Genomic DNA, 44,493 nt, shown 5'->3' on the forward strand with positions numbered 1-44,493 from the left:
AGCGGCGCGATTGATACTTTCATGGCGCGGTTCGGGGCCTGAGCCGGTCTTTCCCTGTTAGTGCGTGGTGAAGCTGTTGGGGGTCCTGCGGTAGGTCTCGTGGCAGCTGAGGCAGCCCTGCATCAGCCCGGGCAGAGTGCGGCGCAGGGCGGGCAGGGAGCGGGCGCTGAGGGCTCTGGCCGCAATTTCGGCTGATTTGGCCCGGGCTTCGAAATCATCCCAGGATGTCCAGATCTGCGGCCGGGCGTGGCTGCGCGGGTCCATCCTGTGTTTGCGGAACTGCTTGCGGATGCTGCTGGTGGATTTGATCAGCTGCCGCCGGGCAGCGCGCGCCTTGCCCTGATCGAAGACGGCGCGCCCGGCCATCATGGCGGTGAGCACATCCATTGCGGCCTTTTGCGTGGCCATCAGGGTGATGCGGCGGGTCACATGCTTGCTGGCCCCGTCACGGGCAGTGACCGGGGCAGAAGGCGCGGCGGCAATGGCGGCGAGGAGCGCAAGGCAGGCAAGCGGTTTGAGCAGGCGCAGGGTCATGGTGCGGCTCCGGGCCGGATTGACCGAATCGAATAATTGGAACAAAATAGGAACACCTGCACTGAAACTCCTGTAACCTGCCGTCTGCCGGCCCCTGCTGCGTGATCTGCCCATGCCCCATCGCCGCATCCTTTCGCTGTGGTTTCCGCGCCTTGGCGCCGAACGCATTCTGCGGGCGGAGCGCGGCGGCATTGCCGGGCCGCTGGCCGTTGCCGAGGAAGTGTCCAACACCCAGGTTATTTCCGCGTTAAACCTTGCCGCCTCGGCAGAGGGGCTGCAGGCCGGCCAGCCGTTGCGCGATGCCCATGCGATGTGCGCGGGCCTGGTGGTGCGGCCGCGCAACCGCGCGGCGGAGGCGGCGTTTCTGGCGGCGCTGAGGCGCTGGGCGGGCAAGTTCAGCCCCTGGGTGGCGGAGGCCGGGGAGGATGGGCTGACCATCGACCTCACCGGTTGCGCGCATCTGTTCGGCAGCGAGGCGGCGCTGATGGAGACGGTGGGGCAGGACTGTGCAGAGATGGGCCTGAGCGTGCGGATGGGGCTGGCGGACACCCTGGGCGCGGCCTGGGCGCTGGCGCGCTACGCAGGCGAGGAGGCGGCGCCGGAGCGGTCGGGCGACGCCATCGACCAGGAAGCGCGCGCGACCCGTGCGCGGGCGCAGAAGCGCCAGAGCGTCAAGCGGCGCCACTGGACCCGGGGCGGCGCGGCGCCGCAGCTGCAGGCGGTGGTTCCGCAGCTGGGGCGGATTGCCGAAGCCGGCCAGGCCTATGGCGCGCTCGCCCCCCTGCCGGTGGCGGCCTTGCGGCTGGACAGCGCCATGGTGGCGCAGCTGAACCGGCTGGGGCTGCGGCGGATCGGCGACCTGCTGGGCCAGCCGCGGGCCAGCCTGGCGCGCCGGTTCGGGCAGGGGCTGGTGCTGCGGCTGGACCAGGCGATGGGCAGCGCGCCGGAGCCGGTCTCGCCCGCGCGCAGCCCGGACCATTTTGCGGTGCGGCTGACTCTGCCGGAGCCGATCGGGCTGATGGAGGATCTGCTGGCGGGCATTGACCGGATGCTGCCGCGGCTCTGTGCCCGGCTGGAGGCGCGCGGCAAGGGCGCCCGCGTGCTGCGGCTGGAGGCGCACCGCTGCGATCAGGAAATGGAGGCGGTGACCCTGGGCCTGGCCCGTGCCAGCCGCGATCCGGCCCGCATCCGGCCGCTCTTGGAGATGAAGCTGGAGCAGATCGATGCGGGCTACGGTATCGACATGCTGCGGCTGGAGGTCCTGCAGGCCGAAGCCATTCACGCCCGCACCCCGGCGGGCCATCTGCAGGCAAGTGCCGCGGCGCGGGCGCGGCAGGAGGACGGCACGGCGCTGGAGGATCTGATCGGCCGGCTGGGCGCGCGGCTGGGGATGGAGGCCATCACCCGCTATCACCCGGCGGAGAGTCATATCCCGGAGAAAACCTTCACCGTGCAGGCGGCGGCCTGGTCAGAGCCTGCCGCCGGCGACTGGCCGCGGCCGCCGCGCCCGCGGCCGCTGCTGTTGTGGCGGCCTGAACTGGTCCACGCGCCGGATGTGCCGCAGGTGCCGGAGCAGTTCCGCTGGCGCGGCCGTGACTGGGCGCTGGCAGAGGCGGAGGGTCCGGAGCGGATCGCACCCGAGTGGTGGCTGGAAGACCCGGAATGGCGCAGCGGGGTGCGCGATTACTGGGTGGTGGTGACGGGCTGCGGCACGCGGCTGTGGCTGTTCTTTGCCCATGGCGGGGCGCTGTCGCCGGGCTGGTTCTGCCACGGCTCGTTTGCGTGACCGGGCACGCGGACAGTTCGGCGCAGGGCGAAGGGTTTTGCTTGGGTGTCCCGGCGCAAACCGCATAGGGTAGAGGCATGATCACACCGCGTTTCGACATTCTGGGCCAGGCCATCAGCGACGCCAGCCGCACGCAGATGCTGTGCGAGCTGATGGAAGGGCGCGCCTATACCAACAAGGAGCTGGCGGCGGCAGCGGGGGTGACGCCGCAAACCGCCTCGGCGCATTTGCGCCTGCTGCAGGACGCAGGGCTGGTGGTGGCGGAAAAACGCGGCCGCTGCGTCTATCACCGGCTGGCAGGCGCCGAGGTGGCCCATGCGCTGGAGCAGCTGGCGGCAATTGCGCCAGCAGACAGCCTGCACCGCGCCCAGCAGCGCAAAGCGGGCGGGCTGGCGCAACTGCGCAGCTGTTACGACCACCTGGCCGGGCCGCTGGCAGTGGCGATGACCCGCGCCTTTCTGGACCGCGGCATGCTGGTCGAGGAGCAGGGCGCCTTTCGCGCAGTGCCCGCCGGGGAATGGCTGAAACTGGGGGTGGTGCTGCCGGACAAGATAGGCCGCCAGCCCTTTGCCCGGCCCTGCCTGGACTGGACAGAACGCAAGCTGCATGTGGCCGGACCGATGGGGCGGCAGATCCTGGAGCACGCCTTGGACAGCGGTTGGGTCAAACGGCACCGGCACAAGCGCGGGCTGCTGCTGACCGCACCCGGAAGGGTGGCGCTGGAGCAGATCCTGGGGGTGCAGTGCGGCGCGCTGGCGGCGGCCTGAGCGGGGAGAAAGCCGGGTAAAACAGGGTGTTTGAACCTGTGCGCATCCTGCACCACACAAAAATTCGAAGGGGATAAACCTTGATTTGCCGCAGGAATGGGGCAACCTTTAACTTATGAGCTTTGATCAGGTGCAGCCTTTTCCCGGATCTCCCATACCTCAGCAAGTCGCCTTTGACCGCCGGGAACTGTCGGTCATTATGACGCTCTACGGCCGTATGGTTGCAGCAGGGGAATGGCGTGATTACGGGATTTCCTCCTTGCGTGATCTGGCAGTTTTCTCCGTTTTCCGGCGCACGGCAGAGCATCCGCTCTACCGGATCGAAAAACGCCCCAAGCTGCGGCAGCGGCAGGGGCAGTATTCGGTTGTCGGCATGGACGGGCATATCCTGAAGCGCGGGGCGGATCTGAAGACCGTGCTGAGGGTGCTGGAGCGCAAGCTGATCCGCTCCGTGGAGTAGCCGCAAGTTTTGCGGCGGAGCGGGAACCGGAAAATCCGAATTTTCCGGCCAAAATTCTTCGTAAGACTTTTGCCGCCAATGACGGCGGACGCGGATTACGCCAGCCGTTTGTGCGCCGTGACCGGGCCGTCGCCCTGCGCTTGGATACGCTCAATTGCTGCGGTGATAGGTTCAATCGTCACTGCCATATCGTGGGCATTGGCGTGGATCAGGGTCTGGGCATCCCGCACCATGGCAACATGTCCCTTCCAGAACAGGAGATCGCCGCGCTGGTAGTTTCCGGCGGGGGCGTCTTCTCCAAGCTCCGTCTCCTGCATGTCGCTGTCGCCGGGGCAGGCAGTGCCGCAGGCCAGAAGCGCCGCCTGCACCAGGCCGGAGCAGTCGATGCCAAGGCGGCTGTTGCCGCCCCATAGGTACGGCGTGCCGAGGAACAGCTCTGCCACTGCCACCGGATCCTCCGCATGGGCGCCCAAGGGGGACAGGTGGCAGGCCGGTATGAAGCCGAGGTTGGTCTCCGCGAACCGGCCCTTGCCGCCAAGAACCTGCACCCGGCTGCCATGGCTGAGCGCACGGGTTTCCGGTGATTTGAAATCATCTGCGGAATAGGCGTGGGTGGCGGGGGCGCTGATCCAATGCGTGGCCTCGAAGGGTGCGGCCAGGGCGGCGCTGGGGACATAGCCCACGTAAGAGTCCTTGGCCGCCTGCACAAAGGCCCAGCCGCCCTGGTCCTCGTAGACCGTGACCGGCTCGCCGTAGACCAGCTGGCGGTCGCGGTCACCGCCCGGCGTTCGCAAGAGGTCCGCGACGGGGACGCCAATGCGGGCGGCGGTGCCTTCTACCCGCATCAGCCCTTCGGGCGCGTCCGTCAGATGGGCGGCGGCGATGCGGTTGTTCACCGGGGTGCGGCGGCGGTCAGCCATGGGATCAGAGCTCCAGCATTTCCGGCAGTGCGGCAAACAGCGCGCGGGCGCCTTGCAGGGCGCCGCCCTTGGGTCGGGCGGGGGCCGCGCTGGGGGTCCAGCCGTAGATGTCGAAATGCATGTAGCGGGTGTCCCCGGCAAAGCGGCGCAGGAACAGCGCTGCGGTGATCGAGCCTGCGAACCCGCCCGAGGGTGCATTGTCCAGATCGGCAATGCCCGGTTCGATCATGCTCTCGTAAGGTTCGTGGAAGGGCATCCGCCAGACCGGGTCGGCGGTGCGCGCTGCGCTGACGGCCAGGGCGGCGGCGTCGCCCTCGTGACCGGTATAGAAAGGCGACAGGTCCGGGCCGACGGCAACGCGCGCCGCGCCGGTGAGAGTGGCCATGGAGACCAGCAGGTCCGGCGCATCCTCAGCCGCCAATGCCAGCGCGTCGGCCAGCACCAGCCGGCCCTCGGCGTCGGTGTTGTTGTTTTCGACCGTCAGCCCCTTGCGCGACATCAGCACATCGCCGGGACGGAAGGCGGAGCCGGAGACGGCATTTTCAACCGTGGGAATCAGCACCCTGAGCTGCAGGTTCAGTCCGGCATCCATGATCATGCGGGCGAGGCCCAGCACGTTGGCAGCGCCGCCCATGTCCTTTTTCATCAGCGCCATGCTGTTTCCGGGCTTCAAGTTCAGCCCGCCGGTGTCAAAGCAGACGCCCTTGCCCACCAGGGTCAGCTTGGGGCCGGAGCTGCCCCAGCGCAGGTCGATGAGCCGCGGCGCGCGGGGGGAGGCGCGGCCGACGGTGTGGATCAGCGGAAAGTTCTGTTCCAGCAGGTCCTCGCCCAGGATAACGGAGGCCTCGGCACCGAACTCCTGCGCCAGGGCTTCGGCTGCGGCCTGAAGTTCCGCCGGGCCCATGTCGGAGGCGGGCGTGTTGATCAGGTCGCGGGTCAGGCACTCGGCGGCGGCCAGTGATTCAACCGCGGCGGCATCCACGCCTTCGGGCGCCTGCAGCGCGGCGGTTTCGCCTGTGGCATCCTTGTAGCGGTCGAAGCGGTAGGCGGTCAGCAGCCAGCCAAGGGCCTCGCTGGCGGCGTTTTCCGCGGGCAGGCCGGAGGCGATGCGGTAGGTGCCTGCAGGCAGTTTCTGCGCCGCTTCGGCCAGCACGAAGCGGCGGCGCGCACGCTGGGCAGCGCTGCCGTAGCCCGCCAGGGCCATTTCAATCCGGCCCTCGGCATCCGGCACCGTCAGCGCCTGGCCGCAGGCGCCGGTGAAGCCCTGCACCGATGCCCAGGCCTGAACGCGCTGCGGCTGGCCTGAAAGCCAGCTGTTCAATTCATCGCTTGCAATAACATGCACAGGGCAGGCGTCAGGGCCGGGTTCGGCAAAGACTGGCGGCATCGAAAAAACTCCGGTTGCAATCACTTCTGATGCGCCAGAGTAGCCGCCGCGGCGCGGCCTGCAAGCCCTGCGGGCTGCACAAATGTCAGATCGTCATGTCCTGCTGATCCCAGACCGCCGTCAGCGAGCGTTCGCCCACCCGCATCAGCCGGAACAGGATGGCGGCCACGGCCGGCGCGTCCTCGGCATCGATTGCGACGGTCACGTCCCTGGCAATGTTTGCCAGCGCGGTCATTCCGATCTGTTCGGCCATGGCAATCAGCGACCGGGCGCTCTTGCGCAGGTTCATCATATCGTTCTGCCGCCACAGACGCTCGCAATGCGTCAGGCGCACCGCCATTTCCTCAATCGCGCGGCACACGACGTCCTCAGCACCGGCTTCGCCGAGCTGTTCGTAGAGTTCGGAAAGTTTGTCAGGATCCAAGCGCACAGTCTCGGAGTGCATCACTGTCAGTATATTGGCCACCACATTCACCCAATTCTTTGTACCCCCACGGCACGTCTGCCAATTTGGAAGCCATAAGTTTTCAAAAGGTTTCCGCGGGCGGATCAAATCCCTCGAATTTTGAGACAATGCAGGCTAATACGGCCGGCAACGCGAAACGAACCGAGGATTCGACAATGGAATTTGCCAAGCCTCTCCCCAGTTATCTGGTGACCCGTTATCACGGCTGGAAGGCCACTTCATACGAGGAGAACCAGGGCTGGTACCGCCGCCTGGCAACCGAAGGCCAGCGGCCGCGGGCGATGGTGATCTCCTGCTGCGACAGCCGGGTGCATGTGACCTCGATCTTCGGTGCGGACCAGGGCGAGTTCTTCATTCACCGCAATATCGCCAACCTGGTGCCGCCGTTTGCGCCTGATGGCGACCACCACGGCACCTCGGCGGCAGTGGAGTATGCGGTCACCGCGCTGAAAGTCTCGCATCTGATCGTGCTGGGCCATTCGCAGTGCGGCGGCGTGCAGGGCTGCATCGACATGTGCAAGGGCCACGCGCCGCAGCTGGAAGAGAAGACCAGCTTTGTCGGGCGCTGGATGGACATCCTGAAACCCAAGTTCAGCGGCGTCGAGGATATCCAGGATCCGGTCGAGCAGGCGCGCCAGTTTGAGCGCCAGGCGGTTGTCGCCTCGCTGGAGAACCTGATGACCTTCCCGTTCATCGAATCGGCGGTGAAGGCGGGCGAGCTGAGCCTGCACGGGCTGTGGACCGACATCGGCGAGGGCGGGCTGGAATGCTATGACCCCAAGGCGGGCACTTTCGCCCCGGTCTGACGTCAGGCCGTTTTCTTGCCGGACCCGAATGCAGCCGCCAGATTGGCGGCTGCTTGCGTATAGCCCCCCGCGGCGCCGTCGACAAAGTGGATGTGATCGTCCTGCACCGGCGAAGGCACGATGCAGGTGACCATGGCGGCGTCCTGTTCGTGCAGGCCGAAGCGGACGAGGCCTGCATCGGCCGCCTGTTGCAGATGCTGGCGGATGCGGCGGCTGATCCCGGGCGTGCAGTCCAGCGTCATCTTGAGCCCGTCGTCGAATTTGCGGAAATCGGAATGCGCCCGCAGCATTGACAGGTAATGCACCGGGTCGAAGGCCCCTGCGGGCCGTTTGCTGATCAGCAGCAGCGCGGCAAAGGCGCAATGGCCCAGCAGGTAGAGCTGCCGCAAAAACAAGGGCAGCCGGCCGCGGGAGGCCTTGGCTTCAAGCGTCAGCCCGGCAGGCGGAAACTGCAGCCGCGGGCCGGCTTCGGGAACCGGGTGGCCGCTGTCTTCAAGCTCTGCCGCCAGATCCAGCACTTCGGCGGCGAAGCGGGCAAAATCCTGCGGGCTGGCGCCGGGGGCAGGCTGGGCCACCACCGACAGAATGATGCCGTGGCGGGCGGGCGTGTTGCTCCAGCGGCAGGAAAGGCCTGCGAGGTCGGGCGGGTTTGCCTGCGGGTCAGGGGCCACCGCAAAGGCGCCAGCCTTCATCTGCGCCTCCGCCCAGGCCAGGCCGCCGCCGTTGAACATGGCGAAATCGGCGTGGTCCGACACCGCGTAGCGGGCAACCTGCACCTCCAGCCCCTTGGCCCGGATCGCAGAGACAGGCAGGACCGCAGCGCGCAGGGAGATGCCGTATTCATCCTCCGTCCAGCTGCGCAAGGCACCCAGCACGCGCTGCGCCGTGGCCTGATGGCGGGGCGGCACCGCAAAGGAGGCGCCGTCGCCGCCGAAGACATAGGGAAACGCCTCGCCGCCGAGCGCGTTGCGCATGGCGGCGATCACCGCGGCGCCGATCATGTTCACGGTCTTGTAGCGGCCCGCCTTCACCAGCCCGGTGGAATTCACGATATCGGTGCAGCAGAGCAGCCAGCCGCCAGGCAGCGGTGCAAAGACCGACGGGTCGGAGAGAACACTGAATTCGCGGACCCTGGGGAGGCTGGCATAGAACGAATCCGTTGTCATGTCTTTCAGCTCCCTGACGCGCTCCCGCGGCCTGCCGTCTCCTTCTAAACAAATTGTGCGGCGGCGCCAAACATGCAAGCTGTGCGCTAGTAACAATAATGCAGGGAGGGCAGAACATGCAGGCAGGGTTGATCTTATTGTGCCTGGCATATGTGCTGAGCCAGTTCTTCCGCGCCTTTCTGGCGGTTCTTTCCGGGGTGCTGGGGCAGGATATCGGCGCGGCACCGGATGATCTGGCCTTTGCCTCCAGCCTTTGGTTTCTGTCCTTTGCCGCCATGCAGCTGCCGGTGGGCTGGGCGCTGGACCACGTAGGCCCCCGCAAGACGGCGTCTCTGCTGCTGCTCTTGGGCGGCGGCGGCGGTGCGGCGCTGTTTGCGGCGGCCACTGTTCCCTGGCACGTGGGCGCGGCGATGTTCCTGATCGGTATCGGCTGCTCGCCGGTTCTGATGGCGTCCTACTACATCTTTGCACGCCAGTATTCGCCCGCGCGCTTTGCGACGCTGGCGGCGGTAATGCTGGGGGTCGGGTCCGCGGGCAATCTGGTGGCGTCTTATCCGACGGCGCTGGCGGTGGATCTGTTCGGCTGGCGCGGCACACTGGCCGGGCTGGCGGCTGTTTCCGTTGCGGTGGCGGCGGGGATTTTCCTGACCGTGAGCGATCCGGACAAGCCGGAAGGGGAACACAAGGGATCGGTGCTGGACCTGCTGAAGATGCCGGTGATGTGGGCAATCTTTCCATTGATGCTGGTGGCCTATGCGCCGTCCGGCGCGCTCAGGGGGCTGTGGATCGGGCCTTACCTGAGTGATGTTTACGGGCTCAGCACCCAGGCCGTCGGGCTGGCGACCCTGGTTATGGGCGCCGCGATGATTGCGGGCACGTTTGCCTACGGGCCGCTGGACCGGGTGCTGGGGACCCGCAAATGGCTGATCCTGGGCGGTAACCTGCTGGGGTGCGTGAGCTTGGGCGGCCTGATCCTGGCCACCGGCGCGCCGGTCTGGATGCCGGTTGCGATGATGGCCGCCGTTGGCTTCTTCGGCGCATCCTTCCCGGTGATCATGGCACATGGCCGTGCCTTTGTGCCGCCGCATCTGGCCGGGCGGGGGGTGACGCTGCTCAATCTCTTTGGCATCGGCGGGGTGGGAATCATGCAGTTTGCCACCGGCCGCATCCACGCGGAAATGGCCGGTACGGACCTTTCCTTACCCTACATTGGCATTTTCAGCTTCTTTTTGGTGCTTCTGGGGCTCGGCTGCGCAATTTATCTGTTCAGCCGCGACAGCATGGACTGATCTGGGACTTTAAACTTGGCCGCGGAACCATTATCACTCCCGCGCCGGCCATGGGGCCGGGCAATACTGGAGAAACAGACAAATGGGTTACCGCATCGTCGTCGTTGGCGCCACTGGCAACGTGGGCCGCGAAATGCTGAACATCCTGGCCGAGCGCCAGTTTCCTGTGGATGAGATCGCTGCGCTGGCAAGCCGCCGGTCTCTCGGCACTGAAGTCAGCTTTGGCGATAAGACACTCACTACCAAGGATCTGGACACCTTTGATTTCACCGGCTGGGACATGGCGCTGTTTGCCGTGGGTTCCGAGGCGACCAAAGTGTACGCCCCCAAGGCTGCAGCCGCGGGCTGTGTGGTGATCGATAACTCCTCGCTCTACCGCTATGACCCGGAGATCCCGCTGATCGTGCCGGAGTGCAACCCGGAAGCGATTCACGGCTATAAGAACAAGAACATCATCGCCAACCCCAACTGCTCCACCGCGCAGATGGTGGTGGCGCTGAAGCCGCTGCACGACCGTGCGAAGATCAAGCGCGTTGTTGTCTCGACCTATCAGTCGGTGTCCGGTGCGGGCAAAGACGGCATGGATGAGCTGTGGGAGCAGACCAAGGCGGTTTACAACCCCACCACCGATGTGCCGCCGAACAAGTTCCAGAAGCAGATCGCCTTCAACGTGATTCCGCAGATCGATGTCTTCATGGAAGACGGCTCGACCAAGGAAGAGTGGAAGATGGTTGTGGAGACCAAGAAGATCGTCGACCCGTCGATCAAGGTCACCGCGACCTGCGTCCGCGTGCCGGTTTTCGTCGGCCACTCCGAGGCCGTGAACATCGAGTTCGAGGAGTTCCTGGACGAGGACGAGGCCCGCGACATCCTGCGCGAGGCGCCGGGCATCATGGTGATCGACAAACGTGAACCGGGCGGCTACGTCTCGCCGGTGGAATGCGCGGGCGATTTTGCGACCTTCATCAGCCGCATCCGCCAGGACTCGACCATCGAGAACGGCCTGAACCTGTGGTGTGTCAGCGACAACCTGCGCAAGGGCGCGGCGCTGAACGCAGTGCAGATCGCCGAACTGCTGGGCCGAGAGGTCCTGAAGAAGGGCTGAGGCATATATCCATTTGGGGAGGGGGCCGCTTCGAAAGAGGCGGCCCCTTTTGCTTTTGCGCCCCTGCCGGAGGGCGGCGGCCGGGCCTACTCTGATCCTGAACAGAGATGTGAAGGAGGACAGGCCATGCTGGCGCACAAGGAATTCCCCGCAGTTTTCGTGAACCGGAACGCTGCCCCGGCGCAGACCGCCTGGGCCAGCGCGCGCATCCACAAGCGGCTGGATTCGGAGATGGCGGCGCAGCTGCGGATGCTGCTGGCGGGGATCTTCCAGACCGCCCCCAGCTGGCTGGAGCTGCGCAAGGGGCTGAAGCAACACGGGTTTTACCTGCGGCGGAAAGGGCTGCGCCTGCTGCTCTGCGATATGCACAGCCATGTGGAGATCTGCTCTTGCCGGTTTCTGGGGTTTCCTGCGGCGGCGTTGGAGCAGCGTTTGGGCAGTCTTCTGCCGCGGGCCTGAGGCAGGCAACGGCCGGGCTGGCCGGACCTCACTCGCGGGGATAGCATGGCATCAGGCGGGACCACCGCCGTGATTTTTGATTGAGAGATGCCAATGCGATTTTCCTTGATGGCTTTTGCCTTTTCTTCAATTGCCGCGGCGGCGGCTGCGGACACCATCCCCGTCAGCAGCACGGTGTCGGAAGTGACGCTGTATCCCGGTCTGGCGGAAGTCACCCGCAGCGCGGCGCTGACGCTGCCGCAAGGCCGCCACCGGCTGATTCTGCAGAACGTGCCCAGAACGGCTGCGCTGGAGACGCTGCAGGTGGAGATCGCCGGCGCCCGCCGCGTTGCGACTCTGCTGCGCGAGAATTACGTGCCGCCGCGTGAGGCCGATGACCCGGAGGTGGAGGCCGCAGAAGCGCGGGTGCGCGAGGTTGAGGCGCGGATTGCTGCGGTGCGGGATGAGGCCGCGCGGGCACGGTCCGGAGTGCGGGCGGCAGAGGCCTCAATCGGGTTCCTGCAGCAACTAGGTGCAAACGAGGGGCTGGCGGAGGCGGACGCCGCGGCCCTCAGCGCAATTGCCCGGATGATCTCTGCGGAGGCGGCGGGCGCCAGTCAGGCAGCAGTAGCGGCAGAGGCTGAGGCGCGCCGGATCGAGTTGCAGATGCAGGACTTGGAAGAAGAGCTGGCAGAAGCGCAAGCGGCACTGGCGGCGATCACGCTCGAGGATGACGACCGGCTGTACATCGCGGTGGATATCGAGGCAGAGCAGGCGGGTGAGGGCGCCGTCAAGGTGAGCTACTATACCGCGGGCGCGGGAAATATCGGCTGGCAGCCGTCTTATGAGATGCACTTGAATACCGTGACGGAGCAGCAGGTGATCCTGAAGCGGGCGGTGGTGCTGGTGCAGGATACCGGCGAGAACTGGCAGGATGTGGCGCTGACACTGTCGACAGCGGTGCCAGGTGATCAGGGCAGCCCGTCGGTGCTGCACCCTTGGCTGCGCCGGATCGAGGAGCCGCAGCCGCCGCGGGCGCTGAAGTCCATGGGGCAGGATGTGGCGGAAATGTCTGCGCTGGCAGAGCCGGTGCTGGAAGCGCCCATTGTTGAGGAATACAGAAGTCCCGGCTGGGGTGCGGATCTGGGCGGTGCCGCGGCGACTTACCGGTTCGGGTTGCCGGTCTCGATTGCCTCCGGCGCCGATCTGCTGCGGCTGGAAATGGATAGCCTGACGGCGGAGGCAAAAGTGCAGGCGGTGGCGGTGCCGTCGCGGGATGAGACCGCCTATAGGGTGGCGACCTTCACCAACAGCTTCGGCGAGCAGCTTCTGGCCTCGGATGAGGTGCCGCGGTTTGTTGATGGCAAGCTGGTCACTGTGGAGCATTTCGCCGGGCTGGCGCCAGGGGCAGAGATGGACGCAGGGTTCGGCCCCATCGAAGGCCTGCAGCTGCGCCGCGATGTGCTGGGGCAGAGCGAAGGGGAGCAAGGGCTGATTTCGCGCAGCAACGCCCAGGTGCAGAAGGTGGAGATCACGGTGGAGAACCTGACTGCGCAGGATTGGAACGTGCGGGTTCTGGACCAGGTGCCTTATTCCCAGCAGGACGATCTGGAAATCGAGTGGAGTGCAAAACCCCAGCCCGCAGTGGAAAACGTTGAGAAAAAGCGCGGCATTCTGGCCTGGGATCTGGAGCTGGCGGCAGGAGAGAGCGAGACCATTCAACTGGAGACAACGCTCAGCTGGCCCGAGGGCATGGTTCTGCGCTGACGCCGGTTTGGTGTCAGGCAGCAGGCGGGAGGCTCCCGCCCGTCGTCAGGTATTGAAAATACCTTCCTCCCGTTGGGCGTGGCACCGCGCAAGGCGCGGTGCCACGCCCAAGGCCGCTGCCGTTGTTCTGGCTTTGCCAGGACAGCGGGCGGGCGCGGGAGTGCTTCCTTTACGGGTTGCCCCTGAGTCTAGTCTGCCTTCCACTTAGCGGCCAGGTCGCGGGCATTCCTGGCCAGCACCATAACGTCGATGCCAACTGCCAGGAACTGCGCGCCCATATCGGCGTAGGCCTGGGTGGCTTCATCCGTGGTGCCGAGGATGCCGGGGGCGAGGCCTGCCGCCTTGATGCGGGTGATGGCATCTGCAATGGCTGCGCGCACTTCCGGATGGGCGGAGTTGCCCTGGTGGCCCATGTCTGTCGACAGATCCGCCGGGCCTATGAAGACGCCGTCGATGCCCTCCACCTGCAGGATTTCGTCCAGCGCGGCCATGCCGGCGCGGTTTTCCACCTGCACCAGCAGGCAGACCTCCTGATCGGCGGTCTGGATATACTCGGAGACCGTGCCGAACATGGTGGCGCGGGCCGCCGTAGCGCCGACGCCGCGCACGCCCTTGGGCGGGTAGTGGCAGGCGCGGACCAGCTCGCGGGCCTGATCGGCGCTTTCCACAATCGGCACCAGCACCGTTTGGGCGCCCGCATCCAGCACCTGCTTGATCATCCAGGTTTCCCCTACTGGCACCCGCACCACCGGGTGGCTGGGTGAGGCCGCCAGCGCGATCAGCTGGTCGCGGATCGAGCGGATATCGTTGGGCGCGTGCTCGCCGTCGATTACCAGCCAGTCGAAACCGCAGGTGCCCATGATCTCGGCGATCTGGCCGTCGGCAAAGCTCATCCAGCAGCCGATCTGGCGTTTGCCCTGTGTTAGAGCCTGTTTGAAGGGGTTCTTGGGCGCGGGCATGGGCGGGGACTCCTGTCAGGCGAAATTGATGGACACAGAACCGAAGGGGCCGAAATCTGCGGCGATCTCCGTGCCCGGCGGGCATTCGATGGGGCGGATGAAAGAGCCTGAGAGCACGATATCCCCGGCCTCGATCTGTTGTCCATATTCGGCCATCCGCCGGGCCAGCCACAGGACTGAAGTGACGGGATCGTTCAAAACACCCGCGCCGAGGCCGGTTTCCTCCACCGTGCTGCCCCGGGCCACGATAGCGCCGGTCCAACGAAGGTCGTGTGCGTCAGCAGCGTGGCGCTCTGCTCCCAGCACCAGGCCGGCATTGGCGGCGTTGTCGCTGATGGTGTCGGTGATGATGCGGGCCTGGTCGGTTGCCGGGTCTGCGCGCAGGATGCGGGTGTCGAGGATTTCCAGCGAGGGCGCCATATAGTCCGTGGCAGCCAGCACATCGTCGCGGGTGCACTCGGCGCCCGCGAGGGGGGACTTCATGACAAAGGCGATTTCGGCCTCCACCCGCGGCTGGATGAAGCGGCCTGCGGGCACGGTGGCGCCATTGGCAAACAGCATATCGTCCAGCAGCACGCCGCTATCGGGCGTGGTGATGTTCAGCGCCTGCTGCATGGCGCGGCTGGTGAGGCCGATTTTCCAGCCGATCTTCTTCCGGCCAGAGGCCAGTTTCTGCCTGATTAGAGCCTCTTGCACCGCGTAAGCGTCATCCAGCGTCATGCCGGGATAGGCGAGGGAGAGCAGGCCGCATTGCTGGCCGGTTTGCTCAGCCTTGAACAATCTGTCGGCGGCTTCCTGATGCTGCTCGGGGGTCATGCCTCATCCTCAACGGTGTTGCGCAGAATGCCGATGCCTTCCACTTCAACTTCAACCACATCGCCGGGAACCAGGTATTTCGGCGGGTCGAACCTAGCGCCGGCACCGGTCGGAGTGCCGGTGATGATCACGTCGCCGGGCTGCAGCGTGGTGAAGGTCGAGATATAGGCTATCTCCTCGCGGATCGGGAACATCATCCGGTTGAGGGTGTCATCCTGACGGATCTCTCCGTTCACACGGGTGACAATACGGGCGTCATCCAGCTGGGCGGCGTCGGTGAAGGGCACAAGCCAAGGGCCGATAGAGCCGGAATTGTCCCAGTTCTTGCCCTGTGTGACGTTGAATTTGGCGTGGCGGACCCAGTCGCGGATGGTACCCTCATTCGCCAGTGTTAGAGCCGCGATGTGATCGTAGGCGTCTTCCGGTTTGATCCGGCGCCCTGCCTTGCCGACCACCACTGCAACCTCGCCTTCGTAATCCAGCGTGTGGTTTTCCGGCGGGCGGATCAGCGGGCGCCCGGCACCGGTGAAGGAGCGCGGGAAGCGGGGGAACAGGGACATGTGCTTGGGCTGGGCGGAGCCGTCCTTGTACTCCGCGTTGCGGTCCGGGAAGTTGACGCCTACGCAGATGATCTTTTCCGGGTTGGGGATGGGGATCTCATAGGTGAAATCCTTGTGGGTGACGGGTTGGCTCTCGGCGGCCTGAGCCAGTGCGGGCAGGCCGCCTGCCGCGATCACGTCGCGCAGGGTGGGCCAGTGCGGGAACTGCGGCGACAGGGCGATCATGCCGGCGTCCGTCACGGCGCCATAGAAAGTCTCGCCGTCGGCGACGTAGGTGGCATAGCGCATCAGGTCAGGCTCCTTGCGATTTCGGTGATGACATCGAAGGCCATCATCACGTCGGCTTCGGTGGTCTCAAACTGGCCTGCCTGGAAGCGGATTACCAGCTGGCCGTCGAGGCGGGTCTGGGTCAGGTAGATGCGGCCGTCGCCGTTGATGGCATTGACCAGCCGCAGGTTCAGATCGTCGAGGTCTGCGGCGCCCTCGGGCGCATAGCGGAACGACCAGAGCGACCACATCGGCGCGCTGGTGATCTCGAAATCAGGCTCTGACTGGAGCTTTTCGTGCAGCTGGCTTGACCAGTTAATGTGGTTGCGCAGCCGTTGCCGCAGCCCCTCTAGCCCGTAGGTGCGGATCAGGAACCAGATTTTCAGCGCGCGGAAGCGGCGGCCCAGCGGCACCGACCATTCGGAATAGTTGATGATGCCGTCATGGCCGTGGGTCTTGAGGTACTCCGGGCTGATGGCAAGGGTCTGGACCAGATCGTCCGGGTTCTTCAGGAAATGGGCGGAGCAGTCGAACTGCACGCCGAGCCATTTATGCGGGTTGAAGACGATGCTGTCGGCGCGTTCGACGCCGGGCCAGTAGTGGCGGTATTCCGGGCAGATCATCGCGGAGCCGGCCCAGGCGGCGTCGACATGGGTGTAGAGGCCGTATCTTTCGGCGACGTCCAGCACCTGATCCACCGGGTCGGTGGCGCCCACCCCGGTGCCGCCGACGCAGAGGATTATGCCCGCGGGCTGGTGGCCTGCGGCGAGGTCGGCCTGGATGGCGGCCTCCAGCGCTTCGGGGTCCATGCCGCGCCAGTCACCTTTGATCGGCACACGGATCAGGTTCTGCTGGCCGATGCCTGCAACCCAGATGGCGCGGTCAATGGAAGTGTGGACCTCAGAAGAACAGTAGATACGCAGGGGCTTTTGGCCGAACAGGCCCTGGCTGTTGCCCTGCCAGTTCAGCGCCTTTTCCCGCATGGTCAGCACTGCGGCGAGGGTGGCGGAGGAGGCAGAGTCCTGAATGACCCCCTGGAACTTGTCCGGCAGGTCCAGCGCCTGGCGCAGCCAATCCATCATCCGCGTTTCCATTTCGGTCGCGGCGGGCGAGGTTTGCCACAGCATGCATTGCGGCGCGATGGCCGAGGCGAGGAATTCCGCCAGCACAGAAGGCGCGGCGGCGTTGGAGGTGAAATAGGCAAAGAAGCGCGGGTGCTGCCAATGGGTGATGCCCGGCATTACGATGTCTTCGAAATCGCGGAAGATTGCCTCCATCCCCTCGCCGTCCTCAGGCGGGGTTTGGGGCAGGGCGTTCAGCACCTCGCCGGGTTCGGTCTTGGCCCGCACCGGGCGGTCGCCGACGGTCAGGTGGTAGTCCTGTGTCCAGTCCGCGACCTTGCGGCCCCATTCGGAGAATTCATCCCATTTCATTTTTCTTACCTTACTTATACCGGGGCGCGATTGCGCCCACCCTCGGGAGGGTCGCGATCCTGATGTTCAGGGTGCAATTATCGGCTGCGCGTTCAAGGCGCTGGGTTTCGGAGTGGTGCCTTCGAACACCGAGCCTTCCTCGAACCAGCTGCGCGGCGCTGGGGCGCCCCAGAGGGTCTGACGCTGCGGGTCGGTGAGCGACCATTTGATCGGCTCCAGGTCCGGGTCGACGGTCTGGTAGTCAGAGCAGTAGATCTCGATCCGGTGGCCGTCCGGGTCGCGCACATAGAGGAAGAAGGCGTTGGAGATGCCATGGCGGCCGGGGCCGCGCTCGATGTTATCGACATAACCAGTGGTCGACATCAGGTCCAGGAGGTCAATGATATTCAAGGGGTTCGGCACCCAGAAGGCGGTGTGGTGCAGGCGGGGGCCGAGGCCGTTGGTGAAGGCCACGTCATGCACGCCGCCCTTGCGGTGCATCCAGGCGGCCCAGACCTTGCCGCTCTCATCATCTTCGGTGAACTCGGTGGTCCGGAAACCCATCTCGTTATAGAAGGCAACCGCACCGTCCACATCTGCGCTGAACATGTTGAAATGGTCGATGCGGAGCGGTTTTACCCCGTTATAGAGCCTGTATTTCTGGTGGATCGGCTCCAGCAGGTCCATCTTGACGTAGAACTCCAGCGGGATGCCCCAGGGGTCGCGGGTGCGCAAGGTGCGGCCCATGTGGGGACGGTCCACCCATTCCACCGGCAGGTCCTTGGAGGCGAAGAACTCGGCTGCCTTGTCCAGATCCGGCTCATCATAAAGCTTGAAGCCCAGGACGCCGACCGAGGCCTCATCCGCCTGAACCAGCACGATGCAGTGGTGGCCTCGTTCTTCCATCGCGCGCAGGTAAATGCGGCTGTTGTCCTCATGCGTCACCTGCAGACCAAGCGTATCCACATAGAAGGCGCGGGAGGCGGCGAGGTCGGTCACGGCGTATTCAACGTGGCTGAGCCGCACGATGTTGAAGGGCGGATAGAGGTTCGGGGCGGGGACGGGCATTTAGGGTCTCCTTTTACTGAACCGGGAAGATCACGTTGGTCTGGCCGGTGCCGGAACTGGGGAAATACTCGGTGATCACTTCGCAGGGGGCAGTGTAGCTGTCCCAGCCAAGCGCGCCATACAGCATGGCGGTGTCGTGCATGGAGCCTTCGCCGCAGCAGAACTCTGCGTATTCGCCCAGCATTTTGAGGAAGGTGGCGTGGTCGCCCTTCTGCCACAGCTCAAGCACCCGCAGGTCCATCTGGCGGTTGAACTCGGAACTGATGGTGAAGGTGCCATTGTTGGCGGCATAATCCTTGTTTGCCCAGATCTTATGGCTGAGCGAGCCGGAGGCGACCAGCAGGACCTTGCTGTCCGAGGCCTCAACCGCCGCGCGGATGGCCTCGCCGATCACCCGGCTTTCGCCGTGTTCGTGGACGGTGCACCAGGCGGCGATGGAGACCACCTTGAAATCGCCCTCGCGGCTCATGAAGCGCATCGGCACCAGGGTGCCGTATTCCAGTTCCAGCGAGTCGAGCTGGTGCGACAGGGTATAAACGCCCTTGTCCGAGGCCGCCGCCGCGATGGCATCGCCGAGGTCCGGATTGCCCGCGTACTCATAGGGCAGGTTCTGGATGAACTGGGGAAATTCGTTGGAGGTGAACAGCCCCTTGAAGCGGCTGTTGGCGTTGATGTGGTAGCCTGCGTTGATCACCCAATGGGTGTCGCAGATCACGATAGTATCAGCGCCGAGCGCCTTGGCGCGGCGGGCGATTTCCCGGTGGCCGTCGATGGCGGGTTTGCGGGCGCCCTCCAGCCGGCCGGGCTGTTCCGACATCAGCATGGTGGGCACATGGGTGCATTTGGCGGCGAGAACGATTTCTCCCATGGTCTTCTCCTCAAAGACGGGGTGCGCGTTTCCTTGAGGTCAAGCGCCGAGGCGCGGGATCTTGTGGTGGCCCAGGGCAAAGCCGATGTGTTTTTGTTCCATGTAGAACTCGAACGACCAGTCGCCGCCATCGCGGCCGATGCCGCTGGCCTTGACCCCGCCAAAGGGGGTGGGCAGGTGGCGGACGTTTTCCGAGTTCACCCAGATCATCCCGGCCTCCAGCGCGTTTGTGAAGCGCAGGGCGCGGGTGAGGTCGTTGGTCCAGACATAGCCGGTGAGCCCGTACTGGGTGTCATTGGCCAATGACAGAGCCTCATCCTCGTCCTTGAAGCGAATCGCGGTGAGGACCGGGCCGAAGATTTCCTCCTGCGCGATGGTCATGTCGTTGGTGGCATTGGTGAACAGGGTCGGGCGCACGAACCAGCCCTGATCGCCTGCGCGGGTGCCGCCGGCGGCGATGGTGGCGCCGTCCTGCTTGGCGGTCTCGAAATAGGATGTGACCTTGTCGAAATGCACCTTGTGGATCAGCGGGCCAACCTCGGTGGCCGGGTCCAGCGGGTGGCCGACCTTGATGTTGTTGACGCGCTCGATCAGTTTGGCTTCGAACTCGTCTGCGATACTCTCCTGCACCAAGAGGCGCGAGGAAGAGGTGCAGCGCTCGCCGTTCAGCGAGTAGATCATGAAGATGGCGGCATCCAGCGCACGGTCGAGGTCGGCGTCGTCGAAGACCACCACCGGGTTCTTTCCGCCCAGTTCGAAATGCACCCGCTTCAGGGTGTCGGCGCCCTGTTTCATGATCATCGAGCCGGTCTTGCTCTCGCCGACAAAGGCGATGGCCTTGATATCGGGGTGTTCGGTGAGCGCCTTGCCTGCGTCCTCGCCAAAGCCGTTGACGAGGTTCCAGACGCCGGCGGGCAGGCCGGCCTCGTGGGCGATCTCTGCTAGGATGCGGGCGGTGAGGGGGGAGAACTCAGCCGGCTTGTGGACCACGGTGCAGCCGGCCGCCAGGGCGGGCGCGATTTTCCAGGTGGACAGCATAAACGGTGTGTTCCACGGGGTGATCACGCCGACCGGGCCGATCGGCACCCGGGTGGTCACGTTCATCAGCGTTGGCGATTGCAGCTGCTGGCCGTCGCGGGCGGAGGTCGCCTTGTCTGCAAAGAAGCGGAAGTTCTCGGCGCCGCGAAGTGCTGCTTTGGACATGAAACGCAGGGCCTGGCCGGTGTCCCAGCATTCACACAGGGCGATTTCCTCGGCGCGTTCGACGATCAGGTCGGCGATGCGGTTGAGGATCTTCTTGCGCTCCAAGGCGGGCATGTCGCGCCAGGCGGGGAAGGCGGCCTTGGCGGCCGCTGCCGCCGCGTCGATGTCCTCTGCGCCGCCTTTGGCAACTGGGCAGATCACGCTTTCATCCACTGGCGAGGATGTCTCAAACGTGGCGCCAGAGGCAGCGGGGCGGCTTTCACCGCCGATGAGGTTCAGGATCCCGTCGGTGCGAAAGCGGGCCAAGTGGCTGTTCAGCGTTTCGATGTTGGTGGTCAGGTCGCTCATCACTGGTCCGCCTTTTGCATGTGGTCGCGGATGGTGCCGCATTTCGGGGAAAGCTCAGGGTCGATGTCGCGCATCTCCAGCGACAGGGCGATGGAGTGCTGTTGCATGGCTGGTTTCAGGAAATCCTCGGCAGCGTCGAACACCGCCTGGGCGGCACGTTTGCGGGTGTCGAGGTCACGACCCGCGCGCAGCCGGATGGAGATGTCGAGGTAGCCGTGCTGGTCACTGCCGTCGGCAATGGAGGCATGATTGGCTGCAAAGGCGCGCACCCGGATGCCCGCTAGGGGAAAGATGCCGGTCTCTGCTGCGGCCTGCCGCAGGTGGTGGCACAGCGCAGCGATGTCAGCGTGCGCTTCCATATTGGCCGAGTAGTCCAGCGTGATGTGCGGCATCTGCGTTACCTCTCCTGAATTACTTAACATGTTTAGCAATTGTGCAATGGTGAGTCAAGCAGAAGAAACCCAAGCGGCAATTGCGTTTAGCTGGAAGCGGAGTGATAATCACGCATGACCAGGATGATGCCCTCCACCGACCGTTCGCTGCCAATCGCCCTTCTGCGGGCGCGGGAACGCGTGATGGGGCCGATCCGCGCGCTGCTGAGCGGTGCGGGGCTGACTGAGCAGCAATGGCGCGTGCTGCGGGTGGTGCAGGAGAGCGGGCCGATTGATCCGACGCAGATTGCGGATAAGGCTTGCCTGCTGCTGCCCAGCCTGACACGCATTCTGCAGAAGCTGGAAGAGAAACAGCTGATCAGCCGCGAGCGCGACAAAGAAGACCGCCGCCGTCAGGTGGTGCGGATTGCGCCTGCGGGGGAAAGGATCATTGCTGACAACCTAGAGGCCAGCCTGGAATTGATGGAGCGGACCCGCCTGAAAATGGGGGTGGAGCGCTATGAGGCTCTGCTGGATCTGCTGAACGAGCTGGACCAGATCGACCTGCCGGAGTGAGTCGGACTTGCCGCATTTGGCGCGGATGCCGGGGTGGGTGACGCAAATGGGCCTGGTTATTCGGTTTTTTGGAAGCTCAGTGGTTTTTGTGTTGATTCTCAAATAAAAACAATTGCATAACTGTGATTTGAACCCGCATTTCTGCAACCTGTGATGCTGCATCTGCACAGGTGATTTCCCGCCTGTGACGCAAATGGCGCTGCTGATGTCCGAAATCCCCCTGTGATGTGACGCATTTCTCACTCAATCTGCCGGGGACAGTTGATGAGGACATCATGCGGTACTCCGGCCTGAAAGTGATCAAGGAGGCCCTGACGGGCCACAAGGGATGGCGCCCGACCTGGCGTGATCCGGAACCCAAGAAAAGCTACGATGTGGTGATCATCGGCGGCGGCGGGCACGGGCTGGCGACGGCCTATTACCTGGCCAAGAACCACAACATCACCAATGTCGCAGTGATCGAGAAGGGCTGGATCGGCGGCGGCAACGTGGGCCGCAACACAACCATCATCCGCTCCAATTACTTGCTGGACGGCAACGAGCCGTTCTATGAGCTGTCGCTGAAGTTGTGGGAAGGACTGGAGCAGGACTTCAACTACAACGCCATGGTCAGCCAGCGCGGCATTCTGAACCTGGTGCACACCGATGCGCAACGCGATGCGGCACGGCGCCGGGGCAATGCGATGATCCTGAACGGTTCTGACGCGGAGCTGCTGGATACCGACGGTGTGCGGGCGATGTACCCGTTCCTGAACTTCAACAATGCGCGCTTCCCGATCAAGGGCGGGCTGCTGCACCGCCGCGGCGGCACCGTTCGCCACGACGCGGTGGCTTGGGGCTATGCCCGCGGGGCAGACCTGCGCGGCGTGGACATCATCCAGAACTGCGAAGTCACCGGCTTCAAGATCGAAAACGGCAAGTGTCTGGGCGTGGAAACCACCAAGGGTTTCATTGGCGCCAACAAGGTTGCGAGCTGCGTGGCCGGATCCTCCAGCCGGGTGATGGAGAAGGCGGGTATGCGCCTGCCGATCGAGAGCCACGTGCTGCAGGCGTTTGTGTCCGAGGGTCTGAAGCCGGTGCTGGACGGGGTCATCACCTTTGGCGCGGGCCATTTCTATTGCAGCCAGTCGGACAAGGGCGGCCTGGTTTTTGGCGGCGATCTGGACATGTACAACTCCTATGCGCAGCGCGGCAATTTGCCGGTGGTCGAGGACGTGATGGAAGGCGGCATGGCGCTGATCCCGGCGCTTGGCCGGGTGCGGATGCTGCGCAGCTGGGGCGGCATCATGGACATGTCGATGGACGGCTCCCCCTTCATCGACAAGACCCATATCGACGGGCTCTATTTCAACGGCGGCTGGTGCTACGGCGGGTTCAAGGCAACCCCAGCCTCGGGCTGGTGCTATGCGCATCTGCTGGCGACCGATACCCCGCACAAGGTGGCAACGGCCTATCGGCTCGACCGGTTCCGCAAGGGGCTGATGATCGACGAAAAGGGCCAGGGCGCCCAGCCGAACCTGCACTGAGGAAGGAAAGCAGATGATTATCAACCATCCGATCCTCGGGCCGCGGGATTCACAGGAGTTCACCTATCTGGGGGACGCCAGCCTGATCGACCGGCCGGACTGGCAGGCCGACAATGCAGCGGATCAGTTCCACGACTACCTGTATCTGCGCGACAACCCGGCGGGCGAGCACCGTGAACTGTGGTTCCACGAGCAGGGCGACAGGTCCTGGCTGGTGGTGACCCGCAACACCGTGACCCATGAAATCCTGAATGTCGAACTGGCCCGTGATGTGGCCCGGGCAAGGGGGCGCAGCAAATGACTGACGCAGTGATGAATGCCGGCCGCGTGGCCTTTCAGGCCGACGGCGGCACCGGTGCTCGCAAGGGCGTGCAGGTGAACCGCCTGGATGGCGGGCTGATCAAGGGCGGCAAGCCGCTGTCCTTCACCTTTGACGGCAAACGCTTCAAGGGGTTCGAGGGCGACACGCTGGCCTCGGCTCTGCTCGCCAATGGCGTGCGGCTGATGGGCCGGTCGTTCAAATACCACCGTCCGCGCGGGCCGCTGACCTCCGGCTCGGAAGAGCCGAACGCGCTGGTCGAGCTGCGCAGCGGCGGGCGGCAGGAGCCGAACACCCGTGCCACCGTGGCAGAGCTGTATGATGGGCTGGAAGCAAACTCGCAGAACCGCTGGCCGTCGCTGCAGCATGACTTCATGGCGATCAATGACCGGTTCTCGAACTTCCTGACCGCGGGTTTCTATTACAAGACCTTCATGTGGCCGGCGGCGTTCTGGGAGAAGCTGTACGAGCCGATCATCCGCAAGGCGGCAGGTCTGGGCAGCATCAGTTTCGAGGCGGATCCGGATGCCTATGACAAGGGTTTCCTGCATTGCGACCTGCTGGTCATCGGGGCCGGTCCGACCGGCCTGATGGCGGCACTGACGGCTGGCCGGGCCGGGGCGCAGGTGATCATCGCCGACGAAGACTTCCTGCTGGGCGGGCGCCTGAATGCGGAAACCTTCGGCATCGGCGACCTGACCGGCGCGGCCTGGGTTGAGCAGGCGCAAGCGGAACTGGCGGCGATGCCGAACGTGCGGGTGATGCCGCGCACCACCATCATCGGCGCCTTTGACCATGGTATCTATGGCGCGGTTGAGCGCACTGCCGACCATGTTCTGGCGCCGGAGGCGGGCAAGCCGCGGCAGATTCTGTGGCGGATCTATTCCAAGCGGGCGATGCTGGCGGCGGGTGCCACCGAGCGTCCCATCGCGTTTGAGAACAACGACCGTCCCGGCGTGATGCTGGCCGGCGCCGTGCGTGCCTATGCCAACCGCTGGGCGGTGACACCGGATCAGACGGTTGCGGTTTTCACCAACAACGACGACGGCCACCGCACAGCCGCCGACCTGATCGCCAAGGGCGTCAAGGTGACTGCAGTGATTGACACCCGCGCCGATGCGCCCGCGGTCGAAGGGGCAGAGCTGTTTGCCGGTGCGCAGGTGATCGACACCAAGGGCCGTCTGGGGCTGGAATCCGTCCGCCTGCGTCTGGCCAGCGGTATCACCCGCGATGTGCCTTGCGGGGCGCTGGCGGTGTCCGGCGGCTGGAACCCGAACGTGCATCTGACCTGCCACCAGCGCGGCCGCCCCGCCTGGCGCGAGGACATCGCTGCCTTTGTGCCCGCGGGCGAGCTGCCGCAGAACATGGTCGTCGCCGGTGCCGCCAATGGCGATTTCTCCACCGCTGCCGCGCTGCGTGCCGGTGCCGACGGGGCCGTGGCCGCTCTGTCCGAGCTGGGCATTGAAGCTAAGGCTGGTGATCTGCCCGAGGCCGAGGATGCCCCGGTCAACGTGACCCCCTTCTGGTATGTGAAGGAAGGTAAGGGCCGCGCCTGGCTGGACCAGCAGAACGACGTCACCGTCAAGGACGTGAAACTGGCGCACCAGGAGAACTTCCGCTCGGTCGAGCATCTGAAGCGCTATACCACCCTGGGCATGGCGACCGATCAGGGCAAGACCTCCAACATGGGCGGTCTGGCGATCATGGCCGAACTGGCAGGCAAGCAGATCCCCGAGGTCGGCACCACCATGTTCCGCCCGCCCTACACGCCGGTCTCCTTTGGTGTGATGGCAGGCCGCTCGGTGGGCGAGGAATTCCGCCCCACCCGTAAAACTCCCAGCCACAAATGGGCCGAGGAGCAGGGTGCGGTGTTTGTCGAAGTGGGCCAGTGGCTGCGGGCGCAGTGGTTCCCCCAGGCGGGCGAAACCCATTGGCGTCAGTCGGTGGACCGCGAGGTGCTGCAGGCCCGCAACTCTGTCGGTGTCTGCGATGTGACCACGCTGGGCAAGATCGACGTGCAGGGCAAGGATGCCGCCGAGTTCCTGAACAAGATGTATGCCAATGCCTTTGCCAAACTTCCGGTGGGCAAGGTCCGCTATGGCCTGATGCTGCGCGAGGATGGCATTGCCTATGATGACGGCACCGCCGCGCGGTTCGCCGAGGATCATTTCGTGGTGACCACCACCACCGCCAACGCAGTTCTGGTCTACCGCAACATGGAATTTGCGCGCCAGTGCCTGTTCCCTGACATGGATGTGCAGCTGATCTCGACAACCGAGGCCTGGGCGCAGTTCGCGGTGGCGGGTCCGAATGCCCGCAAGCTCTTGCAAAAGGTCGTGGATCCGGAGTTCGACATCTCGAACGAGGCGTTCCCCTTCATGGGCTGCGGTGAGATCACCGTCGCGGGCGGCTGCCGGGCGCGGCTGTTCCGGATCTCTTTCTCGGGCGAACTGGCCTATGAGATTGCGGTGCCGACCCGCTATGGCGACGCGATGATCCGCAAGCTGATGGAAGCGGGGGAGGAGTTTGGCGCAGTGCCTTACGGCACCGAGGCGCTGGGCGTCATGCGGATCGAGAAGGGCCATGCCGCGGGCAATGAGCTGAACGGCACCACCTCGGCGCTGAACCTGGGCATGGGCCGGATGGTCAGCAAGAAGAAAGACTGCATCGGCAATGTGCTGAGTGAGCGCGAAGGGATGAACCAGGACGATGCGCTGAAGCTGGTCGGTTTCAAGCCGGTGGATTCAAGTGCCACGGTCTATGCCGGCGCGCATTTGATGAACTCTGACGGCGAAGTCAGTGCGGCCACCGATCAGGGCTATATCACGTCGGTGGCCTATTCGCCGGTGCTGAAGTCTTCGATCGGGATCGGCTTTCTGAAAAACGGCGATGCCCGCAAGGGTGAAGTCATCCGTGCAGTCAATCCGCTGGAAGGGCATGAGACCCAGGTCGAAGTTGTCAGCGCGCATTTTGTGGATCCGGAAGGGGAGCGTCTCCGTGGGTAAGTTTGATAATCATGGGCTGAAAGCCATCTCTCCGCTGGGCGGGCATGAGCGGCGGGTGGATGTCTTCACAGGTCTCCAGATCCGGGAAGTCACCGACCGGGCGCTGGCCTCGCTGGCGGCACGCCAAGGCAGTGAAGATGCCGTGAAATCTGCGGTTGCGTCTTATCTGGGCGGCGCCCTGCCGGAACCAGCCTGCTGGACTGAGCACGGTGTGTTTGCTGCCTGGTGGATGGGGCCGGACCTGTGGATGGTCTCTGCCCCGCATGACAGCCACGAACTGATGGCGGGTGAGCTGAAGCAGGCAGTTGGCGAGGCGGGCTCTGTTGTGGAGCAGACCGACGGCTGGTGCCGTTTCGATATGGAAGGCCCGCGCTGCTGTGATGTGCTGGAGCGGCTGAGCAACGCCAATGTCCGTGCGGGCAAGGCGGGTGATGCCACCCGGACCTCGATGGAGCATCTGGGTGTGTTCCTGCTGTGTCAGATGCCCGGACAGGGATATTCGATCATAGGCCCGCGGTCCTCTGCGGCATCGCTGCATCACGCGCTTGTGGCGGCGGCGAAGTCGGTGATCTGAGGCGCTGCACCCAAGCGGCTTAAAAAACAGGTTTCGGGGGTGGTCCCCGGAACCTGTTTTTTTGAGCATCACTGCATCTGTTTCAGGAAATTGGCAAAAATGGTTCGGGAACAGGTCCTGAACTCATCCATACAGGCATCACTTTCGGCCTGAAAGGCGCCCAGGCCATCCGCACCCAGAGTTTCCACAAGCGCCGCGTGATAAGCTGGGATCGTGGCCCAGTTGGCAACCGTGTCTTCCTCGGCTTCAACATGGAACTGCATGGACCAGGCATTGGCGCCAACGCGCATCGCCTCAATCGGGCAATTGGCTGAGCTTGCCAGAATCTCTGCCCCTTCGGGGGCTTGCGCCACCTGAACGCCGTGCCATTGCAGAACATTCATTTGCACGGGCAGCCCTGCAAACAGGGCGTCGTTTTGCCCGGCTTCTGTCAGGGATACCCGGCGGATGCCAACCTCGGCCGGGCGTTGCGGGCCACAGGTACCGTTCAGGGCGTCGGCCAGCAGCTGGTGGCCAAGGCACAGCCCCAGAAAGGGCTTGCCGATATGTTTGATCCAGTGCCGGATTGCCCGCTTTTCGGCAATAAGCCAGGGGTGTTCTGCAACATCCCAGACGTCCATGGGGCCGCCCATGACCCAAAGCGCATCAAATGGCTCCATCTCCGGAATCGGGTCTCCCTGGTCCAATTCAACAACGTGCCAGTCAATGCCGCATTCCCGCTTCAGGTCCCGGAAGGCGCCGGGGTGCTCACAGTCCAGGTGCTGAAAAACGAGTATGCGCATGGCGTCTCCGGTCAGGCTGAGGGGATGGGCCGGTTGTCCTGGACCCTGAACAGGTTCACCTTGCGGCGTTCCTCCTGCGGGGTGACGCCGAAGCTTTCGCGGTAGTGCTGCGACAGGGTGGAAGAGGTGGCATAGCCCACCGCATTGGCGATCGAGGTGATCGAGTCGCGGGAGTACATCACCAGCTGACGCGCCGCGTTCATCCGCAGGGTGCGGTAATAGATTGCCGGGCTTTGGCCGGTCGCGGCCTTGAAGCTGCGTTCCAGCTGGCGCGGCGAGACGCCGATTTCGCTGGCCGCATCGCGGATCGACACCGGGTGCTCAAGGTTGTCGGCAAACAGCTCAACCGCCTTGGCCACCGGCGGCGGCAGGCTGTCGGCCGTGCTGTCGGTCTTGAAGGCGGGAATTTTCTGGCGGACGCCCTCAGCCCGGACCATCGGGTGCTGGAACCAGCAGGCGACCTCTGTCATCACGGCATCGCCCATGGCGCGCTCGATCAGCTTCAGCGACAGGTCGAACATCGCCGCGGCGCCGCTGGCGGTGAACCGGCGGCGGTCCAGCACGATCACGTCATCGACGGTGGCGAGGGACGGGAATTCGGCAGTGAACGCCGCCTTGTAGCACCAGTGAACCGAGCAGCTGTGGCCGTCGAGCAGGCCGGAGCGGGCCAGCGGGAAAACGCCGCCGGAGACTGCACCCATAGTGGTGCCGTGCCGGGCCAGGTGGCGCAGCTTGCCGTTGGAGGCCTTTGGATCCTCGAATTTGCCTTGCGGGCTGGACAGGAGGAACAGGGTATCGACGCCGTCGGCCTCATCCAGGGCGCAGTCCGGCTGGAAGGCCACATTGGCGGAAGCGTTCACGCTGCTGCCGGTTTCGGACACCAGTTTCCATCGGAAGGTTTCGGAGTCGGCAATTTCATTTGCCGCGCGCAGGGGTTCGATGGCCGAGGTCAGGCAGGCCATTGGAAAGCCGGGAAAAATCAGAAAGCCGAGTGTCATGGTGTTATCGCGCTGCATGAGGTGAATTATAGCTTGCGAAGAGAGATTCGCACAGCGGCGAAGGGGTGCCTGCGCCGTACAGGAAGGGGAAAACGGCGCAGGCGTATCTGCTTAGTTCTGCAGATATGCTTCCAGCGAGTCGTCCAGGGCGTCCTTCCACGGGGTGTGGTGCACGGGGGCCATGGTGCCGGTGATCACTGATTTGTAGGAGTTGTTGCGGAAGGCCATGATGTCCTGGGCCTTGTGCCCTTTCCATTCATAGAAGGCCTGGCAGGCGCCAGCCACGTCGAAGGTCGGGTAGTCGGTCTCCTCAATCAGTTCCAGCACGTAGTCGCCCTGGTATTTGATCGCATATTTGACGTCGTCCGAGGCTTCCTCGCGCGCTTCGCGTTCCTTGACGTCGGCCAGCAGGGTTTCCTTGTCCGCCGGGATCTCGATCTTGCCCATGATCGCGTCGCGGACCCACCAGGCCTGGGCGTCGAACATGTTGAAGGTGAACCACTGATCCTGCATGCCCAGATAGAACATCTTGGGGTTATGGGCGTAAACCACGCCTTTGTAGAGGTCGGCGGTGGCGAGGCGATTGGCGGTTTTCAAGCGCAGATCGTCCGGCAGGAAGTTGAAGAAGTGCTTGTAGCCGGTGCAGAGGATGATCGCGTCGACCTCTTTCTGGGTGCCGTCAACAAAGGTGGCAGTGTTGCCGGAGACAGATTCCAGCGCCGGAACCTCGTCCCAGTTGTCCGGCCATTTGAAGCCCATCGGTGCCGAGCGGTAGGAGGTGGTGATCGACTTGGCACCGTATTTCCAGCACTGGGAGCCGATGTCTTCGGCGGAGTAGGAGGAGCCGAGCAGCAGGATGTCCTTGCCGGCGAATTCGCGGGCATCGCGGAAGTCATGGGCGTGCAGCACGCGGCCGTTGAAAGTGTCGAAACCGGGGTAGAACGGCACGTTCGGTGTCGAGAAGTGGCCTGAGGCGCAGATCACGTGGTCGAAGTCTTCCTTGTAGGTGCTGTCCTTGGCGTGGTCGTGGACGGTGACGGTGAAGTTGCCCTGATCCTCGTTGTATTCGACCCAGCGGATCGGGGAATTGAAGCGGATCCACTTGCGCACCTCTGCCTTCTTTACCCGGCCTTCGATGTAGTCGAACAGCACGGCGCGCGGCGGGTAGGAGGCGATTTGCTTGCCGAAGTGCTCCTCGAACGAATAGTCGGCAAATTCCAGGCCTTCCTTGGGGCCGTTGGACCACAGGTAGCGGTACATCGAGCAGTGCACCGGCTCGCCGTTTTCGTCCAGGCCGGTGCGCCAGGTGTAGTTCCACAGGCCACCCCAGTCGTCCTGCTTTTCAAAACAGACGATTTCCGGGATCTCCTCGCCCTTGTTGGCCGCGGACTGGAAGGCGCGCAGCTGGGCCAGGCCTGAAGGGCCGGCACCGATAATGGCAATACGTTTCTTGGTCATCTGGTTCTCCCGTTGGTTCGGACCAATATCTTAATTTGGCTCATTTGGTCTGGTCCAATTAGGTCCAAACTTGCACCAATAAGTCAACATTTTTTCACATGCGGAATGTTTTTGGGCGAAATTGGACTGGAAACGCATTGTTTTGTTGGTAGGATTTCAAACATGAAGACGACCAGTTTTGTGCACCAGCTAACCGCCCGCGCTGCGTTGCCGCGGCTGTCCGTAGGGATGGCAGAATCAGTGAATATCGGGTTCCTCGGCCCGCTTTCGGGCCCTGTGGAGAGCTGGGGGCTGCCCGGATTGAACGGCTGCCGGATCTGGGAGGACGGGCTGAACAAGGCCGGCGGGGTGCTGATCGGCGGCCGCCGTTATCCGATCCGGATCCACTCATACGATTGCGGCTACGATCCTGAACGTGCGCTGGAAGGGGCGGTTGAACTGGTCAAGAACCACAACGTCAAGCTGATGCTGATGCTGGGCGGAGACACCTTTGCGCCGGTGCGGGATTTCCTGATGCGCAACAAGGTGCTGACCTCCACGCTGCTGCCCAGCGACCTGTCGCCGGACACGCCCTATCTGATTGCGCCAAGCGAGGCGCACCCGATCCAGAACGTGACCGGGGTGTCCTGGCTGGCGGAAAACCGGCCGGAGCTGAAAACGGTGGCCCTGTGCAGCCAGTTCGATCTTCTGGGTCTGCCTTCGCAAGCGGTCTACCGGGCGGCGTTCAAGGCGGCGGACAAGGAGATCCTGCACGAGGTGCAGTATGATCCTGGTGCCAGTGATCCGGCGCCGGTGGTGGATCCGATGCTGGACAGCGGTGCGGACATCCTGTGCTGGTGTTCATCCTATGCGCCGATGGTGCACGCCATGACCGAATATGCCCATGCCAAGGGCTTCAAAGGGCAGATCATCAGCTGCACCATGGATGGCTATGACCGGCTGGTGGCGAGAACTTCGCCGGATTTCATGGAAGGGGTGGTGTTCCAGTTCCCGGATTTTGACGATCCGATGCTGCGGGAGAAGGCGTTTTTCTTCAACCGTCCGCATGTGTTTTTTGAGGAGTATAACCGCCGTTTCCCCGGTACGTGGTCTGCGGTGAGCTGGGAATATGTGGCGATCCTGGATATCTGGCACAGCGCGGTGGAGAAAGCGGGGTCGGTTGCGCCCCCGTCGGTGCTGGCGGCGATGAAACAGCTGGGCCATGTTACCCATGCCTTTGGCCACGCGGAGTGGTGGGGTGATGAAATATTCGGTATTTCCAACGCTTTGGTCGGTGATTGGCCGGTGGTGACGATCCAGGGAGGCAAGGCGCAGATTGCGGATTTCAAATCGATCCCCGCCTGGCTGTCGCAGCATTCCAGCCTGCTGAAAGCGGAGATGGAGGCGCTGGGGCAGCTGTGGCACCAGCGGCTGGAAAGCGATGCGCCGGGGCGTGAAGTCAGCTCGCGCGCGGTCGAGGGCTGAGCGGGCTCAGACCTCCTGCAGCAGCAGTTTTTGCTCGTCGATCAGGTGCAGCTTGATGAACTCGACTGCCGATTCCACATCGCGCGAGGCGATAGCGTTGAACAGCGTGTTGTAGCGTTTCTGGTAGTCCTGAATCCGCTGCGGTGTCAGGTGGCGGCGGCGCAGAGCGGTGCGGTAGGACAGGCGGCAGGCTTCGATCGTCAGCTCATAACAGGAGTGCAGCAGCGGGTTGCCAGTGCCCTCGGCGATTTTGCGATAGAGGTCCTCCTCCGCATCGATGAAGTCGCCGGGATCGGTGCGCACAGCCTCGACGCGTGACAGGATCTGGTCCAGCTCCTCGATCTGGCGCGGGGTCATGTTGATCACTGCCAGCCGCACCAGCTCCGGTTCCAGAATGCCGCGTACCACAAGATGGTCGAGCGGTGAAACCTCGTTGGCCAGCGAGCTGTAGGAGGCGGTTTCCGGCTTGGGGTCGGAACGGTATTTCACAAAGCTGCCGGAGCCGGCCCGGCGGTGGATCACGTTCTGGGCGGCCAGCACATCCAGCGCCTCCCGCACGGTGTTGCGGGCCACCCCCAGTTCGGACGCCAGCGTGCGTTCCGAGGGCAGCCGGGTGTCCACCGGGTAGGTGCCGGATTTGATCCGGGCAAACAGCGTGTCGATCACCACCTGCACCGTGGCGCCGACGGAATGGGTGGTCAGAATTTGCGAAGTGGTTTCTTCCGCTGAGCTCATGGTCTGTCTTGTTTCGGGCCGTATGAGCGGGAAACCCTGCTCCTGAATGCTGTAACAGAGCTGCATGTGCCGTCTCAGGCGGATTTTGCAGCGTTTCTTACAGCGGCGATTAGCCTTCAGGTTAGCGGCTCCAGCGCGGATCAGCAAGGACGGGTGCGTAAATTGGTTCTGTTCTGTGGTGTTTCCGCGTGTTTGGGAAATTTACCGTAGCCCCCTGTTTTTGTTCCGTTTTGAACTCTTGCGTCAACGTGTTTTGCTGACGGGTTCTGGAATTGGTCCCCCCTTTTGGTCCGCAGAATGGCGGGACGTGCCCGGCGGGGTGCCTGGCGGCGGCTGGACCTTTCCCTCTGGGCTGGCGGGCGGGCCTAGTACAACGCTTTGCGCAACGTCACCGCAAGAAATTTCTTTCCTCTGACGGTAAAGGGTTGGGAAAAACATGTAATGACAGTAAAATTATATTCGCAACATTCCTTGCGTCCGGGAAAGTTTTTACATATCGGCTGCTGCGCGCTTGTCAGAGGCCGTCCATAAGGAAGATAACACAGTGGCTAAACTCAAAGATGATAGTGACGCAGTGGCACAAAACCTTTCCCAAGACCCGCACCGGGTCCGCGACGGTGCAGAAAAAGTTCTGGAAGTGGCGATCGGCCGCGAGGTGCGGTCTTTCCGGCGGCAGCAGGGGATCACAGTGGCGGATCTGGCCAATCTGACCGGGCTGTCGATCGGCATGCTGTCGAAGATCGAAAACGGCAATACCTCGCCGTCGCTGACCACTTTGCAGCTGCTGGCCAATGCGCTGAGCGTGCCGATCACCTCCTTTTTCCGGCGCTTCGAGGAAAGCCGCGAGGCGGTGCACACCAAGTCCGGTGAAGGTGCGGAGACAGAGCGCGCGGGCACGCGGGCGGGCCACCAGTACCAGTTGCTGGGGCATCTGGGCGCGAATGCCTCCGGCGTGATGGTCGAGCCTTACATGATTACCCTGACTGAGGAGTCGGATGTGTTCCCGACCTTCCAGCATGACGGGGTGGAAATGCTCTATATGCTGGAAGGCGAGGTGGACTACCGCCATGGCGACAAGGTGTACCCTCTGAAGCCGGGCGATACGCTGTTTTTTGATGCGGATGCACCGCATGGGCCGGAAAGCCTGGTCAAACTGCCGGCGCGCTATCTGTCGATCATATCCTATCCTCAATCGAGCTGACGCATTGAGGCGGTGCTCCCGCCGGTTCCGCGGCATCAGAAGATACCGCTTTTCCGTTGAGCGTGGCGTCGCGCAATGCGCGGCGCTGTTGCATTCTGAGGCAGCGTTTCCGGAAAGTGCCCGCAGTGCGCAAGGCGCGCTGCCCGGCCCAAGGCCGTGCGGGCGGCATGCGCAGCCTGCGGCCTGATGCGGGGGCGGGAGAGCCTGCTTTCTTAGGGCAAAAAGAAACTGCCGGAGCCAGAGGCAGCGGCAGTCAGTGAAGCGGGCCTGGTTGACAGGGGTAGGGACGGCCCGCGCGTCCGCTCGGGATCAGTCGTCGTCGGGCCAGATGCCGTCCGAGGTCGGGCTGCCGTCGTCAAACTGGGACAGGTACTCCACCATCAGCGGCCTGTTGTCGATGAAGCCCTTGTAGGTTGCCAGCTCCTCCGGCAAGTCGCGGATCACCCGGTGCAGGCGGCGCGCCCATTTCGGAACCGTCACCAGATCCTCGAACCGGATCAGGTAGCAGCGGATCGGGAACACCAGCGCGTTGGAGCGGGGCAGGCGGAAGAAGGTCTGCAGTTCGACCCGCAGGTGCTGCTTCTCACCGATGTTCTCCATCGTCAGCCCCTGTTTCATAGTGCCCCATTTGTGGTAGTTCTCGGGGCTGGTGTCCAACAGCGGGTTGACCGTCATCGTCCAGTTCAGGCGGCGGGCGGGCTGGCCCTGCTGGATGTTCAGGAGGAACTTAAGCGCACGCACGAAGATGCCCATCTCATGTGCCTTGGGCACCGGAGCGTGCCATTCGAAGAAGTTCATGCCGATATCGAAGTCCAGCGACCAGTCGGCCTGGGTAGTGACCATGCCGGCATCCATCCACAGATTGTCGTCGCGCTGGTCGAGCACCGCGAAGTCGCCCTGGGTCTGCCGGGTGATGTATTCCATCGGCCCGTAGGGCAGGGTGCTTTCATCGAGGAAGGTAAAAGTGTCGTCGATGCCCAGCGGTTTGTTCACCCAGCGCCAGCGGTTGCCGTCCTTGTGCAGTTCGAACAGGTCCGGGTACTCGCGCGCCTTGGCTTCCATGATCAGCTCGACCAGGTCCCAGCCTGCCAGTGTCATATGCGGCAGCGACTGGCAGCGCAGCGGGTCATTGGCCAGCACCCGGGCGCGGTCCTTCATTTCCGAGACATAGTGCTCATCCACGTCGAAGGTGCGTTCGAACACCGAACCGGGGCGGTAGGAGGTGTGCGGCTCCATGTTCACCGAATACATGTAGCTGTCTTCGTGGAACGGGAAGGGGAACCGCTTAATTGCCCACTCCGAGTTCTTGAAGGTGAAGTCGCCGTGGAAGGTTTCGTCGTTGAATTGGATAGTCATCTTTCTCTCCCTCAGCGGTCCAGAACCAGTGTCTTGCCTTCAAAGCGCGACACGCAGGGCATGATGTGTTTGCCGCCGGCCTTTTGCTCGTCGGTCAGCCAGTGGTCGTAGTGCAGGAACTTGCCGTCATAGCCGATGACATTGGTTTCGCACTGGCCGCAGGCGCCGCCGCGGCAGAGGTAGGGGGCGTCGATGCCGGCCGCTTCCAGGGCTTCCAGCAGCGATTGATGCTCGCCGACCTGAACGATCTTGTTGGAGACCGCGCATTTCACTTCGAAAGGCTTGCCGGAGGCGGGGGCCAGGAATTCCTCGGAATGCACCGCCTCGCGGGGCCAGCCCATTTCCTCTGCCGTGCCATGCACCCAGTTGATCATGCCCTTGGGGCCGCAGACATAGACGTGCGTGCCTAGCGGCTGATTGGCGAGCAGGGTCTTGAGGTCGATCGCCTCTTTCTGGTCGTCATGGTAGATGTGCACCTTGCCCGGGTAGCGCTCTGCCAGCTCCTTGGCGTAGGTGCCGAGAGAGGCTGTGCGGACCGAATAGTGCAGCTCGAAATTGCCGCCCATCATCGAAAGCTGGTGCATTTGCGCCATGAAGGGGGTGATGCCGATGCCGCCGGCCAGCATCAGGTGTTTCTTCGCGCGAAGATCCAGCGAAAACAGGTTCACCGGGTTGGAGATCACCATCTCCATGCCCTCTTTGACCTTGCTGTGCATGAACTTGGAGCCGCCGCGGCCCTGGTCGTCGCGACGCACTGAGATGGTGTAGGCGCCGCGATCGGCTGGATTGGACATCAGCGAGTAGGCGTTGAGCCGTGTGATATCGCCGTCCTGCATTTCCACAACCGTGTGCGCTCCGCCCGAAAAGGTGGGCAGGTCGCCGCCGCCGGTGCGGACGAATTTGAAACGGGTGACAAGGTCATTGATTGGTTTGACCTCGGCAACGGTGACATTCAGTTTTGCGGTGCCAGCACTCATTTGAACAGCTCCACTTTCTCGGGGATGTTGCCCGGATCCTCGGCGTCCACCCGCACGCCCTGAAAGGCGGCGAGGCGGCGCGAATAGTGATCGCGCACGAACAGGCTAAGGCCGCAGTGGCTGCATTCGAAGGGGTCGGTGGTGACATCTTCGGTAATGCCCTTGCAGTGCACGCATTGCATGCGCCGCGCGGTGGAGCCGCGGTGTTCGGTCTGGATCGCAGTGTGCGGGATGCCGGCGGCTGTGGCTTCGGCCATGGCCTGGCCCATCAGGCTTTCGGTGCCGCTCAGATACACCTGGGTGCCCATGTGGCAATCCTGCAGAGCGCGGCGGATGCGGCTTTGCGCGGCCTCATAAGAGGGGCCTGCGTAGTATTGGCCCGCACCCAACTCCTCCAGCTGGCTGCTGTACTTGGTGCCGGTTTTCTTGGGGATGTAGATGATATGGGCCTTAGCCCAGAAATCCTTGTCCGCAGACTTGGCCAGTTCCAGGAGCGCCTCGGCGCCTTCGGCGTCGGCGATCATCAGGTGGCCGCTGCCGGAGCGGGCCTCAAGCTCGCCGTAAACCGGGCGGCTGGTGATTGAAGGGGGGAATTCGGTCTTAGACATGTGGGTCGCTTTTCCTGCAGTCCGGGTGAACGAAAGCGGGCGCCCCCGAACGGGAGCGCCCGGGATCCGGATCAGCCCTTTGCGGTGCGGATCGATTTGTCCTTGTCGTAGAAGGGCATCTCTTCGGCGGTGGCGGCGATCTCGGTGCCGTCGCCGTTGCGGACGGTCAGCTTGGTGCCCGGCTTGGCGCAGGCGGCCGGCATCCGGGCTATGCCCACGTTGTGGTTGTTTACCTCGGAGTACATGCCGTAGGTGACCACGCCGACCTTCTCGCCGTTCTGCAAGAGGTCCGCGCCTTCGTCTGCGGGGATCTTGCCATCCAGCATGACGCCGTAGATCTTGAAGCGTTCCTTGCCTTCGGCGGCATAGTGGTTCTCGGCGCCGATGAAGCCTGTCTTGCCGGGGGAAACGGTGAACTCGAGGCCCAGTTCCCACAGCGTGTCGCCGCAGGGCTCATCGTCGAACGGGTAGGTCTCGGAGTTGTCGCCCGGATAGAACAGCAGGTAGCTTTCGGTGCGCAGCAGGTCGAGGGTGGAGAATTGCACGGGAACGATGCCCATTCCTTTGCCCTTGTCCAGGATGCTGTCCCAGAGATGCACCGCGTCCTTAGCCTGGCAGAAGATCTCATAGCCGCGCTCGCCGGTGTAGCCGGTGCGCGAGATCATCACCGGGCAGCCGAACAGCTTGGTCTGGATAATGCCGAAGTAGGCCAGATCGCGGATGCCCGGCACATATTCGGCCAGAAAGTCCACGGCGACAGGGCCCTGCAGCGACATGTCGTGCAGGTTGTCATCGAACACAACCGAGCAGTTCTTGCCGGCGGCAACGGAGCTGAGCTGCTCCATGCCGGTGCCGGTGCCGTGCACAACCATCCAGCTGTTCACTGATAGGCGGTAGATGATGCAGTCGTCCACGAACTTGCCCTGTTCATTCAGGATTGAGGCGTAGGTGGAGCGGCCCGGCATGATCTTTTCGACGTTGCGGGTGGTGACCCGGTCAATGACCTGGGCGGCGTGCTCGCCCACGACGTGGACTTTCTTGAGGCCGGACACGTCCATGAGGCCTGCCTTGGTGCGGACCGCCTCATAGTCGGCCTTGGCGCGCTCGGGGGTGTGGTCATAGAACCAGGCGGTTCCCATGCCGTTCCAATCTTCCAGCTCGCCGCCGATTTCCTTGTGGCGCTGTGCCAGTGCTGAAGTCCGCCAGATGATGGCCATTGTGTGCGTCTCCCTATTGGTGCGGACCAAAATTCTTGATCTGGTTCCTTTGGTCTGGTCCAGTTAGCCAAAGGAGGGGGCGCCATGTCAATGAATATTCCTATCAGGAAAAAGATTTTTCTTAAAAGGCAGGTTTCGAACGTGTTTGCGGCATGAACTGGCCTGAAACGGTCTAGCCTGCGAGCTGCTTGGGGTTGCGGCAGCAGCCAGATGACGCGTTTGAGGGGAAGAATCGGCTTGGATCGCGGCGGAAGCTTGAGTGATTCTGCCGCATTTCAGCAGGTCAGCCCCGTGTTCAACCGGGCCGTGTTTGAGGGGAGCGGCCTCGAAATGAGTCGCAAACAGCATGCTAAGCTGTTGGATGTTTGAGGCTTTGGGGCAAGTGGCGGCATCGGCGAAGGTCGCAAATGCTGCCGTTAATTTCCCCAAAGGTAACAATTTTTCACATGATTATTGACAGCTCGCCCTTCTGGAACACAGTATTTAGGAAAATAATTTTCCCAAGAGGCAAAAATGTCCGGGATACTGCCAACAGGAGGGCAAAACATTGGATGGAAATCTGAACGCGTTAACGACGGTGTTCACCGAGTTCTATTACTGGGTGACCGTCGTCTTCATGTTCCTCATTCACGTGGGGTTCTGCATGTATGAGGTCGGCGCCAGCCGTCACCGCAACCACATGCACACATTGATGAAGAACATCATGATCATTCCGCTGGTCACGGTGACCTTCTTTTTCTTCGGCTGGTGGATCTACTGGTCCTTCCCGAACTTCCCGTTCTTTGGCGGGCTGAATCATGACGCAGGGGCTGCGAACCTGCCGTGGTCGGAAAACATGGGCACCAACCTGTCGGACCGGATCACCGGTGTGTTCTGGGCGGCGTTCCTGCTGTTCTCCTGGACCGCAGCCTCGATCGTGTCCGGTGCGGTCATTGAGCGGATCCGCTCTTCCGCGCTGTGGGTGCATGCCGTCATGATCGGTTCGGTGTTCTGGATCATCGACGCGGCCTGGGGCTGGCACGCCGAGGGCTGGATGGTGAAGTACCTGGGCTACCATGATGCCTATGCCTCCGGCGTGATCCACGCGATTGCCGGCGGTTACGCGTTGGGCGTCATCATGGTTCTGGGCCCCCGCCTGGGCAAGTTTGCCGCCGACGGCACCCCGCGCGATATCCCGCCGCATAACCCTTGGATGCTGACCATCGGGATCTTCCTGATCTATTCGGGCTTCTGGGGCTTCTATGCAGCCTGCAACATCCCGGCGATCTCGCCCGAGGGCATCGGTGGTCTGCTGACTGGCGAGACCTGGACGGCCACCAATATCTACCTGGCACCGACCTCGCTGTCTGCGATCACCTTCAACTTCCTGATGTCGCTGTCCGGCGGTCTGATGGCAGCCTATGTGGTGTCCAAGGGCGATGCGTTCTGGACCTTCTCCGGCGGCTTGGCGGGCATCATCACCGCCTCTGCGGGCAACGACCTGTACCACCCGATCCAAGCGATGCTGGTCGGCGCGGTTGGTGTCGTGATCGTCTACAAGCTGCACTACTGGGTCGAGCGCACCTTCAAGATCGACGATGCGGTCGGTGCGGTTGCTGTGCACGGTTATTCCGGCATCGTGGGCCTGATCATCGCAGGCTTCCTGCTGTGGGGTGCGCCGAGCTCGCCTTATGAAGGCTATGCCACCGTCAACCCGGTTGGCCAGACCATCGGCGCGGTGATCATGTTCTTCGTGCTCGGCTTCCTGCCTGCCTTTGTGATTTCCAAGATGCAGGCCGCCGCTGGCGTGCTGCGGATCCCGCTGGAGGTCGAACTGCAAGGTCTCGATTACGCCGAACACCATGCCTACGAAGACGCCAAGGCCGAAATCATCGCTGCTGACAAGGCTGCGCTGAACGGTGGCGGTGTCCCAGCTGAATAAGGAGAATTGAAATGTCTACGATCGGATACGACAGCTGGGCTGTGGACCTGGCAGAGGTTGGGGCGGTCTACCCGTTCCAGGGATCAGAAGGCCTGATGGTGGTCCTGGGGGTGGCCTTCTGGATCGGCTGGCACAGGATCCAGTTTGTCCGGGAAGGTGCCCATCTCGATAAGGCCAAGGAGATGGGTGACAAGGAGAAAATAAGCGCTCTGCTTGAAAAATACTAATGTGGAGACCTGCAGGGGCGCGCCAGACCGGCGCGCCTTTGTTTCCTTCAGGGGAAAATAAGTTTCATAACAGTTGAATGAGTAAGCGCAAACTGCTAGCGTTGATTCGAGATGAAAAGCAGGAGGCACACCCATGTGCGGGATTGTCGGTCTTTTTCTGAAAGACAAAACACTAGAGCCAAAACTGGGCGATATGCTCACCGATATGCTCATCACCATGACGGACCGCGGTCCTGACAGTGCGGGCATTGCAATCTACGGATCCGAAGCGGACGGGCGCACCAAGCTGACCGTTCAGTCGGACGCGCCGGACGCGGCCTTTGACGGGCTGGATGGCGCCCTGGCCGAGGCACTGAGCACCGATGTGTCGATCCGGGTGATCGATACCCACGCGGTGCTGGATGTGCCCGCGGGCAAGGGCGAAGAGGCCCGCGCTGCGCTGGCGGAACTGCGCCCCGGCATGCGTGTCATGAGCGCGGGCGACACCATCGAGATCTACAAGGAAGTGGGCCTGCCCGAGAAGGTCGCCGAGCGTTTCAACGTGCGCGGCATGAGCGGCACCCATGGTATCGGCCACACCCGCATGGCCACCGAATCTGCCGTGACCACCGAGGGCGCGCATCCGTTCTCCACCGGATCGGATCAGTGCCTGGTGCACAACGGCTCGCTGTCGAACCACAACTCGCTGCGCCGCAAGCTGCAGCGCGACGGTGTTCGGATCGAGAGCCAGAACGACACCGAAGTCGGCGCGGCCTACCTGACCTGGAAGATGCAGCACGGCGCCACTCTGGGTGAAGCGCTGGAGGGCACGCTGGAGGACCTGGACGGGTTCTTCAACTTCGTGGTGGGCACCAAGGACGGCTTTGGCGTAGTCCGCGACCCGATCGCCTGCAAGCCGGCCGTGATGGCGGAGACCGACCAGTATGTGGCTTTCGGCAGCGAATACCGCGCGCTGGTGAACCTGCCGGGCATCGAAGACGCCCGCGTCTGGGAGCCCGAACCCGCAACCGTTTACTTCTGGAACCACTAAGATGCAGACATATGATCTTGAAGCAAATGGCCTGCGCGGTCTGAACTCCGCCCTGCAGGAACTGAACGGCAGCTCCAACAAGACTGCTTGGGAAATCGTCAACCCTAAGGGCAGCCATGCGATTGCCGTGGGTCTGAACTCGCCTGTCGAGGTGACCGTCAAGGGTTCCACCGGATATTACTGCGCCGGCATGAACCAGCAGGCGACGGTCCGGGTCGAGGGTTCTGTCGGGCCTGGCGTGGCGGAAAACATGATGTCCGGCACCGTGATTGTCGAGGGCGACGCCAGCCAGTACGCCGGGGCCACCGGCCATGGCGGCCTCCTGGTGATCAAGGGCAATGCCTCTTCACGCTGCGGCATCTCGATGAAGGGCATCGACATCGTCGTGCACGGCAACATCGGACATATGTGCGCCTTCATGGGGCAGGCCGGCAACCTAGTGGTGCTCGGTGATGCCGGCGATGCGCTGGGTGACAGCTGCTATGAGGCGCGCTTCTTTGTGCGCGGCTCGGTCAAGAGCCTGGGTGCGGACTGCATCGAGAAGGAAATGCGCCCCGAGCACATCGAGATCCTGAAGGATCTGCTGGCCCGTGCAGGTGCTGATGCCAAGCCGGAGGAGTTCAAGCGCTACGGCTCTGCCCGCCAGCTCTACAACTTCGACGTCGACAACGCGCAAGCGTACTAAGGACAGGGATCAAAAAGACATGGATAGCAATAACATCCCCCGTACAGTCCCGATCCAGTCGGCGACATTTTCCAACCCCATCAACGCGGAAATCCGCCGTGCGGCGGCCACCGGGATCTATGACATCCGCGGCGGCGGCGCCAAGCGGAAGGTGCCGCATTTCGACGACCTGCTGTTCCTTGGCGCCTCGATCTCGCGTTACCCGCTGGAGGGCTACCGGGAGAAATGCGAGACCAAGGTGACGCTGGGCACACGCTTTGCCAAGAAGCCGATTGAGCTGGATATCCCGATCACCATCGCGGGCATGAGCTTTGGCGCGTTGTCGGGGCCTGCCAAGGAGGCCCTGGGACGCGGCGCCTCTGCTGCGGGCACCTCGACCACCACAGGCGACGGCGGCATGACCCCGGAAGAGCGCGGCCATTCCACCAAACTGGTCTACCAGTATCTGCCGTCCCGCTATGGCATGAACCCCGATGACCTGCGCAAGGCGGACGCGATTGAGGTCGTGGTCGGCCAGGGTGCCAAGCCCGGCGGCGGCGGCATGCTGCTGGGCCAGAAAATCTCGGACCGCGTTGCGGAAATGCGCACCCTTCCCAAGGGCATTGACCAGCGCTCCGCCTGCCGCCACCCGGACTGGACCGGCCCCGATGATCTGGAAATCAAGATCCTGGAGCTGCGCGAGATCACCGATTGGCAGGTGCCGATCTACATCAAGGTTGGCGGCACACGGCCCTATTATGACACCGCGTTGGCGGTGAAGGCCGGAGCGGACGTGGTGGTGCTGGACGGCATGCAGGGCGGCACCGCTGCCACCCAGGATGTGTTCATCGAACATGTCGGCCTGCCCACCCTGGCCTGTATCCGCCCTGCCGTGCAGGCACTGCAGGATCTGGGTGTGCACCGCGAGGTGCAGCTGGTGGTCTCCGGCGGCATTCGCACCGGCGCTGATGTGGCCAAGGCGATGGCGTTGGGCGCCGACGCGGTCGCCATCGGCACCGCGGCGCTGGTTGCACTGGGCGACAACGATCCGAAATGGGAAAGCGAATACCAGAAACTGGGCACCACCACCGGCGCCTATGACGACTGGCACGAGGGCAAAGACCCGGCCGGGATCACCACCCAGGACGCGGAGCTGATGAAGCGCTTGGACCCGGTCGAGGCGGGCCGCCGCCTGCGCAACTACCTCAAAGTGATGACGCTGGAAGCCCAGACCATCGCCCGCGCCTGCGGCCACAACCATCTGCACAACCTCGAGCCCGAGGACCTGTGCGCCCTGACCATGGAGGCCGCCGCGATGGCGCGGGTGCCGCTGGCGGGGACTGACTGGTACCCGGGCAAAGCTGGGTTCTGATGATTGGCGGGGCGCGGCCGGCAACGGTTCGCGCCCCATTTTCGAAATACGTTCAACAGGGAAAGGAAGTAGGACCATGACAACAGATCTGGCTGCTTTCGCAAAAGAAAAAGGCGTCAAATACTTCATGATCTCCTTCACCGACTTGTTCGGCGGGCAGCGCGCCAAACTGGTGCCGGCAGAGGCGATCGCAGACATGCAGGAAGACGGGGCCGGCTTTGCCGGGTTCGCCACCTGGCTTGACCTGACGCCCGCGCACCCGGACATGCTGGCGGTGCCGGATCCGGCCTCGGTGATCCAGCTGCCGTGGAAGCCGGAGGTCGCCTGGGTGGCGGCCAACTGCGTGATGGAAGGCGAAGATGTGGCGCAGGCGCCGCGGAATGTGCTGCGCCGGCTGATCAAGGAAGCCGCGGACGAAGGCCTGCATGTGAAGACCGGCATTGAGGCCGAGTTTTTCCTGCTGACCCCGAACGGCGAGGAAATCTCGGACCCTTACGATACCGCTGAAAAACCCTGCTATGACCAGCAGGCGATGATGCGCCGCTATGATGTGATCCGCGAAATCTGCGATTACATGCTGGAGCTAGGCTGGGGCGCCTACCAAAACGATCATGAGGACGCCAACGGCCAGTGGGAAATGAACTGGGACTTCGACGACGCCCTGGCGACCGCCGACAAGCACAGCTTCTTCAAGTTCATGGCAAAATCGGTGGCAGAGAAACACGGCTTCCGTGCCACCTTCATGCCGAAGCCCGTCGAAGGCCTCACCGGCAACGGCTGCCACGCTCATATCTCGGTCTGGGATGCGCCGGGCAAAGATTCCCGGGTCAACGTCTTTGCGGGTGAAAAAGGCACCGGTCAGATTGCCGAACTGGGGCTGTCGGAGCAGGGCGGCTGGTTCCTGGGCGGCATCATGAAGCACGCCTCGGCGCTGGCGGCGATCACCAACCCGACGGTGAACTCCTACAAGCGCATCAATGCGCCGCGCACCATGTCGGGCGCGACCTGGGCGCCGAACACCGTGACCTGGACCGGCAACAACCGCACCCACATGGTGCGCGTTCCCGGGCCCGGCCGGTTCGAGCTGCGCCTGCCGGACGGGGCGGTGAACCCCTACTTGCTGCAGGCGGTGATCATTGCGGCGGGCCTCTCCGGTGTCCGCTCCAAGGCCGATCCCGGCCCGCGCCATGACATCGACATGTACGCCGAAGGCCACACCATCACCGATGCGCCGAAGCTGCCACTCAACATGCTGGATGCGCTGCGCTTCTACGACAAGGATGACGGGCTGAAGGCGATGATGGGTGAGGAGTTCTCCGCAGCCTATCTGAAGATGAAACAGCAGGAGTGGAATTCCTTCGTCAATCACTTCTCCCGCTGGGAAAAGGACAACACGCTGGACATCTAAGCACTGATTCCCCTGTTCGGCCTTCGGGTTGAACCTTGCGCGGCCCGGGTTTTGCCCGGGCCTTTTTTGTTTGCGCAGCACCTGCCGCATATGCGCCGTTTTCACCCGGGGTGAAAAACCGCGTGTTTCCTATTGGCGGCGGAAATGCGGAATAGGCCCGCTTTTACAGTGAAAAATTGGCGTGGGGGTGTTGACGGTTAGGAAAATAAATTGAGTAATAGGAATATATTTTGCCTCGCACTCAACATGTGCCGCGGGGAGTGAACCGGAACGGATGGCAGCAGGGAGATGGCCATGAGCTACAAGAGTGAC

At 63.3% G+C, this 44,493-nt stretch carries 45 protein-coding genes (1 of these 45 only partly in view); 22 read left to right on the forward strand and 23 right to left on the reverse strand.

What is annotated here, in order from left to right; all coding sequences use genetic code 11:
• Window positions 1-42, forward strand: the 3' portion of a protein-coding gene (locus RA26_RS16285) for a TetR/AcrR family transcriptional regulator (RefSeq protein ID WP_039185363.1). It extends 576 nt beyond the left edge of the window; the window shows 42 of its 618 coding nt (coding positions 577-618); its start codon lies beyond the left edge, outside the window; the stop codon is at window positions 40-42.
• A 15-nt stretch (window positions 43-57) separates the two neighbouring features.
• Here the strand turns inward: RA26_RS16285 and RA26_RS16290 are convergent, their stop codons facing one another.
• On the reverse strand, window positions 58-534 hold the full coding sequence (locus RA26_RS16290; protein WP_241482667.1) for a c-type cytochrome: 477 nt from the start codon (window positions 532-534) through the stop codon (window positions 58-60).
• Between the two features lie 112 nt (window positions 535-646).
• Here RA26_RS16290 and RA26_RS16295 point away from each other — a divergent pair, with 112 nt between their 5' ends.
• From RA26_RS16295 to RA26_RS16305, 3 genes are all read left to right on the forward strand, one after another.
• Window positions 647-2,320, forward strand: a complete 1,674-nt coding sequence (locus tag RA26_RS16295; RefSeq protein ID WP_039185366.1) for a Y-family DNA polymerase — start codon at window positions 647-649, stop codon at window positions 2,318-2,320.
• A gap of 77 nt (window positions 2,321-2,397) precedes the next feature.
• Window positions 2,398-3,087, forward strand: a complete 690-nt coding sequence (locus RA26_RS16300; RefSeq protein ID WP_039185368.1) for an ArsR/SmtB family transcription factor — start codon at window positions 2,398-2,400, stop codon at window positions 3,085-3,087.
• A 115-nt stretch (window positions 3,088-3,202) separates the two neighbouring features.
• Window positions 3,203-3,547, forward strand: coding sequence for a DUF2794 domain-containing protein (locus RA26_RS16305; RefSeq protein ID WP_039185371.1), 345 nt, complete (start codon window positions 3,203-3,205; stop codon window positions 3,545-3,547).
• Window positions 3,548-3,642: 95 nt separating this feature from the next.
• Here RA26_RS16305 and RA26_RS16310 read toward each other — a convergent pair whose 3' ends face one another.
• From RA26_RS16310 to RA26_RS16320, 3 genes are all read right to left on the reverse strand, one after another.
• Entirely contained in the window at window positions 3,643-4,467 is an 825-nt protein-coding gene (locus RA26_RS16310) for a C40 family peptidase (protein WP_039185373.1), read from the reverse strand.
• Between the two features lie 4 nt (window positions 4,468-4,471).
• Window positions 4,472-5,854 (reverse strand): leucyl aminopeptidase family protein, encoded by a 1,383-nt coding sequence (locus RA26_RS16315; RefSeq protein ID WP_039185375.1) that lies wholly within the window; start codon window positions 5,852-5,854, stop codon window positions 4,472-4,474.
• An 85-nt stretch (window positions 5,855-5,939) separates the two neighbouring features.
• Window positions 5,940-6,299: a hypothetical protein gene (locus tag RA26_RS16320; protein WP_052272455.1), complete on the reverse strand. Its 360-nt coding sequence runs from the start codon at window positions 6,297-6,299 to the stop codon at window positions 5,940-5,942.
• A gap of 176 nt (window positions 6,300-6,475) precedes the next feature.
• On the opposite strand from RA26_RS16320, the gene RA26_RS16325 reads away from it, so the two are divergent.
• On the forward strand, window positions 6,476-7,126 hold the full coding sequence (locus tag RA26_RS16325; RefSeq protein WP_039185460.1) for a carbonic anhydrase: 651 nt from the start codon (window positions 6,476-6,478) through the stop codon (window positions 7,124-7,126).
• A 2-nt stretch (window positions 7,127-7,128) separates the two neighbouring features.
• Here the strand turns inward: RA26_RS16325 and RA26_RS16330 are convergent, their stop codons facing one another.
• Complete coding sequence (locus RA26_RS16330) at window positions 7,129-8,292, reverse strand: DUF3095 domain-containing protein (protein ID WP_039185377.1); 1,164 nt, start codon at window positions 8,290-8,292, stop codon at window positions 7,129-7,131.
• A gap of 116 nt (window positions 8,293-8,408) precedes the next feature.
• Here RA26_RS16330 and RA26_RS16335 point away from each other — a divergent pair, with 116 nt between their 5' ends.
• The 4 genes from RA26_RS16335 (at window position 8,409) to RA26_RS16350 (ending at window position 12,891) form a co-directional block, all read left to right on the forward strand.
• The gene (locus tag RA26_RS16335) at window positions 8,409-9,581 is read left to right on the forward strand and encodes an MFS transporter (RefSeq protein WP_039185379.1); all 1,173 of its coding nucleotides are present in this window, start codon (window positions 8,409-8,411) and stop codon (window positions 9,579-9,581) included.
• Window positions 9,582-9,663: 82 nt separating this feature from the next.
• Window positions 9,664-10,686, forward strand: a complete 1,023-nt coding sequence (locus RA26_RS16340; protein WP_039185381.1) for an aspartate-semialdehyde dehydrogenase — start codon at window positions 9,664-9,666, stop codon at window positions 10,684-10,686.
• Window positions 10,687-10,812: 126 nt separating this feature from the next.
• A complete protein-coding gene (locus tag RA26_RS16345) occupies window positions 10,813-11,145 on the forward strand; it encodes a hypothetical protein (RefSeq protein ID WP_052272454.1) in 333 nt (110 codons plus the stop codon).
• Between the two features lie 93 nt (window positions 11,146-11,238).
• Window positions 11,239-12,891, forward strand: a complete 1,653-nt coding sequence (locus RA26_RS16350) for a DUF4139 domain-containing protein (protein WP_039185383.1) — start codon at window positions 11,239-11,241, stop codon at window positions 12,889-12,891.
• A 188-nt stretch (window positions 12,892-13,079) separates the two neighbouring features.
• On the opposite strand, the gene RA26_RS16355 is transcribed toward RA26_RS16350, so the two are convergent.
• The 8 genes from RA26_RS16355 to RA26_RS16390 all read right to left on the reverse strand — a co-directional run bounded on the left by RA26_RS16355 (window position 13,080) and on the right by RA26_RS16390 (window position 20,784).
• On the reverse strand, window positions 13,080-13,850 hold the full coding sequence (locus tag RA26_RS16355; protein ID WP_039185384.1) for an aldolase/citrate lyase family protein: 771 nt from the start codon (window positions 13,848-13,850) through the stop codon (window positions 13,080-13,082).
• A gap of 15 nt (window positions 13,851-13,865) precedes the next feature.
• A complete protein-coding gene (hpaH, locus tag RA26_RS16360; protein ID WP_039185386.1) occupies window positions 13,866-14,666 on the reverse strand; it encodes a 2-oxo-hept-4-ene-1,7-dioate hydratase in 801 nt (266 codons plus the stop codon).
• Entirely contained in the window at window positions 14,663-15,514 is an 852-nt protein-coding gene (locus RA26_RS16365; protein ID WP_039185388.1) for a fumarylacetoacetate hydrolase family protein, read from the reverse strand. The genes hpaH and RA26_RS16365 overlap by 4 nt, the downstream gene beginning before the upstream one ends.
• Complete coding sequence (locus RA26_RS16370; RefSeq protein WP_039185390.1) at window positions 15,514-16,926, reverse strand: pyridoxal phosphate-dependent decarboxylase family protein; 1,413 nt, start codon at window positions 16,924-16,926, stop codon at window positions 15,514-15,516. The genes RA26_RS16365 and RA26_RS16370 overlap by 1 nt, the downstream gene beginning before the upstream one ends.
• Before the next feature lie 66 nt (window positions 16,927-16,992).
• On the reverse strand, window positions 16,993-17,973 hold the full coding sequence (gene hpaD / locus RA26_RS16375; RefSeq protein WP_039185392.1) for a 3,4-dihydroxyphenylacetate 2,3-dioxygenase: 981 nt from the start codon (window positions 17,971-17,973) through the stop codon (window positions 16,993-16,995).
• A gap of 13 nt (window positions 17,974-17,986) precedes the next feature.
• Complete coding sequence (hpaD, locus tag RA26_RS16380) at window positions 17,987-18,841, reverse strand: 3,4-dihydroxyphenylacetate 2,3-dioxygenase (RefSeq protein WP_039185394.1); 855 nt, start codon at window positions 18,839-18,841, stop codon at window positions 17,987-17,989.
• A gap of 39 nt (window positions 18,842-18,880) precedes the next feature.
• Window positions 18,881-20,392 carry a 5-carboxymethyl-2-hydroxymuconate semialdehyde dehydrogenase gene (gene hpaE / locus RA26_RS16385; RefSeq protein ID WP_039185395.1) on the reverse strand — a complete coding sequence of 504 codons (1,512 nt, stop codon included), beginning with the start codon at window positions 20,390-20,392 and terminating at the stop codon, window positions 18,881-18,883.
• Complete coding sequence (locus RA26_RS16390; protein ID WP_039185396.1) at window positions 20,392-20,784, reverse strand: 5-carboxymethyl-2-hydroxymuconate Delta-isomerase; 393 nt, start codon at window positions 20,782-20,784, stop codon at window positions 20,392-20,394. Before RA26_RS16390 ends, hpaE begins: the two co-directional genes overlap by 1 nt.
• A gap of 114 nt (window positions 20,785-20,898) precedes the next feature.
• Between RA26_RS16390 and hpaR the strand changes: the two genes are divergently transcribed.
• From hpaR to RA26_RS16415, 5 genes are all read left to right on the forward strand, one after another.
• Complete coding sequence (gene hpaR, locus RA26_RS16395; RefSeq protein WP_039185398.1) at window positions 20,899-21,339, forward strand: homoprotocatechuate degradation operon regulator HpaR; 441 nt, start codon at window positions 20,899-20,901, stop codon at window positions 21,337-21,339.
• Between the two features lie 275 nt (window positions 21,340-21,614).
• Window positions 21,615-22,865: a sarcosine oxidase subunit beta family protein gene (locus tag RA26_RS16400; RefSeq protein ID WP_039185399.1), complete on the forward strand. Its 1,251-nt coding sequence runs from the start codon at window positions 21,615-21,617 to the stop codon at window positions 22,863-22,865.
• A 13-nt stretch (window positions 22,866-22,878) separates the two neighbouring features.
• The gene (locus RA26_RS16405) at window positions 22,879-23,166 is read left to right on the forward strand and encodes a sarcosine oxidase subunit delta (protein ID WP_039185401.1); all 288 of its coding nucleotides are present in this window, start codon (window positions 22,879-22,881) and stop codon (window positions 23,164-23,166) included.
• An 11-nt stretch (window positions 23,167-23,177) separates the two neighbouring features.
• A complete protein-coding gene (locus tag RA26_RS16410; RefSeq protein WP_052272456.1) occupies window positions 23,178-26,189 on the forward strand; it encodes a sarcosine oxidase subunit alpha family protein in 3,012 nt (1,003 codons plus the stop codon).
• Complete coding sequence (locus tag RA26_RS16415) at window positions 26,182-26,763, forward strand: sarcosine oxidase subunit gamma (RefSeq protein WP_039185403.1); 582 nt, start codon at window positions 26,182-26,184, stop codon at window positions 26,761-26,763. The genes RA26_RS16410 and RA26_RS16415 overlap by 8 nt, the downstream gene beginning before the upstream one ends.
• A gap of 68 nt (window positions 26,764-26,831) precedes the next feature.
• Here RA26_RS16415 and RA26_RS16420 read toward each other — a convergent pair whose 3' ends face one another.
• The 3 genes from RA26_RS16420 to RA26_RS16430 all read right to left on the reverse strand — a co-directional run bounded on the left by RA26_RS16420 (window position 26,832) and on the right by RA26_RS16430 (window position 30,001).
• Window positions 26,832-27,545 carry a type 1 glutamine amidotransferase gene (locus RA26_RS16420; protein ID WP_039185405.1) on the reverse strand — a complete coding sequence of 238 codons (714 nt, stop codon included), beginning with the start codon at window positions 27,543-27,545 and terminating at the stop codon, window positions 26,832-26,834.
• Between the two features lie 11 nt (window positions 27,546-27,556).
• Window positions 27,557-28,561: a GlxA family transcriptional regulator gene (locus tag RA26_RS16425; protein WP_039185406.1), complete on the reverse strand. Its 1,005-nt coding sequence runs from the start codon at window positions 28,559-28,561 to the stop codon at window positions 27,557-27,559.
• A gap of 93 nt (window positions 28,562-28,654) precedes the next feature.
• Window positions 28,655-30,001 (reverse strand): NAD(P)-binding domain-containing protein, encoded by a 1,347-nt coding sequence (locus tag RA26_RS16430; protein WP_039185407.1) that lies wholly within the window; start codon window positions 29,999-30,001, stop codon window positions 28,655-28,657.
• 162 nt (window positions 30,002-30,163) lie between these two features.
• Here RA26_RS16430 and RA26_RS16435 point away from each other — a divergent pair, with 162 nt between their 5' ends.
• On the forward strand, window positions 30,164-31,465 hold the full coding sequence (locus RA26_RS16435; RefSeq protein ID WP_039185409.1) for an ABC transporter substrate-binding protein: 1,302 nt from the start codon (window positions 30,164-30,166) through the stop codon (window positions 31,463-31,465).
• Between the two features lie 6 nt (window positions 31,466-31,471).
• Here RA26_RS16435 and RA26_RS16440 read toward each other — a convergent pair whose 3' ends face one another.
• Window positions 31,472-32,200, reverse strand: a complete 729-nt coding sequence (locus RA26_RS16440; RefSeq protein WP_039185466.1) for a FadR/GntR family transcriptional regulator — start codon at window positions 32,198-32,200, stop codon at window positions 31,472-31,474.
• Window positions 32,201-32,744: 544 nt separating this feature from the next.
• Between RA26_RS16440 and RA26_RS16445 the strand changes: the two genes are divergently transcribed.
• Window positions 32,745-33,401 (forward strand): helix-turn-helix domain-containing protein, encoded by a 657-nt coding sequence (locus RA26_RS16445; RefSeq protein ID WP_052272457.1) that lies wholly within the window; start codon window positions 32,745-32,747, stop codon window positions 33,399-33,401.
• Between the two features lie 309 nt (window positions 33,402-33,710).
• Here RA26_RS16445 and RA26_RS16450 read toward each other — a convergent pair whose 3' ends face one another.
• The 5 genes from RA26_RS16450 to RA26_RS22745 form a co-directional block, all read right to left on the reverse strand.
• Window positions 33,711-34,757 (reverse strand): heme-dependent oxidative N-demethylase family protein, encoded by a 1,047-nt coding sequence (locus RA26_RS16450; RefSeq protein ID WP_039185412.1) that lies wholly within the window; start codon window positions 34,755-34,757, stop codon window positions 33,711-33,713.
• Between the two features lie 11 nt (window positions 34,758-34,768).
• Entirely contained in the window at window positions 34,769-35,734 is a 966-nt protein-coding gene (locus RA26_RS16455; protein ID WP_039185413.1) for a PDR/VanB family oxidoreductase, read from the reverse strand.
• On the reverse strand, window positions 35,731-36,342 hold the full coding sequence (locus tag RA26_RS16460; RefSeq protein ID WP_039185415.1) for a dimethylamine monooxygenase subunit DmmA family protein: 612 nt from the start codon (window positions 36,340-36,342) through the stop codon (window positions 35,731-35,733). Before RA26_RS16460 ends, RA26_RS16455 begins: the two co-directional genes overlap by 4 nt.
• Before the next feature lie 71 nt (window positions 36,343-36,413).
• Complete coding sequence (locus tag RA26_RS16465) at window positions 36,414-37,559, reverse strand: aminomethyltransferase family protein (protein WP_039185417.1); 1,146 nt, start codon at window positions 37,557-37,559, stop codon at window positions 36,414-36,416.
• A gap of 87 nt (window positions 37,560-37,646) precedes the next feature.
• Window positions 37,647-37,907 carry a hypothetical protein gene (locus tag RA26_RS22745; RefSeq protein ID WP_152612648.1) on the reverse strand — a complete coding sequence of 87 codons (261 nt, stop codon included), beginning with the start codon at window positions 37,905-37,907 and terminating at the stop codon, window positions 37,647-37,649.
• Between the two features lie 199 nt (window positions 37,908-38,106).
• On the opposite strand from RA26_RS22745, the gene RA26_RS16470 reads away from it, so the two are divergent.
• From RA26_RS16470 to glnT, 6 genes are all read left to right on the forward strand, one after another.
• Window positions 38,107-39,480, forward strand: coding sequence for an ammonium transporter (locus RA26_RS16470; RefSeq protein WP_039185418.1), 1,374 nt, complete (start codon window positions 38,107-38,109; stop codon window positions 39,478-39,480).
• A gap of 11 nt (window positions 39,481-39,491) precedes the next feature.
• Window positions 39,492-39,707 (forward strand): hypothetical protein, encoded by a 216-nt coding sequence (locus RA26_RS16475; protein WP_039185421.1) that lies wholly within the window; start codon window positions 39,492-39,494, stop codon window positions 39,705-39,707.
• Between the two features lie 133 nt (window positions 39,708-39,840).
• A complete protein-coding gene (locus RA26_RS16480) occupies window positions 39,841-40,737 on the forward strand; it encodes a class II glutamine amidotransferase (RefSeq protein WP_039185422.1) in 897 nt (298 codons plus the stop codon).
• A gap of 1 nt (window position 40,738) precedes the next feature.
• On the forward strand, window positions 40,739-41,422 hold the full coding sequence (locus RA26_RS16485; protein ID WP_039185424.1) for a GltB/FmdC/FwdC-like GXGXG domain-containing protein: 684 nt from the start codon (window positions 40,739-40,741) through the stop codon (window positions 41,420-41,422).
• Window positions 41,423-41,441: 19 nt separating this feature from the next.
• Window positions 41,442-42,773, forward strand: a complete 1,332-nt coding sequence (locus RA26_RS16490) for an FMN-binding glutamate synthase family protein (protein WP_039185425.1) — start codon at window positions 41,442-41,444, stop codon at window positions 42,771-42,773.
• Between the two features lie 76 nt (window positions 42,774-42,849).
• The gene (gene glnT / locus RA26_RS16495) at window positions 42,850-44,181 is read left to right on the forward strand and encodes a type III glutamate--ammonia ligase (protein ID WP_039185426.1); all 1,332 of its coding nucleotides are present in this window, start codon (window positions 42,850-42,852) and stop codon (window positions 44,179-44,181) included.
• 129 nt (window positions 44,182-44,310) lie between these two features.
• On the opposite strand, the gene RA26_RS23100 is transcribed toward glnT, so the two are convergent.
• On the reverse strand, window positions 44,311-44,493 hold a 183-nt coding region (locus RA26_RS23100; protein WP_206540439.1), incomplete at its 5' end, for a hypothetical protein.

Origin of the sequence: Leisingera sp. ANG-M7 (genome assembly GCF_000813965.1) — a bacterium.
In the GTDB taxonomy this organism is placed as follows: domain Bacteria; phylum Pseudomonadota; class Alphaproteobacteria; order Rhodobacterales; family Rhodobacteraceae; genus Leisingera.

Excerpts from the sequence above, each read along its gene's own strand:
- RA26_RS16300 (WP_039185368.1), top strand. The coding sequence starts at position 2,398 with ATGATCACACCGCGTTTCGACATTCTGGGCCAGGCCATCAGCGACGCC.
- RA26_RS16465 (WP_039185417.1), bottom strand. The coding sequence starts at position 37,559 with ATGGCCATCATCTGGCGGACTTCAGCACTGGCACAGCGCCACAAGGAA.
- hpaD (WP_039185394.1), bottom strand. The coding sequence starts at position 18,841 with ATGGGAGAAATCGTTCTCGCCGCCAAATGCACCCATGTGCCCACCATG.
- RA26_RS16355 (WP_039185384.1), bottom strand. The coding sequence starts at position 13,850 with ATGCCCGCGCCCAAGAACCCCTTCAAACAGGCTCTAACACAGGGCAAA.
- RA26_RS16410 (WP_052272456.1), top strand. The coding sequence starts at position 23,178 with ATGAATGCCGGCCGCGTGGCCTTTCAGGCCGACGGCGGCACCGGTGCT.
- RA26_RS16290 (WP_241482667.1), bottom strand. The coding sequence starts at position 534 with ATGACCCTGCGCCTGCTCAAACCGCTTGCCTGCCTTGCGCTCCTCGCC.
- RA26_RS16350 (WP_039185383.1), top strand. The coding sequence starts at position 11,239 with ATGCGATTTTCCTTGATGGCTTTTGCCTTTTCTTCAATTGCCGCGGCG.
- RA26_RS16390 (WP_039185396.1), bottom strand. The coding sequence starts at position 20,784 with ATGCCGCACATCACGCTGGACTACTCGGCCAATATGGAAGCGCACGCT.
- RA26_RS16450 (WP_039185412.1), bottom strand. The coding sequence starts at position 34,757 with ATGACTATCCAATTCAACGACGAAACCTTCCACGGCGACTTCACCTTC.
- RA26_RS22745 (WP_152612648.1), bottom strand. The coding sequence starts at position 37,907 with ATGCTGTTTGCGACTCATTTCGAGGCCGCTCCCCTCAAACACGGCCCG.
- RA26_RS16435 (WP_039185409.1), top strand. The coding sequence starts at position 30,164 with ATGAAGACGACCAGTTTTGTGCACCAGCTAACCGCCCGCGCTGCGTTG.
- RA26_RS16370 (WP_039185390.1), bottom strand. The coding sequence starts at position 16,926 with ATGAAATGGGATGAATTCTCCGAATGGGGCCGCAAGGTCGCGGACTGG.
- RA26_RS16305 (WP_039185371.1), top strand. The coding sequence starts at position 3,203 with ATGAGCTTTGATCAGGTGCAGCCTTTTCCCGGATCTCCCATACCTCAG.
- RA26_RS16345 (WP_052272454.1), top strand. The coding sequence starts at position 10,813 with ATGCTGGCGCACAAGGAATTCCCCGCAGTTTTCGTGAACCGGAACGCT.
- glnT (WP_039185426.1), top strand. The coding sequence starts at position 42,850 with ATGACAACAGATCTGGCTGCTTTCGCAAAAGAAAAAGGCGTCAAATAC.
- RA26_RS16295 (WP_039185366.1), top strand. The coding sequence starts at position 647 with ATGCCCCATCGCCGCATCCTTTCGCTGTGGTTTCCGCGCCTTGGCGCC.
- RA26_RS16365 (WP_039185388.1), bottom strand. The coding sequence starts at position 15,514 with ATGCGCTATGCCACCTACGTCGCCGACGGCGAGACTTTCTATGGCGCC.
- RA26_RS16480 (WP_039185422.1), top strand. The coding sequence starts at position 39,841 with ATGTGCGGGATTGTCGGTCTTTTTCTGAAAGACAAAACACTAGAGCCA.
- RA26_RS16330 (WP_039185377.1), bottom strand. The coding sequence starts at position 8,292 with ATGACAACGGATTCGTTCTATGCCAGCCTCCCCAGGGTCCGCGAATTC.
- RA26_RS16310 (WP_039185373.1), bottom strand. The coding sequence starts at position 4,467 with ATGGCTGACCGCCGCCGCACCCCGGTGAACAACCGCATCGCCGCCGCC.
- RA26_RS16455 (WP_039185413.1), bottom strand. The coding sequence starts at position 35,734 with ATGAGTGCTGGCACCGCAAAACTGAATGTCACCGTTGCCGAGGTCAAA.
- RA26_RS16440 (WP_039185466.1), bottom strand. The coding sequence starts at position 32,200 with ATGAGCTCAGCGGAAGAAACCACTTCGCAAATTCTGACCACCCATTCC.
- RA26_RS16320 (WP_052272455.1), bottom strand. The coding sequence starts at position 6,299 with ATGCACTCCGAGACTGTGCGCTTGGATCCTGACAAACTTTCCGAACTC.
- RA26_RS16400 (WP_039185399.1), top strand. The coding sequence starts at position 21,615 with ATGCGGTACTCCGGCCTGAAAGTGATCAAGGAGGCCCTGACGGGCCAC.
- hpaR (WP_039185398.1), top strand. The coding sequence starts at position 20,899 with ATGACCAGGATGATGCCCTCCACCGACCGTTCGCTGCCAATCGCCCTT.
- RA26_RS16325 (WP_039185460.1), top strand. The coding sequence starts at position 6,476 with ATGGAATTTGCCAAGCCTCTCCCCAGTTATCTGGTGACCCGTTATCAC.
- RA26_RS16315 (WP_039185375.1), bottom strand. The coding sequence starts at position 5,854 with ATGCCGCCAGTCTTTGCCGAACCCGGCCCTGACGCCTGCCCTGTGCAT.
- hpaH (WP_039185386.1), bottom strand. The coding sequence starts at position 14,666 with ATGACCCCCGAGCAGCATCAGGAAGCCGCCGACAGATTGTTCAAGGCT.
- RA26_RS16340 (WP_039185381.1), top strand. The coding sequence starts at position 9,664 with ATGGGTTACCGCATCGTCGTCGTTGGCGCCACTGGCAACGTGGGCCGC.
- hpaD (WP_039185392.1), bottom strand. The coding sequence starts at position 17,973 with ATGCCCGTCCCCGCCCCGAACCTCTATCCGCCCTTCAACATCGTGCGG.
- RA26_RS16430 (WP_039185407.1), bottom strand. The coding sequence starts at position 30,001 with ATGACCAAGAAACGTATTGCCATTATCGGTGCCGGCCCTTCAGGCCTG.
- RA26_RS16475 (WP_039185421.1), top strand. The coding sequence starts at position 39,492 with ATGTCTACGATCGGATACGACAGCTGGGCTGTGGACCTGGCAGAGGTT.
- RA26_RS16405 (WP_039185401.1), top strand. The coding sequence starts at position 22,879 with ATGATTATCAACCATCCGATCCTCGGGCCGCGGGATTCACAGGAGTTC.
- RA26_RS16335 (WP_039185379.1), top strand. The coding sequence starts at position 8,409 with ATGCAGGCAGGGTTGATCTTATTGTGCCTGGCATATGTGCTGAGCCAG.
- RA26_RS16420 (WP_039185405.1), bottom strand. The coding sequence starts at position 27,545 with ATGCGCATACTCGTTTTTCAGCACCTGGACTGTGAGCACCCCGGCGCC.
- RA26_RS16425 (WP_039185406.1), bottom strand. The coding sequence starts at position 28,561 with ATGCAGCGCGATAACACCATGACACTCGGCTTTCTGATTTTTCCCGGC.
- RA26_RS16460 (WP_039185415.1), bottom strand. The coding sequence starts at position 36,342 with ATGTCTAAGACCGAATTCCCCCCTTCAATCACCAGCCGCCCGGTTTAC.
- hpaE (WP_039185395.1), bottom strand. The coding sequence starts at position 20,392 with ATGAGCGACCTGACCACCAACATCGAAACGCTGAACAGCCACTTGGCC.
- RA26_RS16490 (WP_039185425.1), top strand. The coding sequence starts at position 41,442 with ATGGATAGCAATAACATCCCCCGTACAGTCCCGATCCAGTCGGCGACA.
- RA26_RS16485 (WP_039185424.1), top strand. The coding sequence starts at position 40,739 with ATGCAGACATATGATCTTGAAGCAAATGGCCTGCGCGGTCTGAACTCC.